The sequence below is a fragment of the Streptomyces sp. NPDC001770 genome (assembly GCF_053596135.1).
This window is the reverse complement of the sequence record NZ_JBSFFN010000051.1, coordinates 1-40,970: the sequence shown is the minus strand read 5'-3', so window position 1 is coordinate 40,970 and position 40,970 is coordinate 1. Positions and strand designations below refer to the sequence as shown.

Sequence of the window (40,970 nt, the reverse complement as noted above, 5' to 3'; positions counted from 1 at the left end):
GCATGGGGCAGACCGGACGGAGCCTCGCCTCATCCGGCCGGCACCCCACACGCCTTCGCCGCCTTGCGACCTCATTCTGAAACCATCAGTAAGCCCCCCTCGGTGTTCGCGTCTCCCTGGTCCCTACAGGCCTGTCGCTCCTGCACGTGTCCCCTCGGTGCCGCACGTGTCCCAGTGCCCGATTTCAAGATCGAACCTACTGCGTCCCGCGATGCCGAAATGACACGTTCCCTCACCGGCTCAATGTCGACAAGGCAACGTGGCGTGAAGCGTTCGATCACGAAGCGTTCCACTCGCGAGCGGCACTGTGAAGTGCGCGTCGCGATCATGGCCCGTCCGCGTCGGGTGAAAGCGTACCGCGCGGTCCGTTCCTGCCAGGTGACAAGTGCAAATGAGGGGCACATCGCCAAGGTTTCGGCGCAGATGTGAAGTTGGCCGAAAAGCGACGGTCGCGCGCGTTGGATTCAGTCATGCTCCGGCGCGCTCCCCGCGCACCCGAGGTCCGGTCGGTCACGCCCCTCGCGCACCTGCGAAGAAGCCCACCAGGCGATCTTCCCCGCCCCGGCGGACCGTCGGCGGGGGCGCGGACCGAGCGGGCCGACGAAAGCGCGCGAGCCCGGTGGATCAACGGATCCACCGGCGCACGCACGGGAATGTGCTTGCGCCCGGTGCGCCTGCCCGTGCGCCCTCCTGCGCTCGTGCCCGGCCTCGCCCGGAGGGGCCGGGCGGCGTCGGGCACGAGCGGTCGCCACGCGCACGCTCCGGGTGCGCACCCCCGCGCTCCGGCGCCGTCGCCGGCGTGTCGAGGTGGCCAACAGGGGCCGTTCCGGAGGGCGGTACGAGGCGTGCGCGCGGTTCGAAGACTCTCTCCGAGCCATACCGGCCCGTCGGAAAAACGGGGCGAAGGGCACGCCCCGGCACCGCGACGCTCGGTGTACGGACCAACCGGCATTGCCAACCGCCCTCGCCTCGTGCATGCTCCCCCAAAGCGCGTCACGCGCTTTGCGGCGGTCTGGGCGGTGGAGGAGTGGCGCCGTACCCTTGGGGGTAAAGGGTTGGAAAGATGATTCCCGGACAACGGCCCGGCAGCAGCCCGGGACAGCAGCCCGCGACCTCCGTCGTCGGGCCCTCGTCCTGGACGGTCGTCGGACACAAGTCCACAGCCCCGCACGGCAGCCGCTCACCGCAGCCGCACACGTCCCCCTAGCCGTTCCCTCCTCAAGAGGACTCTCTTCGCCGAGACACCGATGGCCGGTCACGAATCCCCTGAACCCGCAGACCGCAAGCAGGTAACCGACCACGGGTCGGACCCCCTGACGGTCGAAGAAACACGTCATTCCTGCGACCCGGCCTTCCGGCACGGTGTCGTGGTCGGTTTCGACGGCTCCACGTCCAGTGAGCGAGCCCTCGCCTATGCGATCGGCATGGCCTGCAGATCCGGCTCCGGACTGATCATCGTGCACGTCGCCAACCGGCTCCCGACCACCGTCTGGGCAGGCTGCGAGCCCCCCGTCTTCGTCGACGTACCCGATCACCGCACCGAGGTGCTCGGTCTCGAACTGGCTTGCGCGGAGTACCTCTCCGAGGTGCCGTGGGTGCTGGTCGAGCGCGGCGGCGACATCTGTCACGAACTGGAAGAAGTCGGCCGCGAATATGCCGCCGACGCGATCGTCGTCGGGTCGACGCACGGGCTGGTGGGCCGGATCTTCGGCTCCGTGGCCGGCCGTCTCGCCCGCCGCGCGCAACGTCCCGTCATCGTCATCCCCTGATCCCGACTGGCGCCGACCGATCCCCGACCGATCCCCACGGATCCCCACGGATCCCGACGAAGGACCCGACGGGGCCCGGGTGTTGACCCGCGGAACACATGACGGGCCGTCAACCCGCAGGGGCTGCACATCAGTACACCGGGTCATCCGTACGTGGCGTACATGACGTACGTGACGGAAGCGGGCACACACCACGATCGAGTGGTGTGCGCCCGCTTCTCGTTGGTCCGGTCGGTCGGCCGGCCCGGGAAGGGCCCTCGGGGCTCTACTCGACGGTGACGGACTTCGCCAGGTTGCGCGGCTTGTCGATGTCGCGGCCCATGGCCAGCGCCGTGTGGTACGCGAAGAGCTGGAGCGGGATGCCCATGAGGATCGGGTCCAGCTCGTTCTCGTTCTTCGGCACGACGATGGTGTGGTCCGCCTTCTCCTGGACCTGGTGCGCGACGGCGAGGATCCGGCCGCTGCGCGCCTTGATCTCCTCCATCGCGGCCCGGTTCTTCTCCAGCAGCTCGTCGTCCGGCACGATCGCCACGGTCGGCATCGCGGGCTCGATCAGGGCCAGCGGCCCGTGCTTCAGCTCGGAGGCCGGGTACGCCTCGGCGTGGATGTACGAGACCTCCTTGAGCTTCAGGGAGGCCTCGCGGGCCACCGGGTAGCCCCGTACGCGGCCGATGAACATCATCGACTTGGCATCCGCGTACTCGGCGGCCAGCCGCTTGATCTCGTCCTCGTTCGCGAGGATCTCGCTGATCTGCTCCGGCAGCCGGCGCAGCCCCGCGATGATCCGCTTGCCGTCCGCGACCGAGAGGTCACGGATGCGGCCCAGGTGCAGGGCGAGCAGCGCGAAGGAGACCACGGTGTTGGTGAAGCACTTGGTGGAGACCACGCAGACCTCGGGGCCCGCGTGGACGTACGTACCGCCGTCCGCCTCCCGGGCGATGGCGGAGCCCACGACGTTGACGATGCCGAGCACCCGGGCGCCCTTGCGCTTCAGCTCCTGCACGGCGGCCAGTACGTCGTAGGTCTCGCCGGACTGGGAGACGGCGACGTAGAGGGTGTCGGGGTCCACGACCGGGTTGCGGTAGCGGAACTCGGAGGCGGGCTCGGCGTCCGCGGGGATGCGGGCCAGCTCCTCGATCAGCTGGGCGCCGATCTGACCGGCGTGGTACGAGGTGCCGCAGCCGAGGATCTTGATCCGGCGCACCCCACGCGCCTCGCGGGCGTCCAGGTTGAGGCCGCCCAGGTGCACGGTGGAGAAACGGTCGTCGATACGGCCCCGCAGCACGCGGTCGACCGCCTCGGCCTGCTCCGAGATCTCCTTGTGCATGTACGTGTCGTGGCCGCCCATGTCGTACGACTCGGCCTCCCACTCCACGGTGGTCGGCGTGGCCGTCGTGGTCGAGCCCTCTGTGGTGTACGTGCGGAAGTCGTCGGCCTTGAGGGTGGCCATCTCCCCGTCGTCGAGGGTCACGACCTGGCGGGTGTGGGCGACGAGCGCGGCGACGTCGGAGGCGACGAACATCTCCTTCTCGCCGATGCCCAGGACGACCGGGGAGCCGTTGCGGGCGACGACGATGCGGTCGTTGAAGTCCGCGTGCATCACCGCGATGCCGTAGGTGCCCTCGACGGAGCGCAGCGCCTCGCGGACCTTCTCCTCCAGGGTCTCGGCCTGGGCGCGGGCGACCAGGTGGACCAGCACCTCGGTGTCGGTCTCGGAGAGGAAGACGACGCCGTCGGCGACGAGCTTCGCGCGGAGCTCGGAGGCGTTGTCGATGATCCCGTTGTGGACGACGGCGACCTTGTTCTCGGCGTCCATGTGCGGGTGGGCGTTCTCGTCGCTCGGGGCGCCGTGGGTGGCCCAACGGGTGTGCGCGATGCCGGCCGTGCCCGCGAAGCGCTTGGGGATGCGGGCCTCCAGCTCGCGGACGCGGCCCTTCGCCTTGACCATCTTCAGGGTGCCCGGCTTGCCGGTCGCGGCCTTGCTGGTCACCACGATGCCCGCCGAGTCGTACCCCCGGTACTCCAGCCGCTGCAGACCTTCCAGCAGCAGCGGAGCGACGTCACGCCTGCCGATGTATCCGACGATCCCGCACATGTCTTCTACCCCTCCTACGACGTACAGATGTCCTGCGGTGCCCTGCCCCGGCGGCGGCCCGGCCGTTGTCCCAGCCGTTGTACCGGCCGGTGCGTCAGCCGTAGACGATGCGGCGCAGCTGGCGGAGCGAGAGCTCCGGCGGTGCCACCGCGCGGTGCGGCAGTTCGGCCGCGATCCGCTCGAAGATCTCCGTGTTGACCAGGCCGCCGGACTGCAGTTCGCGGTGGCGGCGCCGGACGAAGGCCTCGGTCGTCTCGTCGAAGAACGCCAGCACGTCGAGTACCACCCGGGCCGCTTCGCCACGCTGGAGCGAGGTGGAGCGTACGAGGTGGTCGATGAGGTCGTCGTGGGACGAGCGGCGTTCGAGCACCCGTTGATACTGCGTGGGCGGGCAGTCTTATGCAAGAAATCTGCCCGAAATCGGGCAGGGGCTGTGCGAAACATATGGCGTGCCGATGGATAGGCCCCCGGCGCGGTGTTCATGGGAGGGGCTTTCCGGGGTGGCCGGAAGCGATCCGCCGGAGTCGACGGTTACGGCTGGTAACCCTCGCCCGGCCCGGACCGTACCGGCCGTCGCGGGCCATCGCGAACGGACACGCTCCGCGACCGGCCCCAGGAACGCGAGCCACCCGATGCCGTCCGCCCGGGGGCGGGTTCGGTCCGGGCCGGGCAAACGCTCACCGGGGGCTCCCGCCGGGATCACGCCCCGAAGTCGCCCCGGCAGGCGTCGAGCCCCTCGACCGACACCTCCACCCTGCGGTGCTCCTCCCACCGCGCCCGGTCCAGCCGGAGCCGCTGGAGCGTCGCGGGGGCCCCGCGCACGGCCGCGACCGCCGTGCCGTCCGGGAGGTAGCCGAGGCGGCGCGAGACGCCGAGGGAGGCCGGGTTGTCGGTCATCGCCGCCGACACGGCGCACTCCGCGCCCAGTCCGGCGAACGCCAGGTGCAGCGCGGCGGCCCGCATCTCCGTCCCGAAGCCCTGCCCCTGGTGGGCGAGGCCGAGCCAGGAACCGGTGGACACCTGGCGGGTCACCCCGAAGTCCTTGGCCATCAGGTCCTGCCGCCCGACGACCTCCCCGTCGTGCAGCACGGCGAGGCTCAGGGCCCAGTCGTCCGCCGACCAGTTCGCGATCGTGGACAGCACGTGCTGGAACACCGCCCGCCCCACCGCCCCGGGCTCGCCCTCGGTCCACGGCACGGTGAACGGCATCCGGCCGGGAGCGTGCACCCCCTCCGCGGCCACCGCCGCGAGCCGGTCGGTGAGGGCTGTGTCCGGGAGCCGGAGTTCGAGCCGGGGGGTACGGATACGGAGTCCGTGGAGGGGCCAGTGCTCGTACGGGGTCGTCATGGGCGAACTGTCCCGCAGCGTCCGGAAGGGTGTCGACCGGTTATGGAGGGGCAGCGGTGCTGTCATGGGTGGACTCCGTCGCGGTCCGGAGGTCTCCGACGGTCCGCGGCTCCGGGGGCGGGAGCCGCCCAGGAGTCCTCAGACGGTCCAGCCGATCACCAGCCCCGCCACCAAGGCGGCGGGCCCCGCCACCCACGTCGAGGCGCCGTGTCCGGTTCTCCACTTGTCGAGCGCGATCGTGGCGAACACGGCGACGAAGAGCCGGAAGAAGCTGTCGGCCAGTCCCCCGTCCAGCCCGCTGAGGATCTGGCTCGCTCCGAAGCCTGCCGCGGTCCAGAGCGAAAGGGCGGTGGCCGCCTGCCTGTCGGCCGCCAGGACCAGGACCGCGACGGTGAACACGACCTGTACTACTTCGATGATCAGCATGACTGCCTTTCGTGTACATGGTGAGTGGCGGCCGCGTGTGTACCCGGCCGCCACTCGTTCAATGGGGGACCTGCCTACTTGCAGCCGTTCGCCTTACCCCAGTAGGTGTAGGGAATGAATCCCGGATACAGCCACCACCACTGCAGTTCGAGGCAGTGATGGACCTTCTGGGCCCACTTCGCCTTCTTCTCGATGAAGTAGGCGTCGATGGAGAGGTAGTTGAGCGCCGTGGCCCTGGCGAGTTTCGCGAGTGACGCGATGGTGCCCGCCTTGCCGCCCAGCCCGGCCCAACTCTCGGCCTGTACGGTCTCGTGCTTGTTGAAGCGGATGCGGAATCCGTAGAAGTGCCACGAGAACTTCAGGCGACCGGTCAGATCGAGATCGTTCACCGGGTCGCTCGGATAGGTGTAGGCGTCGGTATTCCCCCCGTACACCGGGTCGGCGGACAGGAACCGGCCGGTGGCCGGGGCGTAGAGCCGGACGCCCATCAGAACGACCTTGCCGAGGGAGTCGGCCGGCCGCTGGTACCGGCCGAGCCACCCGTAGGTGCTGTCGGCGGCGGCCGCTTCCAGCGCGTTGCCGTACTCGTCGAAGTGCTGGACGTCGACGGACGCGTCGGCGTCGAGCGACTGCTGGACGACGACGTCACCGTGGACGTCGGTGAACTGCAGGACGACGTCGCCGGTTGCCGAGGTCGTGGCTCCCAGGCCGTCTTCGAGATCCCGGACGTCACGGCTGACGCCCTGGCCGGAGACGCTCCAGGTGGGGCTGTCACATCCGCAGCCGTAGTGATGGGTGACCGTTTCCGTGTCGGCCCATGTGCCGTTCGCGTCCTTGACCTGCGTGGTCTGGACAGCGAGCCGGTAGGCCGCGTCGAGAGTCCACGTGTTGCGGGTCGATCCGACGGTCTCCGAGGCGACGAGATCGTTGGTGTAGTACGACGGGCTGGTGTCGCCGCCGGCCGTGGTGCGCCCGAACGCGTCATAGGTGTAACCGGAGTTCACCAGACGGTCGGCCGAATCGTAGGTGTAGGAGGTGGTGGTCGTCGTGGCGTCCGCGGTGGCGCTGTCGCAGTCGTCGGACGTGGTCTGCAGCGAGGTGCGGTTGCTGTTTCCGTCGAAGCCGTAGAGGCGGGTGGTGCAGCCGGCGCCCGTGGTGTCGGTAGCCCGGGTGAGACGGCCGGTGCTGTCGTACGCGTAGGCGGAGTCGATGCTCTCACCGTCGGTCTGGGTGTGGCCGAGCCGTTGCCCGCTCGCGGAGTACTGGGCCACGTCCGAGGTGACGGTGGTGCCGTCGGGCGCCGTGTACTCACGGCTCGTCCGGTTCCCCGCCGTGTCGGTGGTGACCGCCAGGTCGTAGCCGCCGGGAAGGTTCTCGGAGACCAGAGTGCCGTCGGCGTCGTACGTGCCGGTGAAGGTTCCGGCGACCGAGTCGGTCAGTGCCTTCACGTTGCCGGCCGCGTCGTAGGCGTACGTCACGGTGGAGGGTGCCGAGTCGGTGGTCCTGACGACCTGCCCGAGGACATCGTAGGCACGGGTGGCCGTGTTGCCCGCACCGTCGCTGTAGGACAGCAGACGACCGAGCTTGTCGTAGGCGTAGGAGACGGTCCGGCCGCCCGAGGACTGGGTCGCGATCTGACCGTTGTCCGGGTCGAACGTGATGGAGGTCGCGGGGGTCGCCTTGCCGATGCCGCCGGTGACCGTGCTCTGCGCGCTCCGGCCCGCACTGTCGGTGGTGATGGTCGTGGTGCGGGTCACGCCGCCGGCGGTCTCGGCCTTGGTGGCCGTCTGGCCCCATCGGTTGTAGGAGTAGACGGTGGTGACCGCGTCGGCGGGGTTGCCGCCGCCGTTCGTGATGGCGGATGCGGGCGCCGTCCTGCACAGCAGTCCGGCCCATTCGGGACGGGCGCCGCACGTGCCCGAGCCGTCCGCGGTGTAGTACGTGTGGTTGAGCGTGTCCGCGTCGGAGCCGGACGAGCCGGCGGTACGCGTCGAGGCCACCCGGCCGGCACTGTCGTACGTCGTCAGGGTGCTGGTGGTGGTACCGCCGCGGGTGTCCATCTGCTGGCCGGTCGACCAGTCGAAGGTGTTGGTGACGGTCGTGGTGTCGCCGTCCGCGGAATACCCGGCGACCGAGGCTCCGATCACCATGGTGGTGACCAGGTCCGAGACGGCCGCCCCGGAGGGCCGGTTCTCGTCGTAGGTGTACGAGGTGTGCGATCGCGCCGGGACCACACTGCCGGCGGCCGTCGCGCCGCTGTTGCCCCGCAGCTCACCGCTGAGGGTGATCTGGTGCAGCGGGCCGAACTCGTCCAGGAGCCGCTTGCCGTCGGCGGAGTACTCCGAGACGGTGGCGAGCTGGCGGGCCCGGTCCGCGGTGGACAGGTCGGTCAGGCCGAGGAGGGCGAGCTTGCCGGCTGCGTCGGCGCCCCCGCCCAGGGCGAGTTCCCGGTCGGCGGCCGACAGGACGGTGGTCTCGTGGCCGAATTCGTCGTAGCCGGTGGCCGTGATGGCGCCGCCGGGTGTCGCGGAGTTGGTCTCCTCGCCGTCGGCGTTGATGTAGGTGATGGTCGCGCGGGAATAGTCACCGGCGGTCAGACCGCTGCCGGCGCTGGAGGCGGGGACGCTGTCGGCCGGGAAGACGCCGGTGGCGTCGGTCGGCGCCTCGGCCTGGCTCCAGCCGGCGACCGTGCCGGCGTCCATCTGGTACGGAGCGGCGGTGCCGGACAGCGGTACGTCGTAGACCACCGTCGTGGTCGCCGTGCCGGAGACGCTGCTCGCACTCCCTTCGGCCAGGGCCGGCCGGGAGGCGCTCAGCAACATGCCCGGGCCTGCGGTGAGGGCCGATCCGGCCCTGCCGTAGGTGAAGGTCCAGGGCAGTTCGCCGGACCTGGTGAGGACGGTGACCCGGCCGTCGGAGTCGTACGTGTACTGCGTCCTGAGGGCGGGGCTGATGCGCGGGTCCCACACCTGGCGGAGCCGGCCGGAGGCGTCGTAGGCATAGGACGCGACGTTCTCGGCGGTGGCGGCAGAGGCACCTGGTTCGGTGGCCCACAGCTTGATCGTCTTGACCTGGCCCTTGTAGTCGGCGGGGACCGTGGCGGTGCCCGTCGTGGCATCCGCGTAGACGAACTCCAGGACCCGGCAGCCCTTCGTGGCGGGGGCGGCCTGGCAGGTCGCGGCGGGAACCGCCGGCGTCGGGGAGATCACGTACTTCGGTCGGGCCAGCTTGCCGGTCTCGTCGGTCTCGGAGACGGTCGTGACCGTGCTGTCGGACACGGAGGCGGCCGACGAGGACAGGGCCCAGCTCGGGACCGAGGAAGCCGCCTTGGTGAACACGGTCGTGTTGCCGGCGGTGTCGGACAGCGTGAACCTCGTGGCGGACAGGCTGCCCGTCAGCGTCACGTCCTCCGCGCCGGTCTCCGGCTGCCAGCCGCCACCGGCGGTCGCGGTGAAGGCGATCGTGCTGCCGTCCGCCGCGAGCAGCTCCACCGAACTGTCGGAGGTCTTCCGGATCTGCGTGTAGTCGCCTGCGGCGGCGGCGACGGCGGAGGTCCAGCCGGGGCCGAAGATCTGCGCCTGACCCTCGTTGTCCGTCTCATTGGTGCGCGAGGAGTACGTGCGCTCCACGTCCGCCGAGAAGGCGGAGGCGTCCGTGGCCGACAGGGTGTAGTCACCGGTGAGTTCGTTCACCGTGCCGGGGCCGACCACGGTGGCCGGGGCAGTGCCCGCGTCGCGGTCGAGGGTGACCCCGACGGTCTGCGAGTGGCCGGTGGCGGTGCCGTCCGTGAACACGGCCCGGAGCTGGATCACACCGTCCTCGGCCAGCGAACTGACCACGTTCCAGACCAGTTTGGGTGCGTTGCCGCTGGTGACGGCGGTCGGCCAGGCCGGCACCGCACTGCCCGAAGCGGTCACGTCACCCACGGGCACGGTGTGCCAGGTGTCGGTCTCGCCACGCCGGTACTCCCAGGTCACGCCGGTGTAGGTGGCCATTCCCCTGGCCGACAGGGTCAGCCGACGGGCCGTGGTGTCGCCTTCCTGCGGCGAGATGACCGCCGCGCCCTCCGCGCCCACACCGAAGGAGTACTGAGCGGTGGGGGAGAGGTTGCCGGCTGCGTCGATGGTACGGACGTAGAGCGTGTGCCAGCCGTTCGCCGGGGCGATGCCGACGGTCTGCGCGTCGCCGCCGGTGCCGTCGGCGGTGTCCAGCTTCTTGTTCGGCATGTTGGGGTCGTCGAGGCCCCAGGCGTATCCGGCGCCGTCCGACGAGGAGGTGTCGAACGTGCACGGCACCGTGCCGGAAGCCTTCGCCGTCCACCCGTTCTGGTCATACGTGTCACACGTGACGGTCGCTGTGGCGGGCACGTCGGTGTTCGGCGTGAACGTCGTGTAGCCGGACCAGGGACCGTAGTCGGTGCCGTCGTAGGCGCGGACCCGGTAGCGCAGGTGCTTGCCCGCCGGGAGGGCGGAAGCGGACGGAATCGTCAGCTGTGTCGTCGACCCGGATGCCACCGCGGCGGAAGTGCCGGTGTAGGAGTAGGTGGTGTCGGCGAACGCCGGGTCCGCGGTCACCTCGAACTGAGCCTTGGCGGCGGACCCGTCCGGGTCGGTCGCCTTCGCCGAGAGGGTCGGCTTGAGGGAGGTGACGTACCGGGTTCCGTTGTAGGCGTTGAGCTGGGAAGGCAGAATCGCCAGCGAACTCGGCACCGCGGGATAGGAGTTGTACGTCACCGTCAACTTCGGTGCGTAGCCCGTGGTCGCGTAGTTCGCCGAGCGGAAGCGTCGCCAGGTGGTGGAGTCGCTCTCGCTGTCACCGCGAATCTGCAGGCCGTAGTTGGCCGCGCCGTCGGCCCACGCCTGCGTGACCGACTGGAGGTTCCAGTTCGACCAGTTCGCCGGGCAGTCGGAGCTGTAACCCCAGTGGCCGGTGTTGGAGGCCATGCCGGTGGTCGTGGTGGACGGCTGCGCGCCCCAGGTTATCGACGACGAGGTCCACGACGAGGTGATTCTCTTCGCCACCGTGGGTGCTCCGGAAGTGGAGCAGGTCGCCGAGTAGTAGCTGAAGAGCGACATCGTCGCGGCCGTGATGTGCTTGCCGGCGAACTTCGACACGTCGAACCTGAGATAGGAGCGCGCCACATCGGTGCCCGCGTCGTACGTGCCCGACTTCAGCTCCTGCGAGGAGATCTGCGAGTCGGGGTAGTCCGGGTTCTGCACCCAGGTGTCGGTGGTGACGGCCAGCGTGGTGGTGGGGTCCACTGTCACCGGATAGGTGGCAGTGGCCAGGAACTCCGTGTCCGGGGTGAGGACCAGGGTCTGCGTACCGTCCCCGGCGGTCTCGATCTCCGTACGGACCTGCTCCTGGTGTGCCGACTCGCCCGACGCCGGGTTCTTGGAGGCGTCCCACATCATCGGCGCCGGGGCCTCCGCTACCAGGACACCGTCGTCGTTCTTCAGCAGCAGGTGTCCGGACTCGGCCTGGGACAGTCTCACCCCGTCCAGATGGACCGGAATGCGGTAGGAGACCGCGTCGCCCGCCGGCCGCCGGGCGAGCCGGATGTTCTCCGAGAAGCCCTGTGCGAGTGCGGCGACCGACAGGGTCTGCCCGCTCCCCAGGTCGTAGGAGGCGGTGTTGTCCTTGACGGCCGGGCTCGGCAGGTTGCTCTCCCATCCCAGGCCGAAGCTCTCGCCGCCGTGGGTCACCGACGCGAGCCGCTTGTCCCCGCCGTCGGAGACCTCGATGTCCGCCGCCGCGGCGCCCGGCGTGAGGCCGGGGCCGGTGTCGGACAACGACGTGTCGATGTCCCTCCACACGCCGTCCTGCCTCACCCGGACGGGCCCCGCGTGCACCTCGGTCCTGAGCTCGCCGCTCGGCAGCGCGTAGGTCGTCGAATCCGCCGTCCGCTCCGACAGCACCTCGATGTTCCGGTGCCGCAACCGTGCCATCAGCTTGGCCGACACGACCGAGTCCGCCGAAGCGGGCGCCGGCGCGGGTGCGGACACCACGGCAGCCGGACCGGCCGCGAAAGCGCCACCCGTGCCCAAGGACACCAACGCCGTCTCCGCCACCAGCACCGCGGCTACCGCGAGGGCGGTCCGTCTCGGTCTGTCTCCTCCGAGTGGCGATCTCGACCGCCACGGATTGCCTTTCATCAAAACCCCTCCCACGGACGGACAGGGCGTGGATCACCCTGACGCGAGGTCATGGAAGGAGGGGAAGGTGGCGTACAGATGAATGAGACCGCGTCCGAGCAGGGGGAACGCTTGCTCAGGTTTCCCTCAAGTGCCTCTGATCAAAGCTTTCTTGACTCTCTCGTGGCCCCGGCCTTGTGTACTTCCCCGGAGAACTTCGGTGCGGCCGCCCGGGCGCACCGGCTGAAATCGGAAACCAGGGCGTTGATCAGACAGCCCGAACTCGCCGGCTCTTCACGGAAGGCGCACGAAAAGCCCGCCCATCCTTTGCCGAATCGTGATCGACGGGCCTGCGGTGCGACCTGCCGGGACCGTCGGCCGTCCGGTCCCGGGCCCCGCATGCCCGTGGGCGGTGTCCGGCGGGCCGGGTGGCGCCGGGCATGCGGCCAGGCGGGCGCACCGGGCCCGAGAGCGTGCGACAGGGGCTGATCCGCCCGTGCCGGTCACGACGCCGGCAGCCCCAGCTCCCGGGCGATCAGCATCCGCTGGACCTCGCTGGTGCCCTCGCCGATCTCCAGGATCTTGGAGTCCCGCCACATGCGGGCGACCGGGTACTCGTTCATGAAGCCGTAGCCGCCGTGGATCTGGGTGGCGTCGCGGGCGTTGTCGACGGCGACCGTCGAGGAGTAGAGCTTCGCGATGGCCGCCTCCTTCTTGAAGGGTTCGCCGGCCACCAGGCGGGAGGCCGCGTCGCGCCAGCCGATGCGGGCCATGTGGGCGCGGGTCTCCATGTCGGCGATCTTGAACTGGATGGCCTGGTTGGCGCCGATCGGGCGGCCGAAGGCGTGGCGTTCGGCGGCGTACTTCACCGACTCGTCCACGCACCCCTGGGCCAGCCCCGTCGCCAGGGCGGAGATCGCGATCCGGCCCTCGTCGAGGATGCGGAGGAACTGGGCGTACCCCCGGCCCTCCTCGCCGAGCAGATTGGCGGCCGGGACACGGACGTCGGAGAAGGAGAGTTCCCGGGTGTCGGAGGCGTTCCAGCCGACCTTGGAGTACGGGGCGGCGACCGTGAATCCAGGGGTGCCGGACGGGACGACGATCGCGGAGATGCGCGGGGAGCCGTCCTCCTTGCGGCCGGTCACGGCCGTCACGGTCACCAGCTCGGTGATGTCCGTACCGGAGTTGGTAATGAAGCACTTGGAGCCGTTGATCACCCACTCGCCGGCCGCCTCGTCCAGCACCGCCGTGGTGCGGGTGCCGCCGGCGTCCGAGCCGCCGTCCGGTTCGGTCAGCCCGAACGCGCCCAGCGCCTCGCCCGAGCAGAGCTTCGGCAGCCACCGCTGCTTCTGCTCCTCGGTGCCGAAGCGGTACACCGGCATGGCGCCCAGCGAGACGCCCGCCTCCAGGGTGATCGCCACCGAGGAGTCGACGCGGGCCAGCTCCTCCAGAGCGATCCCGAGGGCGAGGTAGTCGCCGCCCATCCCGCCGTACTCCTCCGGGAACGGCAGCCCGAACAGGCCCATCCGCCCCATCTCCCGCACGATCTCGTACGGGAACTCGTGGCGTTCGTAGAAGTCGCCGATCTTCGGGGCTACCACCTCGTGGGCGAACTCCTCTACGGTGCGGCGCAGTTCCTCGTGCTCGGCGGCGAGCCGGTGGTCCAGTGGCATGGCGGGGGTCACTCCTCGGGGGACGCGGGGGACGCGGGGGACGGCTCCGGACTCGGCGAGAGCGCGCGGACAGTGCGGGACGGGCTCGGGCGGCCCAAGTGCCCGGCCAGCCACACGCTGGTGGCGGTGAGGGCGTCGAGGTCGACTCCGCTGTCGATGCCGAGGCCCTGGAGCATCCACACCAGGTCCTCGGTGGCGAGGTTGCCGGTGGCGCTCTTCGCGTACGGGCAGCCGCCGAGGCCGCCCGCCGAGGCGTCGACGGTGGTCACCCCGTGCTGGAGGGCGGCGAGGGTGTTGGAGAGGGCCTGGCCGTAGGTGTCGTGGAAGTGCACCCCGATGGTGTCGGTGCGCACCCCCTCCTCGTTCAGTTCGGCGAGCAGGGTCTGTACGTGACCGGGGGTGGCGACGCCGATCGTGTCGCCGAGGGAGAGTTCGTCGCAGCCGAGGTCCATCAGCGCCTTCGCCACCCGGACGACCTGGTGCACCGGGACCGGGCCCTCCCACGGGTCGCCGAAGCACATCGAGAGGTAGCCGCGCACATGGACCCGGTCCTCCTTCGCGCGGGCCACGACCGGCTCGAACATCGCCAGCGACTCGGCGACCGAACGGTTGAGGTTGCGGGCGGCGAAGCTCTCCGTCGCCGAGCCGAAGACGGCGATCCGCCGCGCCCCGAGCGCCAGGGCCCGGTCGAGCCCGCGCTCGTTCGGTACGAGGACGGGGAGCGCGACCGCGCCCACCCCACCCGGCCCCGGCAGATCGCCGAGCATCGGGAACAGTTCCTCCGCGTCGGCGAGTTGGGGGACCCACTTGGGGTGGACGAAGCTCGTCGCCTCGATGGTGGTGAGCCCGGCGGCGGCGAGCCGGTGGATGAACTCGGCCTTCACGGCGGTCGGTAGAGCCGTCTTCTCGTTCTGCAGCCCGTCGCGCGCGCCCACCTCGTGGATACGGACCCGGGCGGGCAGATCCTGCGCGGCGACGGTCATCGGCAGGGCGGGGCGTTCGGGGACGGTCATGACTGCCTCTCCTCGGGGGCCTCGGGGGCCGCGGGGACGGTGGCCGGGGCCGGGGCGGCGGGGGCCGGGTCCGGCGCTTCGGTGTCCGGCGCGACCACGGCCAGCACCTGGTCCATGGTGACGGTGGCCCCGGGCGAGACGTCCAGCCCGGTGACGGTCCCGGCGTGCGGGGCGGAGATGACGTGCTCCATCTTCATCGCCTCGACCACCAGCAGCGCCTGCCCCGCCGACACGGCGTCCCCGACCGCCACCTTGACCACGGTGACCGTCCCCGGCATGGGTGCCGCGAGAGCGTCCGCGCCCGCGCGCGCCGCCCCGCTGAGGGACGCCTCCACCGGGTCGTGGTCCCGCACCTGCCAGGTGTCGCCGTCGCGGCCGAGCCACTGCCCCGCGCGGCGGAAGCGGTGCACCACACCGTCGAGTTCGACGGTCACCCGGTCCGGGCCGACCGCCGCGCCCGGGGGCGCCTCCCGTACCACCGGCTCCTGGCCGGCCACCCGCAGCGGGAAGGCGAGCGGGGCGGGGGCGCCACCGGTGCGCCAGCCGCTCGGTACGGAGAACGGGTCCGTCCAGCCGTGCGCGTCCGGCACCGGGGCGAGCGCCTCGGCCCGTACGGCGGCCGCCGCCGCGTACACCTCCTCCGGTACGCCCTCCGGGACCAGCCCCGCCGCCTCGCGCTCCACCAGCCCCGTGTCGAGCTCGCCCGCCACCACCGCCGGATGGGCCAACAGGCGCCGCAGGAAACCGGCGTTGGTCGGTACGCCCAGGATCACCGTGTCCGCGAGGGCCGCCCGCAGCCGGCCCAGGGCGGTCGTCCGGTCGGGGCCGTACGCGATGACCTTCGACAGCATCGGGTCGTACAGCGAACCGACCTCCGTGCCCTCGCTCAGCCCCGAGTCGGTCCGGACCCCGCCGCCCGCCGGCTCGTCCAGCGCGAGCACCGTTCCGCCGGAGGGCAGGAAGCCGCGCGCCGGGTCCTCGGCGCACACCCGGGCCTCCACGGCGTGCCCGGTGAAGGTGATGTCGGTTTGCGTGTAAGGGAGGTGTTCGCCGGAGGCGACCCGCAGCTGCCACTCCACCAGGTCGAGGCCGGTGATCAGCTCGGTGACGGGGTGCTCGACCTGGAGCCGGGTGTTCATCTCCATGAAGCAGTACGCGGACGGGTCGCCGCCCGGCACGATGAACTCGACCGTGCCCGCGCCGACATAGCCGCAGGAACGGGCCGCCCGCACCGCCGCCTCACCCATCGCCGCCCGGGTCTCCGCGTCGAGCAGCACCGACGGCGCCTCCTCGATCACCTTCTGGTGCCGGCGCTGGAGCGAGCACTCGCGCTCGCCGAGATGGACCACGTTGCCGTGGGCGTCCGCGAGCACCTGGATCTCGATGTGCCGGGGGCGCTCGATCCACCGCTCCACCAGCAGCGTGTCGTCGCCGAAGGAGGCCGTCGCCTCGCGCCGAGCCCCCGCGATCTCCTCGGCGAGCAGTGACGCGTCGTGCACCAGCCGCATGCCCTTGCCGCCGCCGCCCGCCGAGGGCTTCAGCAGTACCGGCATGCCGATCCCGCGTGCCGCGTCGGCGAGTTGGGCGTCGGTGAGGCCGCTGCCGGAGGAGCCGGGGACGATCGGCACCCCGGCCGCCGCGACCGTCTCCTTCGCCCGGATCTTGTCGCCCATCAGGGAGATCGCGTCGGCGGGCGGCCCGATGAAGACGAGACCGGCCTCCGCGCACGCCCGCGCGAACCCGGCGTTCTCCGCCAGGAAGCCGTACCCCGGATGTACCGCCCCGGCCCCCGTGCGGCGGGCCGCCTCCAGCAGTGCGGGCACGCTGAGGTAGCTCTGCGCGGCGGGCGCCGGGCCGATCCGTACCGCCGTGTCCGCCTCCCGCACATGCCGCGCGTCGGCGTCCGCGTCGCTGAAGACGGCGACCGACCGGACGCCGAGGGCGCGCAGCGTGCGGATGACCCGGACGGCGATCTCGCCCCTGTTGGCGACCAACACCGTGCTGAACATGGACGTTCCTCTCTCCCTCTCGCCCGTACGGCGCATTCGTTCGCTCACGTCCGGTGCCTCATGTCCCGCGTGCCTCACATCCGGAAGATGCCGAAGCCCGGGTCCGCCGGATTCCGTTCGGGGAGCGGGGCGTTGGCGCACGCGGTCAGCGCGAGGCCGAGCACCTGCCGGGTGTCCGCCGGGTCGATCACCCCGTCGTCCCAGAGCCTGGCGGTCGCGTAGTAGGCGTTGCCCTGCTCCTCGTACTGGGCGCGGACCGGCGCCTTGAAAGCCTCCTCGTCCTCCGCGCTCCAGGCGTCGCCCAGCTGGTCCCGCTTGACCGTGGCGAGGACGGAGGCGGCCTGCTCGCCGCCCATCACCGAGATCTTGGCGTTGGGCCACATCCAGAGGAAGCGGGGGGAGTAGGCCCGGCCGCACATGGAGTAGTTGCCCGCGCCGTACGAACCGCCGACGACGACCGTCAGCTTCGGCACCCGGGTGGTGGCCACGGCGGTGACCATCTTCGCGCCGTGCTTGGCGATGCCTCCGGCCTCGTACGCCTTGCCGACCATGAAGCCCGAGATGTTCTGGAGGAAGACCAGCGGGATGCCGCGCTGGTCGCACAGCTCGATGAAGTGCGCGCCCTTCTGGGCCGATTCGGAGAACAGGATGCCGTTGTTTGCGACGATCCCCACCGGGTGCCCGTGGACGTGCGCGAACCCGGTGACCAGCGTCTGGCCGTACTCCGCCTTGAACTCCGCGAACCGCGACCCGTCCACCACCCGGGCGATCACCTCGCGCACGTCGTACGGGGTGCGCGGGTCGACCGGCACCGCCCCGTACAGCCCCGCCGGGTCCGCCTTCGGCTCCTCTGCGGGCCGCACGGTCCAGGGCAGAGCGCCGCGTGCCGGGAGCGTCGCCACGATGTTCCGTACGATCCGCAGCGCGTGCGCGTCGTCCTCGGCGAGGTGGTCGGTGACCCCGGACGTACGCGAGTGGACCTCCCCGCCGCCGAGCTCCTCCGCCGTGACGACCTCGCCGGTCGCCGCCTTCACCAGCGGCGGGCCGCCGAGGAAGATGGTGCCCTGGCCGCGCACGATGACGGCCTCGTCGCTCATCGCGGGGACGTACGCGCCGCCCGCCGTGCAGGAACCCAGCACCGCCGCGATCTGCGGGATGCCCGCGCCGGACATCCGCGCCTGGTTGAAGAAGATCCGGCCGAAGTGGTCGCGGTCGGGGAACACCTCGTCCTGCATCGGCAGGAAGGCACCGCCGGAATCCACCAGGTAGAGGCAGGGGAGACGGTTCTCCAGTGCCACCTCCTGCGCCCGCAGATGCTTCTTCACGGTCATCGGGTAGTACGTGCCGCCCTTGACGGTCGCGTCGTTGGCGACGATCACGCACTCCCGGCCGCTCACCCGGCCGATCCCCGCCACCACCCCGGCAGCCGGCGCGGCCCCGCCGTACAGCCCCTCGGCGGCCAGCGGCGCCAGCTCCAGGAAGGGCGAACCGGGGTCGAGCAGCGTGTCCACCCGGTCCCGGGGCAGCAGCTTGCCGCGCGCCACATGGCGGGCGCGCGCCCTCTCGCCCCCGCCGAGCCGGGCCGACGCGAGCCGGGTGCGCAGCTCGTCGGCGAGCGCGCGGTGCGCCGCCTCGTTGGCCCGCCACGCCTCGGAGGCGGGATCGGCGGCGCCGGGAAGAACCGGTGCCTGTGGTGCCGGTGCCGGCTGCATCGTGTCGAGCCTCCCCGTGACCGGCGGGGCCGTGACCCCCGCCGTGCGGTTAATGAGCGTTAACGCGAACGGCCTCAGGTTAACGAGCGCTAACGGCCCTGTCTAGAATGAATCCCCATGAGCACCCATGCCACCGCCCGCGTCGCGGGACCCACCCGCCGCGAGCAGATCCTCCGGGAGGCCGCACTCCTCTTCGCCGAGCGCGGCTTCCACGGCGTCGGTGTCGACGAGATAGGCGCCGCCGTGGGCATCAGCGGCCCCGGTCTCTACCGCCACTTCCCCGGCAAGGACGCGATGCTCTCCGAGCTCCTGGTCGGCATCAGCGAGCGCCTCCTCACCGGAGGCCGGCTGCGCGTCGAGGAGGACGCCGCCGCCCCGGAAAGCTCCCCGGACGCGCTGCTCGACGCGCTCATCGGGGGCCACATCGACTTCGCCCTCGACGACCGCCCCCTGATCACCCTGCACGACCGGGAGCTGGACCGCCTGCGTGACGCCGACCGCAAGCGGGTCCGCCGCCTCCAGCGCGAGTACGTCGAGATCTGGGTCTCCGTCGCCCGCGCCCGCTACCCCGGCCTCACCGAGGCCGAGGCCCGCGTCACCGTGCACGCCGTCTTCGGCCTGCTGAACTCCACCCCGCGCCTCGCCCGCCCCGAAGCCCTCCCCGACCGCGCGGCGACCGCCCGCCTGCTGCACCGCCTCGCCCGGGGCGCCTTCGCGGCGGCGGCCGACGGGCGCTGAGCGCCGGGCCGCGCGGGCCCGACGGGCGGTTCCGGGGCGCCCTCGGGGCCGGGAACGCCGGTTCCGGGGTGCGAGATGCCGGGCGCGCCGCGTACCGGTGACGGCAGAATGGGCGCCATGCCGATACCCAGCCGCGCCGAACTCACCGACCACCTCGTCCGTACCCGCATCGCCGGCGACGTGGCCACGCCCCGCGACAACAACCTCGCGCACTACCGGGCGCTCGCCAACGGAGACCGCCACTACTGGCTCGGGCTGGAACTCGGCGACCGCTGGACCGACGAACAGGACGTCCTCGCCGTCATGGCGGAGCGCTGCGGGGTCATCGACGACCCGGCCCACCGCTTCGGCCAGGACACCATCGACCCCGAACTGACCGTCGACGCCCTCGACCGGATGGCGGAACGCCTCCGCAAGGCGGTGGCGGACACCGAGAGCGTCCTCGTCGCCACCGGCCACCCCGGCGGCCTCCTCGACGTCCACCGCAGGACGGCGGACGCGCTGCGCGCGGAGGGCTGCGAGATCGTCACCGTCCCGGCCGGGCTGCGCGCCGACGAGGGCAACGTCGTCCAGTTCGCCGGCGTCGCGGTGCTGGAACACGGCGCGTCCCTCTGGCACACCCACTCCCCGGCGCCGATGGCCGCCATCCTGGACGGCCTGGAACGCGAGGGCCGCCCCCAGCCGGACCTGGTCCTCGCCGACCACGGCTGGGCCGGCTGCGCGGGCGGGCGCGGACTCGACGCCATCGGCTACGCCGACTGCAACGACCCCGCCCTCTTCCTCGGCGAGGCCGAGGGGTCCCTCCTGGTCACGATCCCGCTGGACGACAACGTGCCCGACCCGCGCCACTACGACCCGCTGACGGAGTACCTGCTGGGGGCGGCGGGGCTGGCCTGAGGGGACCCTGGCCGCAGGCCCGTCCCTGCGGCCGGCGCGGAGAGCGGACGTACTGCGCGACCTGTACAGATCGTTCACGGAGCCAGAATTCTCCGGAACCGAGGTATGAAGCGACGGGCCGAATGAGAACGGCGACGGTCAGCGAGTGAGGGCGTTGAGTTTCTGCTCCCGGGTTCTCGCCCCGAAGCGCCCGTCGAAGGGAGTTGTCTCCTTCTTCCCCGGCACCTCAAGCCCCCGCGATGGAGAGGACGCAAAGGGAGAGAGTTGCCCCGAACATGACTATCTCGGCCGCCCCCGCAGGCCGGGTCTTCTCCACTGCGCACTCTTCGGGGGCAGTATCCGTCGGGGCGGGAGGCCTTTCCGTGAGCGCGGCAGCCAGCTTCTGGCACTGCCGTTTCGCAGTGATGCCTGCCGTATGGGCAAGCGCTGGAATCTCTCCGTACCCCTGCGCGTCGAGGCTGACTGCGCGAATTCCCAGCCTTTTTACCGTGGGACTCCTCGGAATCCGGTAGAGAGTCACGAAGTTCCTGACGATCACTTCTCTCGGGGTCACCTGAACGTAGGGGCGGATGTAGAAGAACCCCGCGAAGTATGCGACCAGCGGAAAGGGCGCCATTATTTCGGCAATCTGCCCCACGTCGCCGGCGAAGACGAAAAGTGGCATCACTATGAGCATGGCTGTGGCGACGGTGAGGACAAGTATTCCAACGGCGACCCGTTGTGGTCTGCGGTACTTCATGAAATTCCCAGTCGAGTATTGAGGGTGGCCATGGGGTCTCCGGCAAGAACCGACCACAGCTTCGGCTGTCCGTTGGCGTTCATCTGCGGTGGCCCGGGCTCAGGGGGCCCGGGCCACCGCCCGTTCGAGCTCCACCCGCTCTCCTCCCACGCAACCGCTTGACCCTGACGCGCGGGTCAAGGGCTAGTTTCCTCGCACCCGTTGGGCGGGTACATCCCGCCGCCCTCCGTCGCGCGAACACCAGGAGCCCGCGATGTCCGCCGAACTGCCCCGTACCTCCCGTGAGATCCGCCTCGCCATGACGCCCGACGGGCTGCCCGAGGCCAAGCACTTCACCGTCGTGGACGCCCCGCTCCCGCAGCCCGGGCCCGGCGAAGTGCTGGTCCGCAACAGCCACTTCGCCCTCTTCGCCGGGCTGCGCACCCTGATGGGCACCGAGAACGACGGGGTGCCGCTGCCCCCGCTGCGCGGCGGGGACACCGTCATCGGCCCGGCGGTGGGCGAGGTCGTCTCCGCGCCCGACGGCGGTCCGCTGCGGCCGGGCGACCGGGTGACGCATCTGCTCGGCTGGCGGGAGTACGCCGTCCTGCCCGCCGGACAGGTGCTGCCGCTCGGCGACGAACTGCCCGACCCGGTCGCCCGCCTCGCCCAGGGCGCGTCGGCGTACGGCGCGCTGACCCGGCTCGCCGACGTCCGCCCCGGCGACACCGTGCTCGTCACGGGGGCGGCCGGTGCGGTCGGCAGCCTCGCCGGGCAGATCGCCCGGCTGCTGGGCGCGGGCCGGGTCGTCGGCACCACCGGCTCGCCCGCCAAGGCCGAGCGGCTGGTGGCCGAACTCGGCTACGACGCCGTCGTGGTGCGCGGAACCGGAGACTTCGCCGGGCAGTTGGCCGAGGCGGCGCCCGGGGGCATCGACGTGCTGCTGGATCTCGTCGGCGGCGAGCAGCTCACGGCGGCGGTCGACGCGGCCCGGCCGGGCGCCCGCTTCGCCCTCGTCGGCGCGCTCTCCGGGCAGTTGGACGCCCGGCGCGGCGGAGGCAGCGCCCCCGCCGAGATCGACACGTACCGGCTGATCGTGAAGGGCGTCTCCCTACGCGGCTACACCGGCGGCGACCACCCGGACGTCGAGGCGGAGTGGACCCGGCGGTTCGGCGCCTGGCTGCGCTCGGGCGCGATCCGCTTCCCGTACACCCCCGTCGCGGGGCTGGAGAACGCCCCGCTCGCCTTCCAGCAATTCGTCGAGGGACGGCATTTCGGCGGTGTCGTGGTGGAAGTGTTCTCCTGACGGGGCCGGGGAGCGTATCCCCGGGGCGAGGGCGACGGGGGCGGTGCGGGATGCGGATCGGCGACGCGGCTGCGGTGGTGGGGACGACTCTGCGGGCCCTGCGCTTCTACGAACAGCGCGGCCTGCTCGCCCCGCCCGCCCGGACCTCCTCCGGCCAACGCGAGTACGGCCCCGAGGACATCGCCCGGGTCCGCGTCATCCGCGACCTGCTCGCCGCCGGACTCACCGTGGCGGACGTACAGGCCTGCGCCGACCGCCTCCACCTGCTGACCTCGGGCCGACCGGTGCGCTGCGCCTCGACCGGGCCCGGATCGCCCGGAGTCGTCGGCCAACGGCTCGCCGCCCTCGACGCGGAGATCGCCCGCCTCACCGGACTGCGCGAGGCGCTGGCGCGGAAGGTGGCGGCGGAGGGGGCCGACGCGCCCCCCGAGGGACCGGTCACGCGGTGATCCTGCCGGTGCCGCCGGTCGTCCGGGAGTCCCGGGCCTGCCGGGGGACCGAGGTCACCCCGCCGACGCACTCTCTTCCCGCTCCCGCCGCTGCTCCGGGCCCGGCGTCGGGTCCAGGTACACCCGCTTCACCGACGGGAAGCGCTCCCGCAGTTGCCGCTCGGCCCGCTCGCAGGCCCACTCCACGTCGGCGGCGCTCGCCAGGTCCCGGAAGTCGATCTTCGCGGCGATCAGGATCTCCGTCGGCCCCTGGATCAGGGTGGTCAGCTCCAGTACCTGGACGATGTTCGGCACGGTGAGCAGTTCGGCCCGGACTCCGGCCCGCATCGCCTCGGGCAGTGGCCGGCCGATGAGCAGTTGCGCGTTGGACCGGCCCAGTACCCAGGCCACGTACACCAGCAGGAGGCCGATCAGCACGGACGCGATCCCGTCCCACACCCCGGAGCCGGTCAGCTCTCCGCCGAGCAGGCCGCCCGCCGCGAGGACCAGCCCGGCCAGCGCCGCCGAGTCCTCCATGACGACGGCCTTCACCGCCGTGTCCGGGGTGTGCCGCAGGTAGTGCGCGGCGGGGGCGTGCAGCCGTGCGGCCTCGCGGCGCACCTGCCTGACGCCCGTCCGCAGCGAGAAGCCCTCCAGCAGGAAGGCGACGGCCAGCACGATGTACGAGACGAGCGGATCGCCCAGTTCCTCGCCCTGCACGAGGGTGTGCACCCCGTCGTAGATCGAGAACACCGCGCCGCCGACGAAGGTGGCGATCGAGGCGAGCATCGCCCAGATGTAGCGCTCGGGGCCGTAGCCCAGCGGGTGTTCCTCGTCGGCCGGCTTCTCGCTGCGCTTGAGGGCGGTGAGGAGCATGACCTCGGTGACGGTGTCGGCGACCGAGTGCGCGGCCTCCGAGAGCATCGCGCTCGAACCGCTGATCAGCCCCGCGACCGCCTTCGCCACGGCGATGCCGAGGTTGGCGGCCGCCGCGACGACCACGGTGGCCGTGGACTCCTCGGACTTCTCGGGCGTCCCGGATGGTCCGGGCTTCTCGGGGCTCTCCGGACGGGCGGCGTCCTGAGGATTCTCGGCACTCATGGTGGCGAGTATGTCCGCGATGCGGCGGGACACTCCGTACCGGCGTGCGGGCCGTGCCCCCGGGATCACTGCCCGCGCGGGGTGCGGATCAGGCCCTCCTGGATCACGGTGATCGCGAGGCGCCCGTCCTGCGTCCAGATCCGCGCCTGGCCGAGTCCGCGCCCGCCGGACGAGGTCGGCGACTCCTGGTCGTACAGCAGCCACTCGTCCGCCCGGAACGGCCGGTGGAACCACATCGCGTGGTCCAGGCTCGCGCCGACCACGTCGCCGACCGCCCAGCCGCCGCGCCCGTGGGCCAGCAGCACGGAGTCGAGCAGCGTCATGTCGGAGACGTACGTCGCCAGGCAGACGTGCAGCAGCGGGTCGTCGGCGAGCTTGCCCCGGGTACGGAACCACACCTGGGAGCGGGGCTCGCGGGGCTGCCCGGCGGTGGCGAACGGCGGCGCCTCCACGTACCGCAGGTCCACCGCCGCCCGCGCCTCCAGCACCCGGTCGATCATCCCGGGGTCGGTGAAGCGGTCGGCGTACCGGGGCATCATCTCAGCGGCCGTCGGCAGGGTCTCCGGGTCCGGGGCGTCCGGTACGGCGACCTGGTGCTCCAGCCCCTCCTCGTACGTCTGGAAGGACGCGGAGAGGTGGAAGATCGGCTGCCCGTGCTGCACCGCGACGACCCGGCGGGTGGTGAAGGACCGGCCGTCGCGGATGCGGTCGACGCTGTAGACGATCGGCGCGCCGGGGTCGCCCATCCGCAGGAAGTACGAGTGGAGGGAGTGCGCCTGGCAGCCGTCGGGCACGGTCCGGCCGGCCGCGACCAGCGCCTGCGCCGCGACCTGGCCGCCGAACACCCGGGGCACCACCGCCGAGCGGCTGGCGCCCCGGAAGATGTCCCGCTCGATCCGCTCCAGGTCGAGCAGATCGAGCAGGGAATCAAGTGCTTCGCTCATGGGAGGAACGTAGCCGTCCTGGATCGTGTCGGGCCCGCGTGTCCGAGTGCCCTACAGGCCCATGGACTTGGCGATGATGGACTTCATGACCTCGCTGGTACCACCGTAGATGCGGTTGACACGGTTGTCGGCGTAGAGGCGCGCGATCGGGTACTCGTTCATGTAGCCGTAACCGCCGTGCAGCTGGAGGCACTTGTCGATCACCCGGTGGGCGACCTCGGTGCAGAACAGCTTGGCGGAGGCAGCCTCGGCCGCGGTGAGCTCCTTGGCGTCCAGGGCCTCGATCGCCCGGTCCACGACGGCCTCGGCGGCGTCCACCTCGGCCTGGCAGGCGGCCAGTTCGAACTTGGTGTTCTGGAACGCGGCGACCGGCTTGCCGAAGACGGTGCGCTCGGAGACGTAACTCTGGGCGAACCGGACGGCGGCCTTGGCCTGCGAGTACGCGTTGACCGCGATGCCCAGGCGCTCCTGCGGGAGGTTCTGGCCGAGGTAGGAGAAGCCCTTGTTCTCCTCGCCGAGCAGGTCCTCGACCGGGACCTTGACGTCCACGAACGACAGCTCGGCGGTGTCCGAGGTGCGCAGGCCCAGCTTGTCGAGCTTGCGGCCGACCGAGTAGCCCTCGGCCTTGGTGTCGACCACCAGCAGGGAGATGCCGTGACGGCGGTCGTCGGCCTTCGGGGCGTCGGTACGGGCGCAGACGATCACGCGGTCCGCGTGCACACCACCGGTGATGAAGGTCTTCGCGCCGTTGAGGACGTAGTGCGTGCCGTCCTCGGAGAGCTTGGCGGTCGTCTTCATCCCGGCCAGGTCGGAGCCCGTGCCCGGCTCGGTCATCGCGATGGCGTACATCGTCCTGCCGGTCACGAAGTCCGGCAGCCAGCGCTCCTTCTGCTCCTTCGTGGCGTACGCCTTGAGGTAGGGCAGGCAGAGCAGCACGTGCACGCCGGAACCGCCGAAGGAGACGGCCGCGCGGGCGGTCTCCTCGGAGATGATCGCCTCGAACTTGAACGACTCGATACCGGCGCCGCCGTACTCCTCGTCCACCTCGATGCCGAAGATGCCCAGCTCGGCCAGCTTGTAGTAGAAGTCACGCGGCACCAGACCGGACGTGAACCACTCGTCGTACACAGGGACGACCTCGGCCTCGATGAAGGCGCGGATGGTGTCCCGGAACGCCTCGTGGTCCTCGTTGAATACCGTACGGCGCACGGGGTGCCTCCTTGGTCGGGTGCGTGGCTTCGGTGGGCTGGTTGTTCAGAGATCATGTCTAAGCGCTTGCTCAGCTTTCACCGAAGTTACCCGGCGGTCACGGAGCTGTCCAGGGTGATGCCGCGCACGTCGCCGCGCACGTCGCGGGATGATCCTCCGCCCGGCGGTGGGGTGGTGGGTACCCCTAGGTTTTCGGGGAGCGGGGCGGGGCCGGGGGCTGGTAGTGCGAGGGTATGCATCCCCGCTCCCCGTCGCTGCTGAACGCCCGCCCCCCCCGGTGCATCCCCGGTCGGCGGTGGGTGCGTCGTAGGCCTGTCGTCTCCCTGCGGATTCTGGCGGCTGGTCAGCCGGTCCGCCTCGCGCGGGCGTCGACGAGTGCGGCTACGCCGTCCAGGATGCACCGGAGGCCGAACTCCCACGCCTGGTCCTGCTCCTCGTTCCGGGCGGCCGACGCGAGGGCCTCGGCGAGTGCGGGAAACCGCTCACCGTGCGTGCGCATCAAATCGCCCAGTATCGACCCGAGTTGGGCCTCGGGGTTCCCCGTGGTGCCTGCCGCGCGGGACTGTTGGGTGACGCCGCGCGCGTGACTCGCCAACAGTACGGCCGTGTCCATCCGTTCGGCGCCGCTCAGGCCCGTGCCGTCCAGGGCCGACACGGCGCGTTCCATCCAGGACAGTTCGCCGGGGCCCAGGACGCGCGGCCCGACGGCGGCCTCCAGGGCCCAGGGGTGCTGCTGGAAGACGGCGATCAGCCGGCGGGCCCACTCCGCCAGCTGCTCCCGCCAGTCACCGGCCTCGGCCTCCGCCGCCGGGTACGGGCCGATCGCGGCGTCCACCATCAGGGCGACCAGCTCGGCCTTGCCCGGTACGTACCGGTACAACGCCATCTTCGTCACGCCCAGTTGGGCGGCGACCCGCTGCATGGAGACCTCGGCCAGCCCGTCCGGATCGGCGATCTCGATCGCGGCGCGCGCGATGCGCTCCAGGTCCAGCTTGGGTCGGGGGCCGCGTGCGGGCTGGGGGTGTGGGCCCCACAGGAGTCGCACCAGTTCGGCGTGTCCGTCGCGGCTGTCGTGACCGTCGGGGCCGGGGTGTCCGTCGCGGCTGTCGTGACCGTCGGGGCCGGGATGTCCGTCGCGTTTGGCGTGTCCGCCGTGTCCGCCGTGTCCGCCGTGTCCGCCGTGCTCGGTGTGTTCGCTACCCATGTCTGCCGTTCCCTCGACGCCGCCGGGCCTTGCCAACCATCTGTGTCTAAGGTACACAGTTATTGTCAGTGTCCACCGGACACAGTTTCTCCGCGGAGGCGACCGTGAACAGGAACGAGCCCGTGAACGACAACGTCCTCATCTCCGGCGCGAGCATTGCCGGACCGGCGCTGGCCTACTGGCTGGGACGCCACGGTTTCAAGCCCACCGTCGTCGAGCTCGCCCCCGCCCTGCGCGGTGGCGGCCAGGCCGTCGACTTCCGGGGCGAGACGCACCTGACCGTGCTGGAGCGCATGGGCCTGCTCCCCGCGCTGCGCCGGGTGCAGACCGGCGGCAGCCCGGTGCGCTTCGTCGACGCCACCGGCCGCACGCTGCTGCGGCTGCCCGCCGAGTTCACCGGCGGCGAGCTGGAGGTGCTCCGCGGTGACCTGGCCCGGGCGCTGTACGAACACAGCCTCCCGGACACCGAGTACCTCTTCGGCGACTCGATCACCGGCCTCACCGAGACGGACTCCGGCGTCCGGGTCGACTTCCGGCACGGAGCCACGCGCGAGTTCGGCCTGGTCGTCGGGGCGGACGGGCTCCACTCCCACGTCCGCCGGCTCGCCTTCGGCCGGGAGGAGAAGTACGTGCGCCACCTCGGCCACTACGCGGCCACCTGGCAACTCCCCAACGTCCTGGGCCTCCGGGAAGGGGAGGGCTCGATCGGCCACAGCACCCCGGGGCGGTACGCCGGGGTCGGTGTCGACGGGCGGAACCCGGGCCTGGCGGGAGCGTTCTTCGTGTTCGCGTCGCCCGAACTGGCTTACGACCGCCACGACCCCGAGCAGCAGAAACGCCTCATCGCCGACGCGTACTCAGGCCTCGGCTGGGAGGTTCCCCGCCTGCTCGCGTCGCTGCGGGAGGCCCCCGAGCTGTACTTCGACTCGATCAGCCGGGCCGACGTGGACACCTGGTCCTCGGGGCGGATCTGCCTGGTCGGGGACGCCGCTTGCGGGGCCACGATCGGCGGCATGGGCACGGGAACCGCGGTGGTCGCCGCCTACGTGCTGGCCGGTGAACTCGCGCGCTCCCGGGGCGACCACCGGGCCGCCTTCACCCGGTACGAGAACAGGCTGCGGAAGTACGCCAGGGGCTGCCAGACGGGTGGCGACCGGACCGGAAAGTTCTTCGCGCCCCGCACCGCCGCAGGCATCCGGTTCCGGGACACCGTGCTCTCCCGCCCGCTGTTCCTGAACGGAATGCTCAAGCTGGGGGAGAAGGTCAGCTCCACCGTGGACCTGCCCGACTACAGCCGCCCGGCCCTCACCTGAGACAGCGACCCGCCGCCCTCGGCGCCCCGCCCTCGCGTCTTCCCGGCCCCCGCCCTCCCGTCACCCGCGGACCCGTAGGGCGAACCACAGCTCCGTCCGTACGTCCATGTCGTCCAGGTCCGTGCCCAGCAGCTCCGCACAGCGGCCGACGCGCTGGCGGACCGTGTTGCGGTGGATCTTGAGGGCCACCGCCGTACGGTCCCAGCTGCCGTGCAGGGACAGCCAGCAGCGCAGGGTCTCGCGCAGGGGCGCCGACAGCGGGGCGAGCAGGGTACGGGCATGGGCCTCGGCCGCCTCGCCGGTGAGCAGGTCGGTCAGGCCCCGGTCCGCGCGGTGGAGCAGCAGCGGGGTACGGGTCGCCTCCGCGCGGGCCAGCGCCCGGGACGCCCGCGTGTCCGCCGCCGCGATCCCGTCGAGCGGTACGGGGTCGGAGGCGCCGAGCACCCAGCCGGGCTGCGGGGTGAGCCGGGCGGTGTCCGTGAGCAGGACGCGTACCGCCTCCTCCGGACGGCGGCCCGTGTCGACCAGGGCCGAACCGAGGGAGGCGCCGAGAGTCCCCGCGGTGAGCGGGGCGGGGCTGCCGCTCCTCGTGCGGCGGGCGTGCACCACGGTCCACGGGCCCTCCGAGCCGAGCAGCGGTGCCACGTCCCCGGGGGCGGCACCGAGCAGCATCCGTACCAGCGCGGCCGAACGGTCCGCCGAGCCCGCCCCCTGGTGCGGGGCGGCCAGCAGGGAGAGCAGGACGACGGCCATGCCCGCCACCGTGTGGTCGCCGGGCTCGCGGGGGCCGGTGGCGAGGGCGAGCACCAGACCCTGTCCGCCGCCCAGCGCGTACGCCGACAGATGGGTACCGTCCACCGTCTCGGTGGCGGATGCCGGAGCGGCCCGGCGCTCCTGCGGGGCGACCACCCGGGCCAGCCGGGAGAGCGCGGTACGCACCGCCGGAGCTGTACGGGCGCCCGCCGTGTGGATCTCGTCGCCCTCCGGGCTCAGCAGCACCGCCCGCCCGCCCAGCTGGGCCGCCAGCTGATGGAGCACCGCGGGCACCGGGTCGGGGCGGGCCGCCGCCGACGCGAGGGCCTGCTGGGCGCGGGCCGTCCGGCGCAGCTCCTGGTGGCGGGCGTCCGCCATCAGCTGCCACACCGCGCGGGCGACCGAGGTGAACGTGGTCTCCGGCGGCACCTCGAGGAGCGGCAGCCCGTACCGCTCGCACGCCTCCGCCAGCCCCGGCGGTACGGACTCGTGCACCGGCCGCACCCCGAAACCCAGCGCCGCCGCGCCCGCCTCCACCACCCGCGAGACGTACCGGTCCGGGTCGGTCAGCAGCACGCCCGCGCTCAGCAGCAGCTCGCCGCCGAGGAGATAGGGGTACGGGTCCGCCATCTCCGAGGTGTGCACCCAGAGCAGCTCGGCCCGCTCGGGTCCGGCGATCCTGCGCAGCCCCAGCTCCTCGCGGGCCAGCAGCGCGCCCAGGGAGACGGGCGGCGTGGGCGGCCCGGCGGGTGCGGGGGGTGCGGCGGGGGAGGACGGTCCCGCCGGTCCGGTGGGTTCAGGGGCCGGGAAGGGGCCCACGGGGGAGTCCGGCATGGATGGTTGCTCCATCGTGTACGTCAAGGATGGAGGAAACGTACACTTCAGCGCCGCCTACCGGCCACCTACCGTCATCAGGGCGCACGAGTCGTACGAGACGCATGAGCCCCCGCGGGGCGGACACCCGTCGTCCGGGACACCGGGGACCACCTGCCGGAACGGCAGCCCCGCAGGACGCCCGGTCACGGAAGGCCGGGACACCGGGGCGCCCGGCGCGGGCGTGTGGCGGAACGAGCGGCACAAGCGGAACGACCCGGCGTGCGCACCCGACCGACTGAGATGGAGGGACGCCCATGGCTGTCGACTACGCGGTGATCGTGGTCTATCTGGCCGGCATGCTCGCCATGGGCTGGTGGGGCATGCGCCGCGCCAAGTCCAAGAGCGAGTTCCTGGTGGCCGGGCGCAGGCTCGGACCCTGGATGTACTCCGGCACCATGGCCGCCATCGTCCTCGGCGGCGCCTCCACGATCGGCGGCGTCGGCCTGGGCTACCAGTACGGCCTCTCCGGGGCGTGGATGGTCGTCACCATCGGCCTCGGCCTGCTCGCCCTGTCGGTCTTCTTCTCCGCGCGGATCGCCCGGCTGAAGGTCTACACCGTCTCCGAGATGCTCGACCTCCGCTACGGCGGCCGGGCCGGGATCATCTCCGGCGTGGTCATGTGGGCGTACACGCTCATGCTCGCCGTCACCTCGACCATCGCCTACGCCACGATCTTCGACGTCATCTTCGACCTCGACCGGACCGTCGCCATCGTGCTCGGCGGGGCGATCGTCGTCGCCTACTCGACGCTCGGCGGCATGTGGTCGATCACGATCACGGACATGGTGCAGTTCGTCGTCAAGACGATCGGCGTGCTCCTCCTGCTGCTGCCCATCGCGGTCGTCAAGGCGGGCGGGTTCAGCGAGATGAAGGCCAAGCTGCCCACGGAGTACTTCGACCCGCTCGGCATCGGCGGCGAAACGATCTTCACGTACGTGCTGATCTACACCTTCGGCATGCTGATCGGCCAGGACATCTGGCAGCGCGTGTTCACCGCGCGCAGCGACCGCACGGCCCGCTGGGGCGGCACCGTCGCCGGTACCTACTGCCTCGTCTACGCCGTCGCCGGAGCCGTCATCGGCACCGCCGCGAAGGTGATGTACCCGAAGCTGCCGAGCGCCGACTCCGCGTTCGCCACCATCGTCAAGGACGAGCTGCCGGTCGGCGTGCGCGGGCTCGTCCTGGCCGCCGCCCTCGCCGCCGTGATGTCCACCTCCTCCGGCGCGCTGATCGCCTGCGCCACCGTCGCCAACAACGACATCTGGTCCCGGCTGCGCAGCACGATCGGCCGGGGGGCGGGAGCCGCGCACGGAGCGGAGGCAGGGGGCGCCGGCGCAACGGGCGCGGAGGCAGCGGAGGCAGCGGAAGGCGGGCACGACGAGGTGCGGGGCAACCGTGCGTTCATCCTCATCATGGGCGTCGCCGTCATCCTCATCGCCATCGCCCTCAACGACGTCGTCGAAGCCCTCACCGTCGCGTACAACCTCCTCGTCGCCGGACTCCTCGTGCCGATCCTCGGCGGACTGCTCTGGCGCCGGGGCACCGCGCCCGGGGCGCTGGCCGCGGTCGGCGTCGGCGGGGTAGCGGTCGTCGTCCTGATGGGGGTGTACGGCATCCTTGCCAATGAACCCGTCTACTACGGACTGCTCCTCTCGCTCGCCGTGTACGTCGTCGTCTCGCTGGCCACCAGGCCCACCGACCCCGCCGTGCTCAACGCCTGGCGGGAACGCCTGGCCGGACGCGAGGGGGGCGACGGAGGCCGGGACGGAGGCCGCGACGGGGGCACCTCCGCCGCCGGCGGCTCCGCCCAGGAGCCGGCCACCGTGTAGACCACCCACGAGACCCACGAGACCCACGAGACCCACGAGACCACCCGCGCCGGACCCCTCGACCGTGCTCCCGCCGCCGACCGCCCCCTCGGTCGCGCAGAGGAGTCCGGGTACGACCGGCCGACCCACGGCCACCACCGGTTCAGTCCCACCGGCGGCGGCCACCGCCCACCCGGTGCGGAGGCTCCCCGGACCTCCGCACCCGGGCGGGCGACCACTCCCCGGGGTGCGGAGGCTCCGGAACCTCCGCACCCGCGCCCCCCACCCCGGAACACCCCGAACGACCCGAAAGAAGGCCCTCCATGAGCAGCAGCGAAACGCCTCGCGGCCCCATCGACTCCTCCCGTGTGCCCCGGTACGCCGGTCCCGCGACGTTCGCCCGGCTGCCCCGGCTCGACGAGGTCGGCACCACCGACGTCGCCGTCGTCGGCGTGCCCTTCGACACCGGTGTCTCCTACCGCCCCGGCGCCCGCTTCGGCGGCAACGCGATCCGCGAGGCCTCGCGCCTCCTGCGCCCCTACAACCCGGCCCAGGACGCCTCGCCGTTCGCGCTGGCGCAGGTCGCCGACGCCGGTGACATCGCGGCCAACCCGTTCAACATCAACGAGGCCGTCGAGACGATCGAGGCCGCCGCCGACGACCTGCTCTCCACCGGCGCCCGGCTGATGACCCTCGGCGGCGACCACACCATCGCGCTGCCGCTGCTGCGTTCCGTCGCCAAGAAGCACGGCCCCGTCGCCCTCCTCCACTTCGACGCCCACCTGGACACCTGGGACACCTACTTCGGCGCCGAGTACACCCACGGCACCCCGTTCCGCCGGGCCGTAGAAGAGGGCATCCTCGACACCTCCGCCCTCTCGCACGTCGGTACCCGCGGCCCGCTCTACGGCAAGCAGGACCTCACCGACGACGCCAAGCTTGGCTTCGGCATCGTGACCTCCGCCGACGTGATGCGGCGCGGAGTGGACGAGATCACCGACCAGCTCCGCCAGCGCATCGGCGACCGGCCGCTCTACATCTCCATCGACATCGACGTGCTCGACCCGGCCCACGCGCCCGGCACCGGCACCCCCGAGGCCGGCGGCCTCACCTCCCGCGAACTCCTCGAAATCGTGCGTGGCCTCTCCTCCTGCCACCTCGTCTCCGCCGACCTGGTCGAGGTGGCACCCGCGTACGACCACGCGGAGATCACCGCCGTCGCCGCCTCGCACACCGCGTACGAACTGACGACGATCATGTCCCGCCAGATCGCCGAGGCGCGCACCAAGTGAGCCACGACCACGACGACCGGCCCCGCCTCACCGAGGCCCAGGCCGAAGCCGCACTCAACCCGCCGCCCGGCCGCAACGGCGGTGACCTCGTCGTCGAGTCCCTCCAGGGCCTCGGCGCGACCACCGTCTTCGGCCTGCCCGGCCAGCACGCGCTCGGCATGTTCGACGCCCTGCGCCGCTCCTCCCTCTCGTACGTCGGACTCCGCGTCGAGAACAACGCGGGCTTCGCGGCCGACGCCTACGGCCGCGTCACCGGAGAGGTCGCCCCTCTGCTCCTCTCCACCGGCCCCGGCGCGCTGACCTCGCTCGCCGCCCTGCAGGAGGCGGCGGCCGCCTCCGCGCCGGTCCTCGCGATCTCCAGCCAGGTCCCGACCGCCGGCCTCGGCGGCGGCCGGCACGGCTACCTCCACGAACTGCGGGACCAGAAGGCCTCCTTCCGAGACGTGGTGAAGTCCGTCCACACCGTGCGGACCGCCTCACAGATCCCCTCCGCCATCGCCGCCGCCTGGGAGTCGGCCCTCACCGCCCCGCACGGGCCGGTCTGGATCGAGATCCCGCAGGACGTGCTGCTCGCCGAGACCACGCTGCCGCCGGTCTCCGCGATGGACGCCACCCCGCGCGAGCTCTACCCGCGCCCCGAGCTGACGCTCACCGCCGCCCGGCTGCTCTCCCGTGCCGAACGCCCCGCGATCATCGCGGGCGGTGGCGTCGTCCGCTCCGACGCGAGCGGCAAGCTGCTCGCCCTCGCCGAGAAGCTGGACGCCCCGGTCGTCACCACCTTCGGCGGCAAGGGCGCCTTCCCCTGGGAACACCCCCTCTCGCTCCAGTCCTGGCTGGAGGACCGGCACACCACCGACTTCCTGGAGTCCGCCGACGTCCTCCTCGTCATCGGCTCCGGACTCGGCGAACTCTCCTCGAACTACCACACCTTCAGCCCCCGGGGCCGGGTCATCCAGATCGAGGCCGACGCCGGGAAGCTGGAGTCCAACCACCCCGCCCTCGGCATCCACTCGGACGCCCGCGAGGCCCTCGCCGACCTCCTGGAAACGGTCGAGACCCGCGAGGACCCCACAGCCCCGATGCGCGTCCGGACCCTGCTGGAGCAGGTCCGGGCCCGCATCGAAGCCCAGGACCTCACCCTGGAACAGCGCGTCCTGGCCGCCGTCCGCGAGGCGCTCCCGGACACCGCGCCCAGCTTCTGGGACATGACGATCCTGGCCTACTGGGCCTGGTCCGCCTTCGACGCCCGCCACCCCAACACCATGCACTCCGCCCAGGGCGCCGGCGGTCTCGGCTACGCCTTCCCGGCGGCCCTCGGAGCGGCCGCAGCCGACCCGACCCGGCCGGTGCTCGCGGTCTCCGGCGACGGCGGCTCGATGTACTCCATCGCCGAGCTCGCCACCGCCCGCCAGTACGACCTCCCGGTCACCTGGCTGATCGTCGACGACGGCGGCTACGGCATCCTGCGCGAGTACATGACGGGTGCCTTCGGCGAGGCCACCGCCACCGAGCTGGCCCGCCCGGACTTCGTCGCCCTCGCCGAGTCCTTCGGCGTCCCGGCCGTCCGCACCTCACCGGACGCCCTCGCCGCCGACCTGGCGAAGGCGCTCGCCGAGCCCGGCCCGTCCGTGGTCGTGCTCCCGGCACTGCTCAGGATGTTCGCCCCGACGCATCTGTAGCCGGAGGCGCCCGGACGGAGACCCCCGCCCGGGGGCGCCAGGACCGGAGCGTCCGGGTGGGAGGCCGCTGACCGGGGGATCGCCCGGACGGGAGCCCAGGACAGGAGCCCAGGACAGGAGCCCAGGACAGGAGCCCAGGACGGGAGCCCAGGACGGGAGCCCCGCCCGGGAGCCCCGGACGGAGGCGGCCGGGAGAAGGGAGACCGGTGTGCGCGCTCAGCGCAGGCGCAGGCCGGTCTCCTTCTTGATGACCGCTATCTGGTCCTCCCGGCCCTGGAGGAATTCCGCGGAGCCCTCGCCGTCCAGACTCCCCGGGAAGTCCTTCTCCGACGGCATGGCGTCCCTCAGCATGCCGAAGACCTTGTCCACGTCACCGGCCGGATGCCTGAGGCGCGCCTCGATGTAGTGCTTGCCCACCCCCGACATGGCGATCCGCAGATTGCCCATGGGCTTCACGGAGGTCTCGACGCGGTAGCTCTCCCCGGACAGCTTCCAGCCGCCGCCCGGGTGCAGGCTCTCCAGCACCTCGATCACCGCGTACACCTGACCGCAGCGGTACGCCTCGGTCCTCGGCTTCTCCCCGTTCATGGAATCTCCCCGTCCCCCTCGGCCGTGGCCTCCGACTCCCGAAGACCCGGCATTCCGGCTCCGCCCCTCCGGCGGAGCTGCTCGCCGACTTGATTACCCACCGTAGTCGCGGATCGAACGTGCGTAGGGGGGAGAACCCCGACTTCAGCCGATCGGGTGATTTACCTCGGGACCATTGACCGGCATTTGTTGCAGCGGGATGAAATCCGCAGCCCAGCGCGTTGGTGCGTGGCGGAACATCAGAGGGAGTGGCGTCACGCGACAGCACGTTCGCAGGCGGCAGCAGGGCGATCGGGAGGCATCCGTGGCGGGCGCAGAACAACAGGGACCGGGAGAACCGGGCCCCGGAAAACGGGCCACCGGGCAACGGGCGGTCACCGGACGACCGGTGCCCCCCGAGCAGACCCCCGACCGATCGGGGCCCCCCGCCCGACGGTCCGCCGGCCCCCGGCAACAGCCCCCGGCCCCCCAGGGCTGGGCCCGTCGCCTCACCGGCTACGCCTGGCGCTACCGCCGCGACGTGATCCTGGCGCTCGGCTCCTCCCTCGCCGGGATGGCTGTGATGGCGCTGGTCCCGCTGATCACCAAGGTGATCATCGACGACGTCGTCACCACGCACACCCGTTCGCTCGCCGTCTGGACCGGCCTGCTGATAGGGGCGGCGGTCGTCATCTACGTCACCGCGTTCGTCCGCCGCTACTACGGCGGCCGGCTCGCCCTCGACGTGCAGCACGATCTCCGTACCGAGATGTACGCGACGATCACCAAGCTCGACGGCAGACGCCAGGACGAGCTCTCCACCGGCCAGGTCGTCGGCCGGGCCACCAGCGACCTCCAGCTCATCCAGAGCCTGCTCTTCATGCTCCCGATGACCATCGGGAACGTCCTGCTCTTCCTCGTCTCCCTGGTGATCATGGCGTGGCTCTCGCCGCTGCTGACCCTGGTGGCCGTCGCCGTCGCACCCGCGATCTGGTTCATCGCCCGCCGCTCCCGGGCCCGTCTCTTTCCCGCCACCTGGTACGCCCAGAGCCAGGCCGCCGCAGTCGCCGGGGTGGTCGACGGGGCCGTCTCCGGGGTCCGGGTCGTCAAGGGGTTCGGCCAGGAGGAGCAGGAGACCGGGAAGCTCCGCGAGGTGGGCCGCCGGCTGTTCGCCGGCCGGATGCGCACCATCCGGCTGAACGCCCGCTACACCCCCGCGCTCCAGGCGGTACCCGCGCTCGGGCAGGTCGCGATGCTGGCGCTCGGCGGCTGGCTGGCGACCCGGGGCCAGATCACCCTCGGCACGTTCGTCGCGTTCTCCTCGTACCTCGCGCAGCTCGTCGGGCCGGTCCGGATGCTCGCCGTGGTCCTCACCGTGGGCCAGCAGGCCCGCGCCGGTGTGGACCGGGTGCTGGAGCTGATCGACACCGAGCCGACGTTCGCCGACGGCACCAAGGAGCTGCCGGCCGACGCCCCGGCCGGGGTCGAGTTCGACGACGTGGGCTTCGGCTACGGCACGCCCCCGGGAGCCCCCGAGGCGGACCCCGGCCTCGGCGCGGACACGTCGGGCGACGAGGACGCCGAGGAGACCCACTACCGCCCCGTCCTCAAGGGCTTCTCCCTCTCCATCGCGCCCGGCGAGACCGTCGCCCTGGTCGGCGCGTCCGGCAGCGGCAAGTCCACCGTCTCCATGCTGCTGCCGCGCTTCTACGACGTGACGCACGGCGCCGTCCTCGTCGGCGGCCACGACGTCCGCGAGCTGACCCTCGGCTCGCTGCGCGCCGCCATCGGGCTCGTCCCCGAGGACAGCTTTCTCTTCTCCGAGAGCGTCGGCGCCAACATCGCCTACGGACGCCCCGACGCCACCCAGGAGCAGATCGAGGCCGCCGCCCGCGCCGCGCAGGCGGACCGGTTCATCGCCGACCTGCCGAAGGGGTACGACACCAAGGTCGGCGAGCACGGCCTCACCCTCTCCGGCGGGCAGCGCCAGCGCGTCGCCCTGGCCCGCGCGATCCTCACCGACCCCCGGCTGCTCGTCCTGGACGATGCCACCTCGGCCGTGGACGCCCGCGTCGAGCACGAGATCCACGAGACCCTGCGGCAGGTGATGGCGGGCCGCACCACGCTCCTCATCGCCCACCGGCGCTCCACCCTCGGCCTCGCCGACCGCATCGCCGTCCTGGACGACGGCCGCCTCTCCGACGTCGGCACCCACGAGGAGCTGGAGAAGCGTTCCGCGCTCTACCGTCGGCTGCTCACCGACCCGGACGAGCTGGGCGGCACCTCGCCCGGCCACCGGCCGGCCCGGATTCCGCCGCTGGAGGACGACCGGACGCTCCAGGAGGAGATGGAGGCGGAGTTCGACACCGAGCGCGGCATCACCCCGGCGCTCTGGATCCGCAAGGAGCAGGAGCGCGACCGGGCCACGGCCGGCATGCCCGCCACCCCGGAGCTGCTCGCCCAGGTGGAGGCGCTGCCTCCCGCGACGGACGTCCCGGACATCGACGAGGACCGGGCCGTCCGCCCGGAGGGCTCGTACGGACTGCGCAGGCTGCTGCACGGTTTCGGGGCGGTGCTGCTGGTCAGCCTGGCGCTGGTGGCCGTGGACGCCGGGATGGGCCTGCTGCTGCCGGTACTGATCCGGCACGGCATCGACTCGGGCGTCACACAGATGTCGACCGGCGCGATCTGGACGGCCTCGCTCCTCGCGCTGGCCGCCGTCGTCGTGCAGTGGGCGGCGCAGATCGGGGAGACCCGCAAGACCGGCCGGACCGGCGAGCGGGTGCTGTACTCGCTGCGGCTCAAGATCTTCTCGCAGCTCCAGCGGCTCGGCCTCGACTACTACGAGCGCGAGCTGACCGGCCGGATCATGACCCGGATGACGACCGACGTCGACGCCTTGTCGTCGTTCCTGCAGACCGGTCTGGTCACCGCGTTCGTCTCCGCCGTCACCTTCTTCGGGATCATGGCGGTCCTGCTCGTCCTGGACGTCCAGCTCGCCCTCGTCGTCTTCGCCACGCTGCCGTTCCTGATCGCCGGGACCGCCGTGTTCCGCCGCAAGAGCGTCGCTGCGTACCAGCTCGCCCGTGAGCGGATCGGCGCCGTCAACGCCGACCTCCAGGAGTCCGTCTCCGGGCTGCGGATCGTGCAGGCGTTCAACCGGGAGCGGGACGGCGCGGCGCGGTTCGCGGAGCGCTCCACCCACTACCGGCAGGCGCGGGTGCGCGGTCAGTGGCTGATCTCGGTCTACTTCCCGTTCGTCCAGCTGCTCTCCTCCGTCGCCTCGGCCGCCGTGCTGATCGTCGGAGCGGGCCGGGTCGACGACGGGACGCTGATGGTCGGCGCGCTCGTCGCGTACCTCCTCTACATCGACCTGTTCTTCGCCCCCGTGCAGCAGCTCTCCCAGGTCTTCGACGGCTACCAGCAGGCCACCGTCTCCCTCGGCCGCATCCAGGAGCTGCTGCGCGAGCCGACCTCCACCGCCGACCCCGACGCGCCGGTGGAGCTGACCGGGCTGCGCGGCGACATCGCGTTCGAGAACGTCTCCTTCGCGTACGGCGACGAGGAGGAGGCCCTCACCGGCATCGACCTGCGCATCCCGGCCGGGCAGACCGTGGCGTTCGTCGGCGAGACGGGCGCGGGCAAGTCCACGCTGGTCAAGCTGGTCGCCCGGTTCTACGACCCGACGTCCGGCCGGGTCACCGCGGACGGCACCGATCTGCGCCGGCTCGACATGACGGAGTACCGCCACCACCTCGGAGTCGTCCCGCAGGAGTCGTACCTCTTCCCCGGTACGGTCCGCGACGCCATCGCCTACGGCATTCCGGACGCCTCCGACGCCCGCGTGGAGGCGGCGGCCCGGTCCGTCGGCGCGCACGACATGATCGCGACGCTGGACGGCGGTTATCTGCACGAGGTCGCCGAGCGGGGCCGCAACCTCTCCGCCGGGCAGCGCCAGCTCATCGCGCTGGCCCGCGCCGAGCTGGTCGACCCCGACGTGCTGCTGCTCGACGAGGCCACCGCCTCCCTGGACCTGGCCAGTGAGGCCCTGGTCAACCAGGCCACCGACCGGCTCACCGGCCGCCGCACCACGCTGGTGGTCGCCCACCGGCTGACCACCGCGGCGCGCGCGGACCGGGTCGTGGTGATGGAGCACGGCCGGGTGGTGGAGGACGGTTCGCATGACGAACTCCTCGCGCTCCAGGGCCGGTACGCCCGGCTGTGGCGCACCTTCATAGGCGAGGACGAGCCCGCCGCCGTATGAGCGGAGCCCCGGCGCGGCGTGGTGCGGACGGCGCGTCGGGCCACCGGGTCCGGCGTGGTGCGGGCGGCGCCGCGCCGGGACAACTGGGTCTGGCGTGATGCGTGTTGCTCCCGCTAGGTTCACGGCCAATGTCGTGAACCCAGGGGAGTGCGTATGCGTAAGACGCTCAGAGGTGTTCTGTCGCTCGCGTTACTGATCGGCACGGTCGGTGCGACGGGCGCCTCGGCCGGAGCGGCCACCGCCGCGCAGCCGGCCGTGGAGCAGGCGGGAACCCCCGCGACGGCGACCGCGACCGGGACCGCGACCGCGGACACCGTTGACATCAAGGACCGCATTCTCGCCGTTCCGGGCATGAGCCTGATCGAGGAGAAACCGGTCACGGGCTACCGCTACTTCGTGCTGAACTACACGCAGCCGATCGACCACCGGCACCCGTCCAAGGGAACGTTCCAGCAGCGGATCACCCTGCTGCACAAGGACACCTCGCGGCCCACGGTCTTCTACACCAGCGGCTACAACGTCTCCACCTCGGCGAGCCGCAGCGAGCCCACCCGGATCGTCGACGGCAACCAGGTCTCGCTGGAGTACCGGTTCTTCACGCCGTCGCGCCCCCAGCCCGCCGACTGGTCCAAGCTCGACATCTGGCAGGCGGCCAGCGACCAGCACCGGGTGTTCACCGCGCTGAAGAAGATCTACAGCCAGAACTGGCTGGCCACCGGCGGCTCCAAGGGCGGCATGACCGCGACCTACTACGAGCGCTACTACCCGAAGGACATGGACGGCGTCGTCGCCTACGTCGCCCCCGACGACGTGGTGAACGACGAGGACTCCGCGTACGACCGCTTCTTCAGGACGGTCGGTACGAAGGAGTGCCGCGACAAGCTGAGCGCAGTCCAGCGTGAGGCCCTGATCCGGCGTGCGCCCCTGGAGGAGAAGTACGCGGCGTACGCGGCGGAGAACGGCTACACCTTCACCACCGTGGGCACCCTCGACAAGGCGTACGAGGCCGTCGTCATGGACTACGTCTGGGCGTTCTGGCAGTACAGCAAGGTCGCCGACTGCGCCTCCCTCCCGGCCGACGCCAAGACCGCCACCGACCAGGAGATCTGGGACTCGGTGGACGCCATCTCGGGCTTCTCGGCCTACGCCGACCAGGGCCTCGAGACGTACACGCCGTACTACTACCAGGCCGGTACCCAGCTCGGTTCGCCCGACATCACGCAGCCCTGGCTCGGCAGGCTGAGCCGGTACGGCTATCAGCCGCCGCGCAACTTCGTGCCCCGCTCCATCCCGATGACCTTCCAGAAGGGCGTCATGCGGGACGTGGACTCCTGGGTCACCCACCACGCCACCCGGATGATGTACGTCTACGGGCAGAACGACCCGTGGGGCGCCGAGCGGTTCGCCCCCGGCAAGGGCTCCCGCGACAGCTACGTCTACACCCAGCCCGGCGGCAACCACGGCTCCAACGTGGCGGGCCTGGTGGCCGACGAGAGCGCGGCGGCCACCGCGACCATCCTGCGCTGGGCCGGTGTCACCCCGGCCGCCGTCGCCGCCGACCCCGCGAAGGCGGCGCCGCTGGCAACGTACGACACCCGCCTCGACAAACAGGACGCCCAGCTGGACCGGCACCGCACCCTGCACCCCTGACCCACCCCGTACGGCACCCGGCGCGCGCCCGCTTCCACAGCGGGC

27 protein-coding genes are annotated in these 40,970 nt (G+C 71.7%); 11 read left to right on the top strand and 16 right to left on the bottom strand.

Features of this window, described 5'->3' with window-relative positions; all coding sequences use genetic code 11:
- Nucleotides 1-1,247 precede the first annotated feature (1,247 nt).
- Complete coding sequence (locus ACWCSV_RS31320) at nt 1,248-1,769, top strand: universal stress protein (RefSeq protein WP_327175938.1); 522 nt, start codon at nt 1,248-1,250, stop codon at nt 1,767-1,769.
- 265 nt (nt 1,770-2,034) lie between these two features.
- Here ACWCSV_RS31320 and glmS read toward each other — a convergent pair whose 3' ends face one another.
- The 9 genes from glmS to ACWCSV_RS31275 all read right to left on the bottom strand — a co-directional run bounded on the left by glmS (nt 2,035) and on the right by ACWCSV_RS31275 (nt 18,178).
- Nucleotides 2,035-3,864, bottom strand: a complete 1,830-nt coding sequence (gene glmS, locus ACWCSV_RS31315) for a glutamine--fructose-6-phosphate transaminase (isomerizing) (protein WP_451148032.1) — start codon at nt 3,862-3,864, stop codon at nt 2,035-2,037.
- Nucleotides 3,865-3,958: 94 nt separating this feature from the next.
- A complete protein-coding gene (locus ACWCSV_RS31310; protein ID WP_266704610.1) occupies nt 3,959-4,234 on the bottom strand; it encodes a hypothetical protein in 276 nt (91 codons plus the stop codon).
- A gap of 329 nt (nt 4,235-4,563) precedes the next feature.
- Nucleotides 4,564-5,211 (bottom strand): GNAT family N-acetyltransferase, encoded by a 648-nt coding sequence (locus tag ACWCSV_RS31305; protein ID WP_451148030.1) that lies wholly within the window; start codon nt 5,209-5,211, stop codon nt 4,564-4,566.
- 138 nt (nt 5,212-5,349) lie between these two features.
- A complete protein-coding gene (locus tag ACWCSV_RS31300) occupies nt 5,350-5,637 on the bottom strand; it encodes a hypothetical protein (protein WP_451148028.1) in 288 nt (95 codons plus the stop codon).
- 74 nt (nt 5,638-5,711) lie between these two features.
- Entirely contained in the window at nt 5,712-11,600 is a 5,889-nt protein-coding gene (locus ACWCSV_RS31295; protein WP_451148026.1) for a DNRLRE domain-containing protein, read from the bottom strand.
- Between the two features lie 674 nt (nt 11,601-12,274).
- Nucleotides 12,275-13,444, bottom strand: coding sequence for an acyl-CoA dehydrogenase family protein (locus ACWCSV_RS31290; protein ID WP_451148024.1), 1,170 nt, complete (start codon nt 13,442-13,444; stop codon nt 12,275-12,277).
- An 8-nt stretch (nt 13,445-13,452) separates the two neighbouring features.
- A complete protein-coding gene (locus ACWCSV_RS31285; protein ID WP_451148034.1) occupies nt 13,453-14,427 on the bottom strand; it encodes a hydroxymethylglutaryl-CoA lyase in 975 nt (324 codons plus the stop codon).
- Nucleotides 14,428-14,453: 26 nt separating this feature from the next.
- On the bottom strand, nt 14,454-16,466 hold the full coding sequence (locus tag ACWCSV_RS31280) for an ATP-binding protein (protein WP_451148022.1): 2,013 nt from the start codon (nt 16,464-16,466) through the stop codon (nt 14,454-14,456).
- Between the two features lie 74 nt (nt 16,467-16,540).
- Complete coding sequence (locus ACWCSV_RS31275; protein WP_451148020.1) at nt 16,541-18,178, bottom strand: carboxyl transferase domain-containing protein; 1,638 nt, start codon at nt 18,176-18,178, stop codon at nt 16,541-16,543.
- Between the two features lie 117 nt (nt 18,179-18,295).
- Between ACWCSV_RS31275 and ACWCSV_RS31270 the strand changes: the two genes are divergently transcribed.
- Together ACWCSV_RS31270 and ACWCSV_RS31265 are read left to right on the top strand one after the other, a co-directional pair.
- Entirely contained in the window at nt 18,296-18,916 is a 621-nt protein-coding gene (locus ACWCSV_RS31270; RefSeq protein WP_451148018.1) for an SACE_7040 family transcriptional regulator, read from the top strand.
- A 117-nt stretch (nt 18,917-19,033) separates the two neighbouring features.
- Nucleotides 19,034-19,813 (top strand): phosphatase, encoded by a 780-nt coding sequence (locus ACWCSV_RS31265; RefSeq protein ID WP_451148016.1) that lies wholly within the window; start codon nt 19,034-19,036, stop codon nt 19,811-19,813.
- Nucleotides 19,814-20,039: 226 nt separating this feature from the next.
- On the opposite strand, the gene ACWCSV_RS31260 is transcribed toward ACWCSV_RS31265, so the two are convergent.
- On the bottom strand, nt 20,040-20,552 hold the full coding sequence (locus ACWCSV_RS31260; RefSeq protein WP_451148014.1) for a hypothetical protein: 513 nt from the start codon (nt 20,550-20,552) through the stop codon (nt 20,040-20,042).
- A 253-nt stretch (nt 20,553-20,805) separates the two neighbouring features.
- Here ACWCSV_RS31260 and ACWCSV_RS31255 point away from each other — a divergent pair, with 253 nt between their 5' ends.
- A complete protein-coding gene (locus ACWCSV_RS31255; protein WP_451148012.1) occupies nt 20,806-21,837 on the top strand; it encodes a zinc-binding dehydrogenase in 1,032 nt (343 codons plus the stop codon).
- A gap of 50 nt (nt 21,838-21,887) precedes the next feature.
- Nucleotides 21,888-22,286 carry a MerR family transcriptional regulator gene (locus ACWCSV_RS31250; protein ID WP_451148010.1) on the top strand — a complete coding sequence of 133 codons (399 nt, stop codon included), beginning with the start codon at nt 21,888-21,890 and terminating at the stop codon, nt 22,284-22,286.
- Between the two features lie 54 nt (nt 22,287-22,340).
- On the opposite strand, the gene ACWCSV_RS31245 is transcribed toward ACWCSV_RS31250, so the two are convergent.
- The 4 genes from ACWCSV_RS31245 to ACWCSV_RS31230 form a co-directional block, all read right to left on the bottom strand.
- Nucleotides 22,341-23,366 carry a cation diffusion facilitator family transporter gene (locus tag ACWCSV_RS31245; RefSeq protein WP_451148008.1) on the bottom strand — a complete coding sequence of 342 codons (1,026 nt, stop codon included), beginning with the start codon at nt 23,364-23,366 and terminating at the stop codon, nt 22,341-22,343.
- A gap of 65 nt (nt 23,367-23,431) precedes the next feature.
- Nucleotides 23,432-24,310 (bottom strand): acyl-CoA thioesterase, encoded by an 879-nt coding sequence (locus ACWCSV_RS31240; RefSeq protein WP_451148006.1) that lies wholly within the window; start codon nt 24,308-24,310, stop codon nt 23,432-23,434.
- Between the two features lie 51 nt (nt 24,311-24,361).
- Nucleotides 24,362-25,519, bottom strand: coding sequence for an acyl-CoA dehydrogenase family protein (locus tag ACWCSV_RS31235; RefSeq protein ID WP_451148004.1), 1,158 nt, complete (start codon nt 25,517-25,519; stop codon nt 24,362-24,364).
- A 343-nt stretch (nt 25,520-25,862) separates the two neighbouring features.
- The gene (locus tag ACWCSV_RS31230; protein WP_451148002.1) at nt 25,863-26,723 is read right to left on the bottom strand and encodes a TetR/AcrR family transcriptional regulator; all 861 of its coding nucleotides are present in this window, start codon (nt 26,721-26,723) and stop codon (nt 25,863-25,865) included.
- A gap of 122 nt (nt 26,724-26,845) precedes the next feature.
- On the opposite strand from ACWCSV_RS31230, the gene ACWCSV_RS31225 reads away from it, so the two are divergent.
- Nucleotides 26,846-28,036: an FAD-dependent monooxygenase gene (locus ACWCSV_RS31225; RefSeq protein ID WP_451148000.1), complete on the top strand. Its 1,191-nt coding sequence runs from the start codon at nt 26,846-26,848 to the stop codon at nt 28,034-28,036.
- A gap of 60 nt (nt 28,037-28,096) precedes the next feature.
- Here the strand turns inward: ACWCSV_RS31225 and ACWCSV_RS31220 are convergent, their stop codons facing one another.
- The gene (locus tag ACWCSV_RS31220; RefSeq protein ID WP_451147998.1) at nt 28,097-29,623 is read right to left on the bottom strand and encodes a PucR family transcriptional regulator; all 1,527 of its coding nucleotides are present in this window, start codon (nt 29,621-29,623) and stop codon (nt 28,097-28,099) included.
- Between the two features lie 296 nt (nt 29,624-29,919).
- Between ACWCSV_RS31220 and ACWCSV_RS31215 the strand changes: the two genes are divergently transcribed.
- The 3 genes from ACWCSV_RS31215 (at nt 29,920) to ACWCSV_RS31205 (ending at nt 34,444) form a co-directional block, all read left to right on the top strand.
- Nucleotides 29,920-31,494: a sodium:solute symporter gene (locus tag ACWCSV_RS31215; RefSeq protein WP_451147996.1), complete on the top strand. Its 1,575-nt coding sequence runs from the start codon at nt 29,920-29,922 to the stop codon at nt 31,492-31,494.
- A gap of 302 nt (nt 31,495-31,796) precedes the next feature.
- Nucleotides 31,797-32,765, top strand: coding sequence for an agmatinase (speB, locus tag ACWCSV_RS31210; protein WP_328721570.1), 969 nt, complete (start codon nt 31,797-31,799; stop codon nt 32,763-32,765).
- The gene (locus ACWCSV_RS31205; RefSeq protein ID WP_451147994.1) at nt 32,762-34,444 is read left to right on the top strand and encodes a thiamine pyrophosphate-binding protein; all 1,683 of its coding nucleotides are present in this window, start codon (nt 32,762-32,764) and stop codon (nt 34,442-34,444) included. Before speB ends, ACWCSV_RS31205 begins: the two co-directional genes overlap by 4 nt.
- Before the next feature lie 216 nt (nt 34,445-34,660).
- Here ACWCSV_RS31205 and ACWCSV_RS31200 read toward each other — a convergent pair whose 3' ends face one another.
- Nucleotides 34,661-35,032 (bottom strand): hypothetical protein, encoded by a 372-nt coding sequence (locus tag ACWCSV_RS31200; RefSeq protein WP_451147992.1) that lies wholly within the window; start codon nt 35,030-35,032, stop codon nt 34,661-34,663.
- A 388-nt stretch (nt 35,033-35,420) separates the two neighbouring features.
- Between ACWCSV_RS31200 and ACWCSV_RS31195 the strand changes: the two genes are divergently transcribed.
- Both ACWCSV_RS31195 and ACWCSV_RS31190 read left to right on the top strand, forming a co-directional pair.
- Nucleotides 35,421-39,275, top strand: a complete 3,855-nt coding sequence (locus ACWCSV_RS31195; protein WP_451147990.1) for an ABC transporter ATP-binding protein — start codon at nt 35,421-35,423, stop codon at nt 39,273-39,275.
- 153 nt (nt 39,276-39,428) lie between these two features.
- Entirely contained in the window at nt 39,429-40,925 is a 1,497-nt protein-coding gene (locus ACWCSV_RS31190) for a S28 family serine protease (RefSeq protein ID WP_451147988.1), read from the top strand.
- Nucleotides 40,926-40,970: the final 45 nt, after the last annotated feature.

What these genes read in the sequence shown, in the direction of transcription:
- ACWCSV_RS31320 (WP_327175938.1), top strand. Translation starts at nt 1,248, where the DNA reads ATGGCCGGTCACGAATCCCCTGAACCCGCAGACCGCAAGCAGGTAACC.
- glmS (WP_451148032.1), bottom strand. Translation starts at nt 3,864, where the DNA reads ATGTGCGGGATCGTCGGATACATCGGCAGGCGTGACGTCGCTCCGCTG.
- ACWCSV_RS31305 (WP_451148030.1), bottom strand. Translation starts at nt 5,211, where the DNA reads ATGACGACCCCGTACGAGCACTGGCCCCTCCACGGACTCCGTATCCGT.
- ACWCSV_RS31300 (WP_451148028.1), bottom strand. Translation starts at nt 5,637, where the DNA reads ATGCTGATCATCGAAGTAGTACAGGTCGTGTTCACCGTCGCGGTCCTG.
- ACWCSV_RS31290 (WP_451148024.1), bottom strand. Translation starts at nt 13,444, where the DNA reads ATGCCACTGGACCACCGGCTCGCCGCCGAGCACGAGGAACTGCGCCGC.
- ACWCSV_RS31285 (WP_451148034.1), bottom strand. Translation starts at nt 14,427, where the DNA reads ATGACCGTCGCCGCGCAGGATCTGCCCGCCCGGGTCCGTATCCACGAG.
- ACWCSV_RS31280 (WP_451148022.1), bottom strand. Translation starts at nt 16,466, where the DNA reads ATGTTCAGCACGGTGTTGGTCGCCAACAGGGGCGAGATCGCCGTCCGG.
- ACWCSV_RS31275 (WP_451148020.1), bottom strand. Translation starts at nt 18,178, where the DNA reads ATGCAGCCGGCACCGGCACCACAGGCACCGGTTCTTCCCGGCGCCGCC.
- ACWCSV_RS31270 (WP_451148018.1), top strand. Translation starts at nt 18,296, where the DNA reads ATGAGCACCCATGCCACCGCCCGCGTCGCGGGACCCACCCGCCGCGAG.
- ACWCSV_RS31265 (WP_451148016.1), top strand. Translation starts at nt 19,034, where the DNA reads ATGCCGATACCCAGCCGCGCCGAACTCACCGACCACCTCGTCCGTACC.
- ACWCSV_RS31260 (WP_451148014.1), bottom strand. Translation starts at nt 20,552, where the DNA reads ATGAAGTACCGCAGACCACAACGGGTCGCCGTTGGAATACTTGTCCTC.
- ACWCSV_RS31255 (WP_451148012.1), top strand. Translation starts at nt 20,806, where the DNA reads ATGTCCGCCGAACTGCCCCGTACCTCCCGTGAGATCCGCCTCGCCATG.
- ACWCSV_RS31250 (WP_451148010.1), top strand. Translation starts at nt 21,888, where the DNA reads ATGCGGATCGGCGACGCGGCTGCGGTGGTGGGGACGACTCTGCGGGCC.
- ACWCSV_RS31245 (WP_451148008.1), bottom strand. Translation starts at nt 23,366, where the DNA reads ATGAGTGCCGAGAATCCTCAGGACGCCGCCCGTCCGGAGAGCCCCGAG.
- ACWCSV_RS31240 (WP_451148006.1), bottom strand. Translation starts at nt 24,310, where the DNA reads ATGAGCGAAGCACTTGATTCCCTGCTCGATCTGCTCGACCTGGAGCGG.
- ACWCSV_RS31230 (WP_451148002.1), bottom strand. Translation starts at nt 26,723, where the DNA reads ATGGGTAGCGAACACACCGAGCACGGCGGACACGGCGGACACGGCGGA.
- ACWCSV_RS31220 (WP_451147998.1), bottom strand. Translation starts at nt 29,623, where the DNA reads ATGCCGGACTCCCCCGTGGGCCCCTTCCCGGCCCCTGAACCCACCGGA.
- ACWCSV_RS31215 (WP_451147996.1), top strand. Translation starts at nt 29,920, where the DNA reads ATGGCTGTCGACTACGCGGTGATCGTGGTCTATCTGGCCGGCATGCTC.
- speB (WP_328721570.1), top strand. Translation starts at nt 31,797, where the DNA reads ATGAGCAGCAGCGAAACGCCTCGCGGCCCCATCGACTCCTCCCGTGTG.
- ACWCSV_RS31200 (WP_451147992.1), bottom strand. Translation starts at nt 35,032, where the DNA reads ATGAACGGGGAGAAGCCGAGGACCGAGGCGTACCGCTGCGGTCAGGTG.
- ACWCSV_RS31190 (WP_451147988.1), top strand. Translation starts at nt 39,429, where the DNA reads ATGCGTAAGACGCTCAGAGGTGTTCTGTCGCTCGCGTTACTGATCGGC.